Origin of the sequence: Treponema berlinense (assembly GCF_900167025.1) — a bacterium.
GTDB lineage: Bacteria > Spirochaetota > Spirochaetia > Treponematales > Treponemataceae > Treponema_D > Treponema_D berlinense.
The window spans coordinates 172,579-230,249 of the sequence record NZ_FUXC01000002.1; the positions used below are offsets into that span (position 1 = coordinate 172,579).

The window sequence follows — 57,671 nt, forward strand, 5'->3', positions numbered from 1 at the left end:
GTGCGGAATTATTTTTTTGATTTGCTGTGTTTGCATTGCTGTAAATGTTTTGTCTCAAAGCGCGAAGGCAAAAAATATTGCGGAAATTGCAAAAAGCGAAAAAAAAACAGAACAAAGACAGCAAAACTCAGGTGAATTAGGCAAAACTCAAAAAAAGAAGGAAGTTTCTGATTCAAAAGAGTTAAAAAAATCGGCAGATTCTGCTAAAAAAGACGAAAATTCTAAAAACGTAAATAAAACTTCTCAAAAACAAAATGCGGATTCTAAAAAAAATCCCGCAAAATCTATAGAAAATACAAATAAAATTCAAACGGAAAATAAAAATATTCAAAAAACGAAGCCTGAAATCGAAAATAAAAACAAGACTGTAGAAAATCTTGAAAAATCCAAAAAAAATGAGCAGATTCAAAACAAAGAAAAAAAACAGGATTTGCCGTTTTTAATTCCTCCGGCGCAAAACGGAGCGACTTTGGTTTTTGTAATTGACGATGCCGGAATGAACGCAGAATACACAAAAAGATACGCTTCGCTGCCGTTTCCGCTTACAATTGCTGTTTTGCCGAAACTTTTGCATTCAAAAGATTGCGCATACATTGTCCGTTCTTCAGGAAAGGAACTTATTTTGCACCAGCCGATGCAGTCATTAAACCATAATCTTGACCCGGGACCTGGAAAAATCAGTGTTGATATGAGTTTTTCGCAAATCAGCTCAATTATAAATGAAAATCTTGCGGAAATCGGACCTGGCGTAAAAGGTTTGAATAACCACGAGGGAAGCGAAGTTACCGAAGATGTTTTGAGAATCGGGGCTGTTTTAGATGTTTGTCTTGAAAATAAAATTTATTTTTTGGACAGCAGAACGACTGCCAATACAAAGGCTCCTCAGGCTGCCATTGAGCGGGATATGACGATTTTTGAAAAATCAGGGCCTTATATTGACAATATCGTTTCGCGCGAGGCTATGCTCAAAGAAATCTATAAATCTTTGGAAGCGGCAAACAAAAATGGAAGTGCGATTGTGATTGCCCATGTTGATAAAAGCGCGGAAATTTTGCCAAAACTTCTTGAACAGATGTATCCTTATCTGCTTAAAGCAGGCTATAGGTTTGCAACTCCTTCAACGCTTCGTTAAAATTAACGTGAAGAATTGGTATTTTGCTATTATTGGAGAAAATAAATGAAGGTTCTTGGAATTGAAAGTTCTTGTGATGAAACAGCTTGTGCCGTCGTTGAAGACGGAAAAACAATCTTGAGCAACGTTGTGGCTACTCAGATTCCTTTTCACCAGATTTATAAGGGCGTTGTGCCAGAAATTGCAAGCCGCAAGCACGCAGAGTGGATTTTGCCAGTTGTAAAACAGGCTTTAAAAGAAGCGAATTTAACCTTGGACGAAATTGACGCAATTGCTTCGACAAATCGTCCTGGCCTTATGGGCGCTCTTTTGGTCGGTCTTACTTTTGGAAAAACTCTTGCCTGGGCAACAAATAAACCTTTTATTGCTATAAACCACATGCTCGGACATATGTATGCTGCTCATCTTGTAAACGATATTCCTTATCCTTATATTGGACTTTTGGTTAGCGGAGGACACTCTATTATTGCTAAAGTGAACGGTTTTGATGACCTTGAGGTTTTGGGAACTACGATTGACGATTCGATTGGCGAAGCCTTTGACAAGGTTTCAAAATTTTATGGGCTTGGCTATCCTGGCGGTATGATTATTGACCGTCTTGCACAGAACGGTGATCCTAAGGCGTTTAGTTTTCCTGTTCCAAAGCTCGACAAGGGCGACGACCACCGTTATGACGTTTCGTTTAGCGGACTAAAGACAGCGGTAATTCATCAGGCGGATTTATTTTTAAAGCCGGGATATGAAAAAACAAACGAAAATATCTGCGCCGCTTTTCAGGAGACTGCCTGCAAGACGATTGTTTCGCGGCTTTTGCGTGCTGTTGACGACACCGGAATAAAAACTGTCGTTGCCGGAGGCGGAGTTGCCGCAAATTCAAGATTGCGCTCAATGCTTGCAGAACGCACCGATTTAAACTGCATATTTCCACCGTTAAAACTTTGTGGCGACAACGGAGCGATGATTGCTGGAGTTGCGTATCATTTCTTAAAACGCGGCGACACAAGCCCGATTGATACGACTGCGAGCGCCAGAATTCCACAATTTAAGCGCGGATTAAAGAACCTGGAATTTTTTGGAAGACGCTAGCGGAATAACGTTCAGCAAAACGAAACAAAAAACAAAAAGAGGAAAAAATGCGGAATTTAAAAGATTTGACATACGGAATTGTCGGTTTGGGAATAATGGGCGGATCAATCGCAAAAGCAATCCGTGAAAACATTTTGTGTCAAAGCGGTTCGACAGGAAAAATTTATGTTTGCAACAGAAGCACTTCCTGTCTTACTCAGGCTTTAAACGAAGGAATTGCCGATAAAGCGTTTACTTCAAACGAATACGAAAAAATGCTTCCTGAATGTGATTTTGTCTATGTCTGTCTTTATCCGCATGCGACGATTGATTTTTTGGAACAAAACAAAAAATTTTTTAAGAGCGGGGCAATCGTTACTGATATTTCCGGTGTAAAAGGCATTTTTGAAAAATCACTTCCAGAAATTTTGCGCCCTGACGTTGATTTTATAATCGGTCATCCGATGGCTGGCGGCGAAAAGGAAGGCTATGTCAATTCGACTGCAAAAATGTTTATAAACCACAATTACATTTTGTGTCCGCTTCCTGAAAACAAGGCTGAGAATCTTGAAATAATGCGAAATTTCATTTCAGAAATCGGTTTTACCCGGATTACAGAAACAACCTGTGATATTCACGATTACAAAATCGGTTTTACAAGCCAGCTTTGCCACGTAATTGCGTGTTCTCTTGTTGACAGCGCAAAAGATGAGCAAATTACAGCTTTTGGAGGAGGAAGTTTTGAAGATTTAACGAGAATTGCCATGATAAACGCTCCTCTTTGGACTGAACTTTTTATTTCAAATAAAGAAAAACTTGTCGGGCATATTGAAAATTTTGAAAATCAAATAAACAAATTCAAGAATGCAATAAAAAATGAGGACAAAGACAGCCTTATGAAATTGATGGAAGAGAGCCGCGAAAAAAGAATAAAAATGGGTTCAATAAGAACCGTAGCAAAAAAATAGAGGACTTTTTTTATGAAAGACAATTCAGTTTTAGACCGTGCAATCCGTCGTGTTCCAGATTTTCCTAAACCTGGAATTCTTTTTTATGATGTGACAAGTATTTTTACAAATCCGCAGGCATTTAAGTTTTGCCTTGATTGTTTTGAAGAAAAATATCGTCCGCTTGTAGAAAAAGGCGAAATTACGGCTGTTGCAGGAGCAGAAAGCCGTGGATTTTTGTTCGCTGCTCCTCTTGCCGACAGACTTTCAATTCCGCTTATTTTAATTCGCAAAAAAGGAAAACTTCCAGGCGAAGTTTACAGTCAGTCTTATGAGCTTGAATACGGTTCTGCAGAAATCGAAATTCATAAAAGCGATGTTAAGGCTTCTGACCGCATTCTTTTGATTGATGATTTGATTGCGACCGGTGGAACTTTAAATGCTTCTAAAAAACTTTTTGCAATGGCTGGAGCGGCAGTTGCGGAAATTGCAGGTGTAATCGGTCTTCCTGATTTGAATTATGAAAAAGTTTTGTCTCCGACTCCTGTAACAACACTCATAAATTATTACGGGGCATAAAATGCAAAATCGGCAGATTGAATTTTATATCCGAAGTGCAGAATTGTCAGACTTGGATTCTATTCAAAAAATCTATCAGTCTGCACGGGATTTTATGAAGGCGAATGGAAATTCTACTCAGTGGGGAAATGACCGTCCCCACAAAGAAAATATTGAATCGAACATCAGTAAAAAAATTCAATTTATCTGCTGTTATAAAAACGAAAATGGAACAGAGGAAGTTGCAGGCACATTTTTGTTCATGCACGAAAAAGAACCTTCCTACAACGATTTAAAAGACGGAAAGTGGCCGGAAAACACAGAAGATTATTGGTGCATTCACTCTGTCGCGTCCGGAATGAAGGTAAAAGGCGTCGCTTCGTTTATTTTTAGCTGGTGTGAAAATCAACCTGGCGTAAAATGTATAAAAATTGATACTCATCGCAATAATCTTTCTATGCGGCATTTAGTCGAAAAAAACGGATATATTTACTGCGGACACTGCTATTACTATGAGGATGTGGAAACTGACGATGGAATTGTGCAGGATTTTGAACGGATTGCTTTTTGCAAGGTGCTGAAAAAATAAAACCGCACAGATTTTGCTTTGTGCGGTTTTGTTAAGACAAATTAGTTTTCAGATTCTTCTTTTTTAGGTTTTGTATTTCCTCCGAGAAGAATGTTTGTTAAAATTCCTAAAATAAGGGCACAGGCAACCGTACGGATTTCTACGGCTCCGATTTTTACGACCATTCCGCCGACACCTGTAATAAAGATTACCGAAGCTACAAAAAGATTTCTGTTTATGTTCAGGTCAACCTTTTGGAACATTTTAAATCCTGAAACTGCGATAAAACCGTAAAGTGCAACGCAGACGCCGCCCATTACGCAGTTTGGAATTGTTTCGAGGAATGCAACAAGCGGACTTATAAGAGAAAAAAGAATACACAAAATTGCGCAACCCCAGATAGAAACTGTCGAAGCGTTGCGGGTGATTGCAACACAGCCGATTGACTCGCCGTAAGTTGTGTTAGGACAGCCGCCAAATGCCGTAGAAACGATTGTTCCAATTCCATCTCCTAAAAGAGTGCGTGTAAGTCCAGGTGTTTTTAGAAGGTCTACGCCAATTATTGCAGAAAGGTTTTTGTGGTCTGCAAGATGTTCTGCAAAGACTACAAATGCAACTGGAACGTAGGCTGCAAAAATTGTAAGAAGGTAGGTTGGAGTTATTCCCTTTAAGCCTTCGATTCCTCCTGCTAGAAAAGTAAATTTAGGAATTGCAAAAAAACTCTTTACACCAAGCAAAGCCTGATAATTTATTACGATGAGTGCCGGGTTTGAGGTTGTATAGCCGATAAGTGCAAAAATTGATGCTGCAAGGTATCCTGCAAGAATTCCAATGATAAAAGGAATAAGACGGCCGATTTTTTTTCCGTAAGATGAACACATCATTGTAACGGCGAGGGTGATAAGTCCGCAGATGAGAGCAACGTATGTGCTTCCGCCTTCGACCGAAGTTTTCATAAGGTCGCTGACAGCATTTGCAGAAAGGCTTAGACCGATTATAGAAACTGTTGGACCGATGATTACCGGTGGCATAAGCCTGTCAATCCATTTTACACCGCAGCATTTTACGATTATTGCGATAATTACATAAACCAGACCTGCCATTACAGCACCGATGATAAGTCCCCAATAACCGACTGTAACAGAAGCAGCTCCGCCAAAAGCGCTGAACATTGAGCCGATAAAGGCAAACGAACTTCCTAAAAATACAGGACTTGAACTTTTTGTAAACAAAAGGTAAACAAAAGTTCCGACTCCGGCGCCAAAAAGGGCTGCGGAGGCACTGAGTCCGTTTCCAACGATTGCAGGAACTGCGATTGTCGCCGCCATTATTGCAAGCAGCTGCTGAAGTGCAAAAAGAATTACTTTTCCTAAGCTTGGCTTGTCCTTGATTCCATAAATCAATTCCATTTTTTTTCTCCAAAAAATTTTAAAATAAGGTTGATGTAAAACGTTTTTTTACAGCGCCCTCTAATTTTTTATGCAAAAAAAAAGACCAGGTTTAAATAAACCCGGTCTTTCGGTTAGTTTACATACTAAACTTATTTAGCTTCAACTTTTACACCGTAGATACGTGTACCAGAAGCTTTGATTGTGTAAGCACCAGCTGTTGCAGCATCGAATACGAGTTCTGATTTTGCATCCTGACCGAGATTGTCTACAGAAGCAATCATAGCACCGCTTGGATCAAATACACCAAATACACGAGCTGGAGTAGCATCGCCGTTTCCAGAGATTGTCAATGTAACTTTTGCAGGAGCTTTTACAACTACTTCGAATGCAGCTTGGAAAACATCTTTGATGTTGTCTTTGTTTGATGCAGCTTTGTTCTGAAGGTAGATAGCTGTTCCGAGGTCTTCAGTCTTGAATTTTGCTTTTCCTGCAACTGCGGCAAATTCTGCGTCACATGGGTTAGAAGCTGGATCAAGAATGAAACGATCATCGATTACTGTATCGTTTGTACCAATATCTGAAAGTGGAACTGATTTCCATTCCCATACAGAAGCACTTCCTGAAGCTGCTGGTGCAGCAGCTGGAGCTGAAGCTTCTGAAGAAGCTCCAGATGTAGATCCACAAGATGCGAGCATTGCAACTGCTGCAAGTGCTGCGATAGCTGTTGTTACTTTTGTAACTAATTTCATTTTTATATCTCCTCCTTAATTGAGATATTTATATTCTAATCTTCCTTTAACAATTTTTCCTGTCTTTATTTTGTAAAATTACGATATTTTACCGTTTTTTAACGTTGCAGATTGTTAAAGCCTGGTACAATCGGGGCAGAAAACCTTTTTTTCATTTGAGCGAAAAACTCATCGGCGGTTTTATCATCAACTGGCGCTGGAGGTTCATAGTATTTTACAAGGCTTGAAGGAATTTCTTCAAGAAAACGGCTAGGTGTACATTCAACGACAGACTGCATATGCCTTCGTTTTAAGCATGATGAAATGTAAAGTTTGTCTCTCGCACGCGTAATTGCAACATAAAAAAGCCTTCTTTCTTCTTCGACGGCCGCATTTCCGCCTTCGTCAACTGCGCGTCCGTGGGGAATAAGCCCCTCTTCGCAACCGATTATAAAAACGACCGGAAATTCAAGTCCTTTTGAAGCGTGAATCGTCATAAGGTTGACTTTTCCGTGATCCTCTTCGTCGTCCATGTCGTCGCGCGACAAAAGTGTGATTCTGTTTAAATAATTGTAAAGAGTCGGATCTTGAGTTTCTGGGTTGTTTTCCCACATTTCGATTGAATTGATTAAGGATTCGATATTTAGAAACTTGAATCTGGCTGCTTTTTCTGATTTTGGATTTTCTGAAATAAGATAGTCAAAATAGTGGATCTCTTCGACCATTTTGCGCACTTTTTTTGAAAGTCCGTGTCCGCCTAGCATGCTTTTGTTTGAGTCTATAATATCTATAAAATCCTTGAGAGAATCTTTAGTTCCCTCAGAAAAATCAAGACCATCGTCTATTCCGTATTTTGACGGAGAAGTTTGCATAAAAAGATCTGCTTCGTCTTCCGGAACTTCCAGAAGTGATTTTATGGCTTCGTAAAGCGAGCAGCTCAAATTTTTTGCAATTTGATTTAATTTTTCAATTGTCGCCCGTCCGATTCCCCGTCTTGGCGCATTTATAATCCTTAAAAGATTTACATCATCGTCGTGGTTGGAAATTACGCGGAGATACGAGATTATGTCTTTTATTTCTTTTCGTTGAAAGAATGAAGTTCCGCCGCTCATCGTATAAGGAATGTTTTCCTGCAAAAAGGCTTCTTCAATTGCACGCGACTGGGTGTTTGCCCTTAATAAGACGCAAAAATCGTCATATTTGCGCTTTTCTTCGACAGAAATCGCCTGAATTGTTTCTGCGACAAAGTCGGCTTCGGCGGTTTCGTTGTCCGGACTATAAACTTCAATTGGTTTTCCTTCTCCTTTTCCAGACCAGAGCTGCTTGTCCTTTCTGTTTGTGTTGTGCTTGATTACTCCGTTTGCCGCTGCAAGAATTGTTCCTGTCGAGCGGTAATTTTGCTCGAGGCGGATTTCTTTTACAGCAGGAAAGTCTTTTTCAAAATTGACTATGTTCTGGTAGTCTGCTCCGCGCCATGAATAAATGCTCTGGTCGTCATCTCCAACGACAGCAACGTTCTGGTCTGCAAGAAGATGCATCATTTCGTACTGCTTGTGGCTCGTGTCCTGGAATTCATCTACCATTATGTATTTGTAGCGCTGTTTGTAGCTTGCAAGAATTTCTGGAAATTCCTTAAAAAGGCGGATTGGAAGGACAATCAAGTCGTCAAAATCAACGGCATTGTAAAGTTTTAGGCCTTCCTGGTAGCCTTCGTAGAGTTCGCGGTACATTTCGTTTTCCGCGTTCCACTGTTTGCGTCCGGTTTTTATGTCAGAAATCAAAATTCCGATTTTGTAAATGTCGAGAGCTTCGGGCGAATAGCGCAGTTCCCGGCCGGTTTCTTTTATGAGCGCATTGCGGTCTGTTTCGTCGTAAATTGAAAAATTTTCGCGCCAGCCGAGTTTTGCAATGTCCTGCCTTAAAACTTTTACTCCGAATGCGTGAAATGTCGAAATCGTAAGAAACGGAAGTTTTTTTCCTGTAAGTTCCTTGATACGTTCAACCATTTCTTTTGCGGCCTTGTTTGTAAAGGTGAGCGCAAGAATCTGGCTTTGAGGGACTCCGGAATCGAGCATGTGGGCAATTCTAAATGTGATTACGCGGGTTTTTCCTGAACCTGCTCCGGCAATAATCAAAATTGGACCGTTTATAGTCATTACGGCTTCGTATTGTTCCGGGTTTAATTCGTTTTTGAGGTCTGATAAATCTGTAGCCATAGGAATATGAAGTTTAGTATTTTTTTTGATTTTTGGGTATTGCTTAAACTTTTTTATAAGACGGAAAGTTGAATTTTATTGACAAAAAAACTTAGCCCGGATATTAGCCCCGAAGTTGCGAAGCAATGGAGCGGTAGCGAAAGGGCGGTTAGCCGGATAAGATGGTGGCATGCGCTCCTTATTTTTTTTATTTTTGCCTTGAAATAAATAATGGTTATTTTAAATCCATTTTGTAAAAAATTGTTTTGGGTTTATAATTGGATTATGTTCACTGATTTTAAATTAAAACTTTTTTTTAAAAGACATAATTTTGTGTCGAAGATGATTGTTGATGAGATTTTGACTGATATGAGGCGTCCAAAATCCGAAAACCGCGGAATGGATATGAGCCGGACATGGATGCTTCCGCCTTCGAAAAATCCAGAAAACGAGAAAGTTATTGTAATTGATGCCGGCGGAACGAATTTTAGAAGTTGTCTTGTCAGTTTTGACGGTTCTGGAAATGCGGAAATTTCGGACTTTAAGAAAAGTTTTATGCCTGCGACTGAAAAAGAATATTCTAAGGATGAATTTTTTAGCGCGATTGCTGACAGAATTGAATATTTGAAAGGCAAGGCTGAGAAAATCGGTTTTTGTTTTTCGTATTCGCTTGATATGACTCCGGAGCACGACGCAATTCCAAATGCCTTTAGCAAAGAGTTTAAGGCGAGGAGCGTTCTTGGCTGTCCTGTCGGAAAATGCCTTAAAGATGAACTTGAAAAACGCGGCTGGAAAGTCGGCAAAATTTCTGTAATAAACGACACTGTCGGCGCTCTTCTTGCCGGAAAGGTAAAGGAAAAGGATGCTGGTTCTTACATCGGCTTTATTCTTGGAACCGGAATGAACGCGGCCTTTGTTGCTCCTGAAGGAAATATCTGGGACGAAAAAGGGCAGAATCAGATTATTGTCTGCGAAAGCGGAAAGTGCAACAGTTTTAAACTCAGCGATTTTGACGTTGATGCGGACAAAAGAACTGCGATTCCGGTTCAGTTTCCTTTGGAAAAATGTTGCAGCGGCGCATATTTGGGAAACACCTGTCTTTCTTTTTTGAAATTTGCGGCAAACGAAAATCTTTTTTCTAAGAAAGCGGCTGAAAATTTTAAAAACCTGGCTTTGCTTTCTACAATTGACGCGGATAATTTTTTGAACGGCTTTGATAAAAATTTACAGGACAAAAACGAAAATCCTGTCGAAAAATGCTGCTTTACCGAAAAGGACAGAAAAATTGCCTTTAAGCTTTTGGATTCCGCCGTGGACAGATGCGCGCATTATGCGGCTTCGATTTTAGCGGCAAACCTTATTGCAACAGAAAAAGGTAAAAGCGAAGGAAATTCTCCTGCAAAAGAAGTATGTATCGTCTGCAACGGAACAACTTTTTACAAAACTCACAGACTTAAGGAGCGGACTGAAAAATATCTTTTTGATTATGCATACAAAAAATGCGGAATTTCTTACAAAACAGTTTGCGTTGAAAACGATATTACTTTAGGAACTGCGGTCGCCGCTTTAATTTAAGGCTTTTCTGCAAAATCGAAAAATGAAAAGACTTTTTTTTGCCTTAATCTGCGTTTTTGTTTTCGGTTTTTCTGTCTTTGCCCGGGGCGGAAGCATGAGCGGAACAAAAGGCAGTTTGAATGAAATCCAGACGCGGTATTTTGATATTATTTTTCCTGACAGTTGTATTCAGACTGCTCAAAAAATTGCCGCTGTCTGCGATTCATATTATGAAGAAATCGTTTCGGATTTTGGTTACGAGCCTTACCAGAGGTTTCCTGTTTCGATAACGGATCAGGTTGAATCGGTAAATGCATATTTTTCGATGGCGCCGTATAACCATATTGTTCTTTACGACACAGAAATGGATTACGAACTTGATATGAACGAAAAAAGCGTGGAGGCAATGTTTTATCATGAATTGGTTCATGCAGTTTCGCTCAATTCCAAATCTCCGTTTTGGCGTGGAATGTCGGTTTTTGCGGATTTTTTTACTCCGGCAGGAATTTCACTTACTTCTTTTTGGTTTGAAGGAGCGGCAGTTGCTTTTGAAAGCCAGAAAAAAGGCGGAAGACTGAACGATCCGTTCTTTACTCAAAAGATTACTGCGGCAAAACTAAAATCTCTCTCGGGCAAAAAAAAATTTCCTTCGTGGCGCGATGTTAGCGGAGCAAGGGATATTTTTCCGTACGGAAACGATGCGTATATTTTTGGCTCTCATTTTGCCGGATATTTGATTCAAAAATACGGAAAAGAAAAATATGCGCAGTTTTGGAAAAACGCTGGAAGCAAAACCGATTTTTCTTTTTGCGCCGGCATTTTTTATAAAACTTTTGGAATAAAACTTGACGAAGCCTGGAACGATTTTTACGAAAAACTTTGGGTTCCAGAAATCGGCTTTGACGAATACAATGAATTTATCTCCGCGGAAAATTCAGTTTTTTTTAATAGCAAAAAAAAATCTCTTGTAAAAACGCTGGATTCTTTTTTTGACGGGCAGACTGGCGAATGGAAAACTGTCTGGTTCGATTTTTTTTCAAACACGGTTTATCTTGATTCAAAAAAGCTTTTTACTGCAAAAAATGTTCAAAAATTGCGTTTTTCAGATGACGGAACGAAAATTTTTGTAAACAGGCTTGCCGGCCGTTCAAACATAAAAATAGAAGACTTTGAATACGATTTAAAATCCAAAAAAAAGCGGAAAATTGAACACAACCGCGAAAATTTTGAAAAAACGCACGGTCTGATTTCTGTAAAAAACGGTCTTTCCTGGAGTCTTTTGTACGAGGATTCAAAAGGCAGAAAGGCGGAATGGACGTTCGGAGACAGAATTATTCACAACGTTCATTTTGAAAAAGAAGAAAACGGTGTCTTGAGTTTTGTCTTTGTCTGGGCAAAAATGGAAAGCCAGAGCCTTGCACGGCTTGGAAAAATTTTTATTGATAAAAATACATTGAATGCAAAAATTGAGTTGCTTTCAAAAGACAGCGTTGCGTTTTTTATCGAGGCCGTGCCCTGCAACGACGGTTTTTTTGTCATAAACGAAGAATACGATTCAAATCCGCTGCGCCTTGTAAAAGTTGACGAGAATGACTGGCAGGAATTTGTTCCACTTGAGAGTAAAATACTTCCTGAGCAAAACATTTTTTTTGAAAAGTCGGATTTTTCTGGAAAAACAGAAGCTTTTGAACTGGAAAGCCGTGAAAATTTTGTGGCAGAAAAAAAATTCAAAAAAACAAAATACAGTCCGGCAAAATATTTTTTTAACGGCGCTTTTCTTCCTGTTGGAACGGCAAAAACTTATAATCACGATTTTGAAATTGACGATGAATTTATTTGGGGCGCAACTTTTATAACTTCGACTCCGTGGACAGATAAAATTACTGTTTTATCGGCAGGTTTTGATTTGCTTTTGCAGCATTTTGCCCTTGAAGGTTCAATTTCCGGAGGAAACGACTGTTTTAATTATGCTTTTTGCGGAGATGTTTGTTTCGATTCTTTTGGATTTAAGAATTCGTATTTAAATTCTGCTGTCACAAAGGTTTTTTGGCAGGGATTTTATTCAATTTTTTCGTCTGGACTTAGTTTTACCTGGGTTTCTGGAACTGAAAAAGCAGCTTCCAAAGAAAAAATTCTGGTTGACGGAAAAATAGAAACAGATGAATATCGCCGCACTGGAAATTCAATTGACGGAAAAATATTCCTGAATTTTTCGACTGTCCGAAGTTTTGGAGCTAAGCATTCTCAAAAAACTGGATTTTATTTTAAGCCCTTTGTCGATTTTGAAAAAACTGCAATTTCGTATGATTTTGATTCTTTTGGAAAAATTTACGATGAAAATGAAAAATATTTGAATTGCGGGGCGGAAACTCAAATTTTTGTTCCGTTTTTTCTTCCTGTTAAGCTGAAGGCTTCAATTTTTCCTTCTAAAAAATATTTTGCTTCTGGAGACGCCAGCATTGAGCTTTTTTCGCATGAAATTCAAAAAGGAATTCCGGCGGTTTCGGTTTATGTCCAGCATTTTGCCTTAAAAATGTCATATTCCGCAAATGTAAAATATGAACCGGAAGAGTTTTTTGCTGTAAAACGCACCTTTAAAATTGCAGAAAACCTAAAATACGAAGATTTTTCGGACAGTCTGGGTTTTTCCGGAGAAATTACTTTTGCTCCAAATACGAGTTATTTTGCTTCATCTTCAAGTAATTTTACTCTCGGCGCTTACTTAAATTATTTATTGAGAACAGATAAAAATTCAAAATGGAAAGCCGGTTTTTATGCGGTTTTTTCAAATATTGCGTGGTAATAAAAAATAAGTTAAACTTAAAACATTGGATTTGCTGTCTAGGAAGCAGCATTTTTATATTTTAAAAAGAATTAAAAAATCAAAAATAAGTGATTTTGGGCGGGAAAAATGGCAAGAAGTCGTGGAATCGGAAAGTCAATAGCATTGCTTTTTTTAATTTTGGCAATTATTCTTGGCGGACTTTTGTGGTTTGATTATCTTGGAATAATCAAGGCAAAGTCGATTTTTGCTCCGGTTTACAAGCTTTTTGGACTTCAGCCCCAAACTTCTGTTTCTGCAACTTCATCAAAGCCATTGCAGGCAAATCTGGAAGACGACAGGCTTGCAAAACGGCTCGAAGCCCTCGAAATCCGCAGTCAGGAACTCGACAAGAGGGAATCGGACATTGCGCGCTCAGAAAATGCGAATGAGGCGATTGCGCGCGAATTGGAAGACAGACAAAAATCTCAGGAAGAAAGAGAAAAAACATTCAACAATGAGGTCAAAAAGTACGATGATAGAAGTACAAACATCGAACAAATTTCGACCTATTTGCAGAATATGCCGCCAAAAACGGCAGTTGAGCAGCTTCTCGGAATGGACGATCAGGATATAATCGACATTTTCCGAAAAACCGATGCCCAGGCTTTGGCTTCAAACACCGCCTCTATGACTTCTGTATGGCTTATGAATATGCCTTCGGAAAGAGCTGCGGTAATTCAGCGAAAAATGGCGAGCAAGCCGGAAAAACTCGACTGAGCCTGCCTTTTTAGCTAAAAATGCAAAAATCGGAACTTTTTTAGGTGTTTGATTTACGACCGGAGGTTCTGATTATGCAGGGCGTTCAACTTGATTCTTTTGTGCCTCAAATTCAGACAAAGCAAATTTCTGCCCAAAAATTTTCTGGAGAAGGCGAATCGTTTTTAGAAATGGTTCATTCTCAGCAGAGTAAAATCGAAGAAACTTCAAAAGAAAAAAACTTAGGTTTGAAGGCGGATTCTGATTCTGAAAAAGACGAAAAACTCGAAAAATCTGAAAAATCTCCGTCAGAAAACAAAAATGCAGAAAATGCAGTTCTGGCTTTGCTAAAAAACGGCCAGATGGAAGAAATTCCTGCCGAAAAAATAGATTTAACTGACGAGCTAAAAAATCTTTCGCTTGAAGATTCTCTTGAATCTGAAAAAACTGGAAAAACTCAAATTTCTCAGGAGCAGTTAAAATGGCTAAAAACTCCTGTTGTAAAAAATATTTCAGAAACAGACGAAATTGAAGAAATGTCTTCCGAGGATTTTGCGGAACTTATTGACAGTGCTATTGAATTTATTCCGGGACAAGCAAGCAACGAGGAACTTTTGGAAAAAGCTCAGAATCTTGCCTTAAAAGATCCTGAAATGTTTCTAAAAAACGCGGAAAATCTTTCAGAAACTCAGGGCGAAACTGTTGTTTTGAACGAAGAATTAAAATTCTCCAAAAATAATTCAAAACTTTCTGATGAAAACGAAGAAAAATTAAAACAGACAAAAAAATCTGCAAAAATTCAGGTGACTGATTTACGGACAGAAAAAATCGATTCAAAATCCGCTGAAATTCAGGTTGAAAAAACAAAGGAACGCAAGGATTTTAATCTTGCTTATAAAAAACAGAACGAAAATACTGTTCAATTTACAATGGATTTTTCAAATTCTGTAAACCAGAACATAACTGCTTCTGACACTCAGAGCGCCGCAGCAAACGGTTCGACTTTTCAGAATATGCTTTCAAATGCAATTCAGGCAAATGCGCCGGATTTTGTAAAGGCAGGAAATATAGTTTTGCGCGACAATAACACTGGAAGCATAAATCTTGTAATGCATCCGGAAAAACTCGGAAACGTAAAAATTGCCTTGAACCTTTCGGACAAAACAGTTTCGGCTTCGATAACCGTTCACTCGCAGGAAGCGTATAATGCCGTAAAAGACAGCATTGCCGCTCTTAAAAATGCTTTTGCCGGCAGTGGTTTTGAAACAGGAGAATTCAACTTGAATTTTGCAAATCAGGGCGGTCAGTTTGCACAAAATCATGAACAAAATTCTCAAGACGGACAGTCGCAGTTTTTTGCAAACCGGGTTTATTCAGAATATACAGCGGACGGAGGAGCACTTGCAGATGAAAAAGTTGCCCGCTATGTCGAGAATAACAGTTATGCTGTGAATATTGTTGCATAATTGCTGCGGATTTTAACAAAAAACTAAACTGAAGAAAAATTTTGCCGAAAAATTTTATAAGTGCTTGCAGAAAGCTGGGAGAAAAAAATGAGTTTTACAACAACAATGAATGCGACAGAAAAGTTTCAGACTCAAAATGCAGTTGATTCATTTAACAAAACTTTGACTGTAAACGGTCGTAAAACCAGTAACGAATTAGGAAAAGATGATTTTTTGAAGATTCTGATTGCTCAGCTTTCAAATCAGGATCCGACAAATCCTCTTGAAAACACAGACTTCATTGCCCAGATGGCGCAGTTCAGTTCTTTGGAGCAGATGACGAATATGAGCCAGGGCTTTGAAAAAATGGCAGGACTTATCAATTCAAGCGAAGCCCAGTCAATGCTCGGAAAGACAGTTGAAGTTGAAGCGGGCGATGTTGCGGTAAAAGGACAGGTTGAGGCGGCAACAAGAGGAAGTCAGCCGCAGGTTCTTGTAAACGGCATGTATTATAGCATGGATAAAATAAAAGCAATTTACGGCATTTAATGCCATTTTGCGGTTGCACCAATAAAAAAAATAACTGTACCAACCTTTGACGGTACATTGAACGAGGGTAGATATATGATGAGATCACTTTATTCGGGCGTTTCTGGCCTTCAGAACCACCAGACGAGAATGGATGTAATCGGTAACAACGTTTCCAACGTAAACACAACAGGTTTTAAACGTGGCCGTGTTAATTTTCAGGACATGATAAGCCAGCAGATGGCCGGAGCTGCAAAACCGACAGAAGAAAAGGGCGGTGTAAATCCTAAGGAAGTTGGTCTTGGAATGACAGTTGCTTCAATCGACACCGTATTTACACAGGGAAATCTTCAGTCAACAGGAATTGCAACAGACCTTGCAATCCAGGGAAACGGCTTCTTCCTAGAAAAAAACGGCGAAAAATCATACTACACTCGTGCCGGAGCTTTTTCTCTCGACAGCGACGGAACTCTCGTAAATCCAGCAAACGGTTTTAAGGTACAGGGATATATGGCCCGCGAGATTAACGGCGAAATGGTTCTTCAGACATCTGCCACACCGGAAGACCTTGTAATTCCTGTAGGCTCAAAAGATCCTGCAAAAGCAACTGCTTCTGTAAAATATGCCTGCAACCTTAACAAGAATACGCCAGAAATTCAGGAAGGAGCTAATGCGGCTGACGTTGCAAAGGGAACCTGGTCAATTGAAGAAAAAGTTTATGACAGTTTCGGAAACACACACCTTCTTACAATCAATCTTACCCGTGTTCCTGGAGTGGCAAACCAGTGGCGTGCAGAAGTGAATGTTGATGCAAATAATGCTGACTTTACTCAGACTCGCGTTGGACTTGGTACAACAGACGGAGTTGGCAATACTTTCCTTGTAAATTTTGATAATACTGGAACTCTCCAGTCAGTGACAGACGAAGCTGGAAATCTTACAAATCCTACGGGAGAAGTAATTCTTCAGGCAAGTTACACTGTACCTGGAGCAAATCCAAACGAAGACGGAACTCCATACCGTCAGACAATGGATATCAATCTCGGAACAATTGGCAGCCAGAAAAATACTATTACACAGAGCGCTTCGCCTTCATCAACAAAGGCTTTCTTTCAGGACGGATACACAATGGGGTATCTTGAAAACTTCAAAATCGATTCGTCAGGAATTATTACTGGAGTTTATTCAAACGGTTCTAGCCGCACAATCGGACAGCTTGCATTGGCAACTTTTTCAAACCAGAACGGACTTGAAAAAGCAGGTGAAAATACTTATGTAGAAAGCAATAACTCTGGTCTTGCTAACATCGGTATTTCGGGAATCGCCGGAAAAGGAAGTCTTCTTGCTGGTGCGCTCGAAATGTCTAACGTAGACCTTTCAGAACAATTTACGGATATGATTGTTACACAACGTGGTTTCCAGTCAAACGCAAAAACTATTCAGACTGCTGACACATTGCTCGAAACAGTTCTTTCGCTCAAACGCTAGCGATAAATAATTAAAAATCATAGGGCTGTCCCTGGTTAGGTTTTATAACTTTAAGGACAGCCCTTTTTTATGCAGGCGGCTCATTCGCTGACGGTGGCATCCTTGTCACCTTTTCGCCTGTCGGCGCGCTCATTGCGCTTCGAATCCTGCACGGTCTTTTTTCTGTATTTCCGTTTAAAATAAAAAAAGCCTTACTGCATTTAGTAAGACTTAGTCGGGATGACAGGATTCGCCCTCCAGTCGGACACGTCGTGTGTCCTCCTTGCAGGCGGCTCATTCGCTGACGGTGGCGTCCTTGCCACCTTTTCGCCTGTCGGCGCGCTCATTGCGCTTCGAATCCTGTGCGGTCTTTTTTCTGTATTTCCGTTTAAAATAAAAAAACTCACTCTTTTGAGTGAGCTGTAATCGGGATGACAGGATTCGAACCTGCGACATCTTGGTCCCAAACCAAGCGCGCTACCAGCTGCGCTACATCCCGTGATTATAAAAAAAAGTGGGCACTGAGAGACTCGAACTCCCGACAACCTGGGTGTAAACCAGGGGCTCTACCAACTGAGCTAAATGCCCGGATAAAAATTGCTGTCATTTGATAAAAAGAGTGGGCACTGAGAGACTCGAACTCCCGACAACCTGGGTGTAAACCAGGGGCTCTACCAACTGAGCTAAATGCCCGTTCCGTCAAACGACTTAGTTAATATAACAAATGTAAGAAAAAAGTTCAATACCTTTTTGCTTAAAAAATTGAAAATTTTTAATTTTTTTAGTCTTTTATCATTCTGTTCATTGTGTTTTTTATTTCTTCCCTGAACATTACCAGATCCATGATTTTTAAGGAAACAGTGGTGTCAAGTTCTTTTCGGATTTTATTTTCTGAGATAAGAACTGTATCAAAAGCGTAATTTACTTGATCATAGCCAGGACGTTTTACTTCAATTGAAAAATTAAATTTTTTAGTTTCGTCTGCGTTTTCTGCTTCGATTGCTTTTGGCCAAAAACTATAAGAGCCTTTTGTGCTGCTGTATGTATTCAGCGGATTTGCCCAGGTGATGTCCGCCATATCAACTTCTTTTCCGTCCATTTTAAGTGTTACGGTTGCGTTTGCGAGAGGTTCAAAAGTGTTTCCTTCGAGAATTGAGCCCTGGATTATTGGAAAGTTAAAAACAGGTTTTTCGCTGGCTTCTACAATGCATTCTGTTCTTGCAGAAGAGTGGAACGGTCTTTTTGTCGAGCTTATTATTCTGATTCCTTCGATTCCGAGAGCGTCAATATCGGCTTTTATCTGTGCATCTTGCAGAATATCGCGCGCATGAATAACTCCACGGCCGCTTACAACGTATCTTGGAGCAACACGGTTTAAAACATAACTTATGGCATCTGCCCGGCAATTTTCGCAGTCGCAGGTAAGCCAGCAGGCATTGACCTCTTTTATCTGATTGTAAAGTTTATTTATCCGATGGCCTACAACTTCTTCCATTAAGTTATGAATATTCATCACAAATCACTCCATTTTTAGTAAAATTCTCTAAAATAATATTTTTAAATTATAAAACAAAAAAAGATTGAGTGCAAATTTTCTGAAAAAATCAGTTTTCCCGGAAAAGCGGATAAATTTCAGTCTTTAATTTTATATTTTGTTATGATAAAATAAGTTATCGATGTTAAAAAAGTTTGTTTTTTATTTTGCTGTTTTCTGTCTCATTTTTGTTTCCTGTAAAAACAGCGATATTGGCGATATGAACCAGAATTCATCTTCGTTAAAGTCGGTTGCCGAAAAAAAAATCACCGAAACTGACTGGACTTTTGAGCTTGAAAAAGACAGGCTTGCTCAGGATATTTCTGTTGTAAACAGTATCGAGAAAAAAATAAAACTTACTCCCCAGGTTTTCTTGAATTCAACTTATTCAAAAAATTTGGAACCTGTTTTTCCTTGTGTCGAGGGATTTGGTTCTTTAAATACTTCTAATTTTAATTCAGAAATAAAAAAAATGACCGAAGAATTCGCTTCTTCGCTGTGCAAAAATAAATTTGCTTCAAATCTTTTTGATTCGTCCGATATTTATGAACTCGCGCTTTTTTCTATTGAATTAAAAAATCGCTGGGAAAAAACTTTTGATTTTCCTTATCCGGAAATTGATGAAAAAAAATCCGAAGAACTCCAAAATCAAGAAAAAACTGGCGAAAATTCTTCTGACGCCGAAAAACAAACGGTTCAGGAAATTATTCTTTTTGATGAATATATTCTGGGAGAACCTTTTGAAATGAATTCTCTCTGCGAAGTTCCTGTCCGCTTTGTGCAAAAAAAAGGTTTTGTCGATGTAGTTCTTTATTTTTTCAAGAATCCTAATGGAAACTGGAAAATCAACCAGCTGCAGATTTTAAAAATGCAGAAAAAATTCAAAAAGGATGTAAGATAAAAAAGCCGAAAATGTCGTCTGTTTTTATCTTTAAAAGTTTGCGTTGCAAATTTTTTTAATCTTGACTTTTTATAGGAGAGATAGTTGCAAAATCAGGAATCAAAAAATCAATCAGGCGTACAAAAAAATTCTTCGCAGTTGACAGGAATTGAACGCCAGCTTGTCCTTCAATATTTAATGGACGCAAATGTTCCTGTAACTTTGACAGAAGAAATTGAACTTGGTCAGGAAAAAGCGGCTGAGAACGAAAAATCCGAAAACGGGCACAGAATACGGACTGTGGCTTCGGGCGTTTTTCCTGTTGCTCTTCCGGGAGAGCAGATAACTGTCCTTGATCAGGGAATAATTCTCTTAAAAAATCCGCCGGAAAGCGTAAAGGTTTTTGATGGAAAAAAAGTCCGGGTTCAATTTTATTTTAACAGGCTCGGACTCTATTTTATAACGACAGTCAAAACCGTAAAATCCGGACTTGCGCTTGTGATTCCTTCGGTTATCAGCAAAATTCAGGAAAAAGAAACAAAAAAAACTGAAAATTTTTCGGCAGTTTTGTGCTTTAATTCAAATTCTTCTTCGGAAAAAAATATTTCTTCGAGCGTAAATTGCGGTTTTTCGCCGGAGTATCCGCTTTTTGTAAATCCAAAGTGGAGCGATGTTGAAGAGCCAAACCAGCAGGAAGCAAAAAAATACCTTGAAAAATTTGTCATGCTTTTGCGTTCTGACGGAAAATCCATCGGAAACGGACTCTTTTTGATTTCGGTAGTGCGTTTTCTTTCAGATAAAAATTTTAGCCAAAATCAGTCAATTGAAGGCCGGAAAAATCCTCCGCAGATAATTTACATAGACCACGAAAGGCTTGTGCTTGCCGCCAAAAAAGAAAATATCATCGTAAACAAAGATGAGGAATATTCTGTTGTTCTAGGCTTTCCGATTTCCAAAGGCCCGATAAAAGAGAGGACTGTCTACGCGGTTTTTACGGTTGAAAATATTTTTGAAGACGACTTGAACCAAAAATGCTGCGCCGTCTGCCGTTACAAAAATATAAAAGAAGAAGACGTCCGCTATCTGGAGGATAAAAAGAATTAAGGTTTGAGCGAGGAAAACGCGTTGTGCAGTCTGTAAAAGTTTTTGCACGGACAAAAAAAATCTTGAAATTAAAAATTTATGGCGTCTCCGGCGCTATGCGCCGGCCGGCTGTTGCACAGTTCGCTTGCGCTCTAAGTCCTCGGCGCGCAATGGCGCGCCTGCGGTCTTTGTCGGCGCATTGTTAAAACAATCCGCCGCCACTGCTCCATAGCCTGACGCAAAAAAACGTGAAAAAAAGCGATGCACAATTAAAAGAAATATGTTATACTCGCAATTGACAGAGAAAATCGGAGAGGCATAATCTTGTCAGAACAGAACAGAACAGAACAGAACAGAACAGAACAGAACAGAACAGAACAGAACAGATAAATAATACACTTTCAATATTCATGTCTACAGAAAGACCGTTGTACTGCGCGCGCCTAAATTGGCGTGTTCCAGTATAGCGGTCTTTTTGTTTTTAAATTTATTTTGCGCCTGCGGAAAAGTTTTCGGAAAAATTCCGAGTGCTTGTTTTGTTTTAGGAGGTGTGCGGAAAAATTCCATTGGCAGACTTTTACTCTGGGCGGTTTTCGGAAAAATTCCGCGGGCTGCTTTTTGCCTGGGGAGGTTTCGGAAAAATTCCGAAGGCCGGCTTTTTGACTAAGAAGGTTTCGGAAAAATTCCGAAGACCAGCTTTTTGCTTAGGGAGCATTCGGAAAAATTCCGAGGGCTTGTTTTGGTTTAGGGGACGTGTGGAAAAATTCCGCGAGGCGGCTTTGTCTAGTGCCTTCGGAATAATTCCGCAGTAAACAGGAAATGTCATTGTCGTACTTGATACCGCGATGTTTGCATAGCAAACTCGGTTAGCAATCTTTTGATACAGATTTCCGGGGCAAGCCAGAAAATGACAGGAATAAATAAAAGTGCCGGCTGGAGAGTCGGAGATGGAGGTTGAATGAATAAGGTAATTTCTAAGATTCGTGTAACAGAAGTTGACGGGCTTAGCGATGCGCTTGTGCGGCTTTACAAGGCGGATGAAGGTGTTTCTTCAGATGTGTTTTTGAAAGGCGTGATGGACGAGATTGAAAAGCTTTCTGTTTCGATTACAACCGCAATCAAGCAGGACAAGGTTTTGAGCAATCTTGAGGAAGCAGACGGCGTGCGCGACGAGGCTGTAAAAAATCTTTCAACGTTGTTGGACGGCTACTCTGTATTCCCTGTCGCGGCAAAAAAAGAGGCGGCGCAAAAACTCAAAGCTGTTTTTGACAAGTACAGAAAATCAATCACAACGGCAAACTATGTAAGCGAATCTTCGCTTATTGAAAGCCTGCTGGAAGATTTTTCCAAGGAAGAAGAAACAGTTTCTTTACTTGACGGAATAAAGGAAATCTTGGAGCAAATCCGCTCTGCGCAGGATTTATTTGCAAAGGCAAGCGACGAGTACAATGCGGCTTCCACGGTAAAAACAGAAAGCGCCTCATCATTAAAAAAGCCTCTTCTTTCTGCAATCAACGACAAGCTTATTCCGTACATTACAGCAATGAAAATGGCGAACAGCGCAGTGTACGCAGACTTTGCGACAAAAGCGGAAGGCGAGATAAAGCGCGTAAACGAAACAGTTTCCAGGCGCGCAAAGTAATTGAATAAATCATTTTAAATAAATCAATTTTAGGAGAAAGAGAAAAAAATGAAAAAAACAAGGATTCTTGCCGTGCTTGCGGCAATGACAATGGGGCTTGCAGTCTTTGGCTGCAAAGCGGAAACAGAAACTGAAACCGAGTATGTTGATAAAATTTACGCCGAGGCCGTAACATTTACCGCGGAGGACGCAGGGGATGCCGGCGTAAAGGTGGCAATGGCAACAAAGACGGAAGGAGCCGCAATCTATTACACAGTTGACAAAAGCTCCGAAAGCCTCAAATACAGCGAGCCTTTGACATTCAGCAAGGACACTGAGATAAAGGCTTTTGCGGTAAAAAAAGACATAGAAAACAGCCCTATTTCCGTAGCAAAAGTTTCTATAAAGACAAAAACGATAACAGAAAAAGTCTATGTCTGCGCCAAGTGCCAGAAGGAATACAAGACTGCGCAAGAAGCTATTGACTGCTGCGCGGAAACTTTGGACACAACCGCCCCGGCAGACGTAACGGAGCCTGTAGCCGCCGCAAAGGATTCTTCTGTTGTGCTCACTTGGAAAGACGCAACAGACGAGGACATATTCGGCTGCCTTGTAAGCTGGAAAGCGGAAAGCCAAGGCCGCGCTTTGGTTGCCCTTGAAAAAGACAGCCTTATTGCCGCAAAAGGACAGCAGGGCTGCGTAGTTACAGGACTTACAAACGGCACAAAATACACATTCACTGTAAAGACAATGGACACAAGCGGAAACACAAGTGCCGGCGTTACCGTAAAAGCAACACCGGTTGCGGTGGATTCAAAAGAACCTCTGAAGATTGACTTGAGCGTTCCGGAGGCAAAAAGCAATACTTCTGTAACAGTAACAGTAAATGTCGAAACTGCTGCGGAAAAAATCGTAGATGTTGTATACAAAAAAGACGGAAGCGTGAATGCGGCGACTTTGCTTGCGGACGCAGATGCAAAAAAAGCGGAGCAAAACAGCGCCGGCAACAAAAAATGGACTTTTGAAATAACAGCCGCAGACGAAACTGCAAACGGAACATACACAGTTGCCACGCTTGACTCGGACGGACGCGAAGAGGCAGCGCAGATAACAATAGACAACTTTGACTTTACGCCGCCTGCAAAAGTAAGCATAAGCGCAATAAAAGACGTATATTCAAGCGATAACTCTTCTATAACCTTAAGTTGGACAAACCCGGCAGACAGCGACTTTGACCATGTGGAAATTTCATATACATCTACCGACAGTACAGGCGATTCTAAAAGGTCTAAAGCAGAAATTGTAACTGGTACAGAAAAAATTTTTGAAGTCATAGACGGCAATAAAGCATATTACACCTATTATATTGCAAGCGTTGACAAGCTCGGCAACAAAAGCAACGAAGTAAAATACAAAGTAAGTGTAAATAAAACAGTGAGCAATGTGCCGGAGGGGTTTGTGGAAATTCCTAGTGCTTCAATTGACGGAACAGAAAGCTGGACGCCAAGTTCAGAAGTATTTGTAAAAGGACGCAATCTTAAAATCGCCTCGTTCTACATGAGCGACCATGAGGTAACACGCGGAGAATACAAGACACTTATGGGAAAAGACCCAAGCTCTGCCAGCGCTTATGACAAGGACGGAAACAGGCTTACAGGCGATGACAATGTAAAAAACAACCCTGTAAATTATATCAGCTGGTATGACGCGCTTGTATATTGCAACACTCGTTCTATAAATGAAGGCTTAACTCCTTGCTATGCAATCGGCGGAAAAACAGACCCAAAGGACTGGGGAAGTGTTCCGAGTTCAAGCAACAGCACGTGGAATGCCGCAACATGCGACTTTACAGCAGACGGCTACCGCCTGCCTACAGAGGCAGAATGGGAATGGGCTGCGCGCGGCGGAGAAAGCTACAAGTATGCCGGAAGCGACACCATAGGTGACGTAGCCTGGTATAAAGAAAATACGAACAATACCGGAACAAGGGATGTAAAGACCAAAAAGAAAAACGCCTACGGACTTTACGACATGAGCGGAAACGTATGGGAATGGTGCTGGGACTGGTATGATAGCATATCAGGCGACACGGCAAGTACGGGCCCGGCTTCGGGCTCTCTCCGCTGTCAGCGCGGTGGTTCTTGGAACTACCTCGCTCACTACGCGCAGGTTGCCTACCGGAGCAGCATCAGCCCGGGCAGCCGCAGCAGCAGCTGTGGCTTCCGCCTTGTTCGCAACGCCAACTAGCGTTGGCTAGTTCTGCAAGGAAATTATTAAACAGCTTCCGCTTTTGCGGAAGCGCAAAACCGGGCAGCAACCCTACAGCATTTTGCGTTAGGGATTTTGCATACCGTATGTATGCTGCGAGATTTTGCTGACGCAAAACTCGGGTATTTGACGTGTGCGCTTGTGCGCACGGCCTAACGCTAATGCGTTAGGGATTGTAGGGGCGGCGTAGCCGTTCCGGAGCGTAGCGTAGGAATGAAGCGATAGCGTAATCCCGAAAAGCCCGGCCCGAGCCTGACTGCCTGTCTGGCAGTCGGAGCGAGTGGAAACGCCCCCAAATAAAAAAAAACGGTGACTAATACAAATCACCGTTTTTTATCTGGTTAAAACTGCTTTATTTTTTTGCGGCGTGGTAAACTGGATCTTTTATTTCTGTTTTTGGTCCGATTTTGTCAAAGCCGCAGAATGGAACTAGTGCAGGCGGAACTGTAATTGATCCGTCTTCGTTCTGATAGTTTTCCATAATTGCAAGCATTGCCCGTCCTACCGCAATTGCGGTTCCGTTTAGCATGTGGACATATTTATTTTTGCCGTCATCATCGTGGTATTTTACGTTCAAGCGGCGTGACTGGAAGTCTGTGCAGTTTGAAGTTGATGTAACTTCACCGTAGTCGCCTTCTGGTTTTTCTTCTGTTGCGCGGCTTGGCATCCAAGCTTCGAGATCCCATTTTCTGTAAGCAGGAGCACCGAGGTCGCCTGTGCATGTGTCAACTACGTGGAATGGAATTCCTAAGCCTTCAAAAATTTCTTCTTCGATTAAGCGGAGTTTTTCGTGGAGCTTGTTTGAATCTTCTGGCAGACAGTAAACAAACATTTCGACTTTATCAAACTGGTGGACTCTGTAAAGTCCTTTTGAGAACTGTCCTGCGGCGCCGGCTTCGCGTCTAAAGCAGTGGGAAAGTCCGCAATAGAAGAGTGGAAGAGCAGATTTGTCCAGGATTTCTCCTGAGTGGTAGCCACCGAGGGTAATTTCTGCTGTCGCAACAAGACATGTTCCTTCGTCTTCGATTGCATAAACGTTTGATTCGTTTCCGCGCGGATTAAAACCGATTCCTTTCAAAATTTCTTCTTTTGCAACATCTGGAGTAATGAATGTTGTAAAGCCGTGCTTGCGGAGAATGTTGAGTGCGTACATGATGAGCGCTTCTTCAAGAAATACAGCCTCGTTTTTGAGATAATAGAATTTTGGACCGGAAACTTTTGTTCCGCGTTCAAAATCAATCAAATCGAGTTCTTCGCCAAGTTCTACATGGCTTTTTGGTTTGAATGTAAATTTGCGTGGAACTCCAACTTTCTTTACTTCGAGGTTTTCTGTGTCGAGTTTTCCGATTGGAGTGTCCGGATGGCACATATTCGGAAGCTGTCTTGCGGCGTCTTCGAGTTTTGCTTCAACTTCTGCAAGTTCCTTTTCTGACTGAGAAACATCTTCCTTAATTTTTTTGCCTTCTTCAATGAATTTCTGGCGTGTTTCTGGATCAAGTTTCTGCTTCATGTTTGCGGCATTTTCGTTTCTCTTCTGCTGCAATGACTGAAGTTTTGTCGTAAGCGCAGTGCGTTCATCGTAAAGTTTTACAACGAGATCCGCATCGGCAACCATATTGCGGTTTTTTATGTTTTCTTTTACTTCTGCAAGATGTTCTTTTACAAATTTCAAATCGAGCATTTGTATCTATCTCCCAATCTCTCTTAAAATTTCTTATTTGTTTATTTTATTCTTTTAACGGTTTTAAGGCAATTGCAACGTTTTTTTTGAATTTTTACTTTATCTCAAAAACGGCATCGACTGTAAAACTGATTGTTGTTTTTCCGCCGGAAATTGGCGTTGAAACAAAGGAAGAGGCGCTGTCTTCTACTGCTGCTTCTAAAGAGGCACGTTTTGCGTTGACTCTGTAAAATCCAAAATTATTTGACTGCTCGTTTAGAGAAATTACTTTTCCAAGAAAAGCGCCGCTTGTTGTTGCGAGGAGATTTGCCGTATCCCGTGCATTTTGAACTGCAAGCGTGCGTGCCTGTTTTACAAAAGATTCTTTGTTGCTTATTCCATATTGAAAAGACGAAAGCTGGTTTGCGCCGGCTTTTATTGCGGCGTCAATTACATTTCCTGCCATGGTTAAATCTTTTATAAAAATTTTGATCCGGTTTGTGGCAACATAATCTCCGTAAATTACTTTGCCGTTCAAATAATTTGATTCCTGGTTGATTGTGTAATGTTCTGTGGAAACGTCTTCCGGCAAAATTCCCAGGGCTAAGACAGATTCATGGACTTTTGTCATTTTTTCTGCGTTCTCTTTTGCCGTATTTCCGACATCTTTTCCTCTTGTAATTACAGAAAGAATAATTGTCGCGTTGTCTGCTTCAACTTCGACAGAACCTGTTCCGCTTACGCTCACTGTCCTGCGGTTGTTTTCCGTAGTTTTTATTGTGCAAGATGTAAAAAAAACTGCGCCAAGTACTGCCAAAACCAATTTTGCATTTAAGAGTTTTTTCATTTTTATCTAATCCTCCAATTTTCTTAATAAATATTTACGTAATAGCGATTCAGATAAATTTTCCGTCTGTTTGCTTCCTGCCAGAATGTGCTTGCAGGATAATTTTTTATAAGCGAATTATACGAATCGATTGCGCTTTTTATGTTTTTTACTTCGCTGTCAGCTTCCAAAATCTGTCCTTGAAGAAAAAGCGCCTCGTCAATGCGTGTATTTTGAGTGTCGAGATACTGCTGAACTTCTGAAAGCGCTTGAGCGTAGGATTTTGCCTCAAAATCTTTTTTTGCCTGTTCCAAAAGGTTTTTTGTATCGATTTTTAAGGATTTTTTCTGTTCTGGCCTTGAAACTTCATTTGAAACGTCATTTTTCTTCAAGTTTATTTCGTCTTGTGAAGAAAGTTTTTGCTCATTGTCAGAAGTTTTTTCTTCAATATTTTTTATTTCGTCAGTTTTTTGAGCTTCTTCCTGAGTTTCCGCTTTTTTTTCGAGGCGGACAGGTTTTTGCGGAACTGATTCTTCATAAGAAGGAGCTTTTGCCCTCTCATTTGGCTTTGCCGATTCTTCGAGAACTTTTATCTCCAGATAATCGTCAATGTATTCGCCTTTTAAAACGTCATTTTTGTAAAAATGAAGGACTGTTTCTCCGCTTTTTGTTGTGCGTAGCGTAAAAGTAGTGTTTTCTGTTCCGAGTTTTCGTCCAAAATATCTCAAAATCTGGTCTTTGCCTTCGTCTTCTCCCATGTAAATCCAGCCGCGTCCCGGGTAAATTATGTCAACGTACTGGTTGTTTTTTGCGGTCATTGAGCGGCTCGGAGTCTTTTGAGGATTGCTTTCGGTCTGTTCTGTATTTTCTTTCGGCTCTTCTTCCTCAATTTCTTCAGAAAGTTCGTCTTTATTCTCAGGTTCTTGTCCGTTTTGAGGCAAGTTTTCCTGATTTTCCATAGAATTTTCGTTCAGTTCCAAATTTTCGTCTGTCTGAGGATTTTCCTCCCCGGAATTTTCTTCTGTTTTTGGCAGGAGTTCTGGTTCTTCTTCGTTTGTTTCTGGAATGTCTTGGGCTTTGTTTTGTTTGTTTTCGCTTGATTCAGGATTTTGTCCGTCTGCGGCTGTCTTTGTTTCTTCCACAAACAGTGAATCTTTTACTTCAGGTTCAACAAAGTCTTCCTGGGTTTCTTCTGTTTCGTTTTCGCTGTCTGCCAAAAGTTCGTCTTCATCGATTTTTTCAGAAAGCTGATTTTCGTCATTTTCTGGTTTGTTCTGCGTGTTTTCTGAATTTTGCAGATTTTCTTCATTTGCAAGAGAATCTTGAGAAATCTCTTTGTTTTCCAATTGGTCTTCTGGAATTTCTTCAGTTTTTTTGTCCGAAGACTGTTCCGCCTGTGTTAAATTTTCTTCGTTTTTTGGCGAAGAGGCACAAGAATTTAAAATATAAAGAGAAAAAATTGATGTAAATAAAAACAAAAAAGTTCTGGCTTTAGTTTGCATCAAGGCGCTGCTCCTGTAATTTCGTCAATGATTTTGTCGTTTGAATTTTCAAGTTCTTCAATGAGCCTTGAATCTGGTTTTGAAAAATATTTATTTATTTCTTCGTCGCTCCAAGAGTTTTCTGTTTTTCGCGACAAATAATAATCTTTTTCGATTTCCAGATATTCGGGCGTCATTGGCTCCGAAGTCAATACATTTTCCGGTTTTTCGAAGTTTTTTGCCTTTGGCTTTTTTGATTGAATAAAAACTACTGTCAGCGCAATTACAAAAAAAATTAAAAAAATCGCACTGATTCTTGCTAAAAGAGGTTTTTCGCGAATAAAATCACTTGTTTTTTCTTTTAATTCATCAAAATCAACCATTTTTGCTTTTACTTCTGTTTTTCTTCGGCTCTTTCCTGATTTTCCGATTTTTTGTCGTCAGAAGCGGCTTTTTCCGCCGATTTCTTTTCATCTTCGGCGATTTTTGCCGCCTTTGACTTTCTTGCGGCTTCTTTTGCTTCGGCGCGGAATTTTTCAATTTCAGGATCTGTTATAGTTCCGTCCGGATTGTGAATTCGTTTTGCCGGTCGCGGAGGAATGTAAACGTTTTCTTCCGGAGGAACATCTTCTTCGATAAATTCTTTTTCCGATTCGTCTGGTTCTGCAGAAATTTCTTTGTCGAGCCGCATTGTCATAACTTTAGAAACACCGGATTCCTGCATGGTTACACCGAGCATTGTGCTTGCGCCCATTACGGTTTTTTTGTTGTGCGTAATTACAATGTACTGCGAAAGTTTTGCGAATGAACGCAATGCGGTTACAAAGCTTGAAACGTTTTTGTCATCGAGAGCGGCGTCAATTTCATCAAGAAGACAGAACGGACTTGGTCTTACCTGATAAGTTGCAAAGAGGAGTGCGACTGCCGTCATAGTTTTTTCACCGCCGGAAAGAAGCGCAATGTTCTGGAGTTTTTTTCCAGGCGGTTCGGCGTAAATGTCGATTCCCGAAGTAAGCACGTTTTGCGGATCTACAAGGCGCAGTTCTCCACGTCCGCCACCAAAAAGACGGCGGAACATATTGTGGAAATTTTTCTTGATTTTGTTGTAAGTGTCGAGGAACATTTCCGTCGACTTTGTCTTGATTTCCTCAGAAACACGGATTAAGTTTTCGAGCGATTTGTTTGTGTCATCGTAACTTGCCTGCAATTTTTCGTAGCGTTCTTTTTGCTCTCCAAATTCTTCCGGCGCCATAAGGTTTACGCTTCCGAGAGCTTTTAACTCTTCGCGGGATTTTGCAAGTTTTTCGCGCAAAACTGCCGAAGAAGTCGTTATTTTGTACATCCGCTCTTCAAATTCCATAAGGTCGCGGCTGTGAGTGTCGATAAAGTTCTGCTTTATGTTTCTTATGTCGTTGTCGCTTGTTACTAAATCCATTGCCAGCTTTTCGTACTGGGATTGAATTTTTCTCTGTTCTTCCTGTTTTTTGTCGAGTTTGTTCTGAGTTCCGCTTACAGAGGAATTGCAGCGTACGATTTCGCTGTTGATTTCGCTCATTTCGTCGGCGCATTTTTGACCGCGATGTTCAATCGCCGCAAGTTCGCTCTGAACGTCGATAATCTGTTCGTTTAGTTCGTCTCGTCTTCTCTGTTCCTGTTCAAATTCTTCCTGATTTTGTCGAAGGTTATTTTGTTCGCTTACGAGAGAGCGGCGCAAAATTTCAACATTCTGCTTAACTCCAAAAATTGCCTGAGCCATCGAAGCTTCTGTCACGCGCAGCTGGTTTAAGGTTTCGCGGTATTCGTTTATTTTTTTTACAAGCTCGCCGTTTTCGCTTTTGTAAGAGGCAATTCTTTCGTTGATTTTTTCAATTTGCGAGTTTAGGTCCAGAATTTTTGAATCGATTCCACGTTTTTTTGTGATAATTCCTTCCGGAGATGTAAAATCCTCGATAAAATCCGGCATCGCCTTTTCGTATTTAGAAACTGCTTCTTCAATATTTACGCTGATTGAAGAAATTTCCTCAAAAGCCTTGATTGCGTCCTGAATGAGTTTTTCGTTTTCGCTTTCTGAATGGCCTGTAATCGATGCGTAGTCAGAAAAAATATTTTTTCGTCCTTCGGCAAAGATTTTGAGTTTTGCGAGAGAATTTTCAACTTCTTCTTTTGCAGATTTTGCCGCATTGCTTGAATATCCCGAATCTTTTAATTTTGCATCGAGCTCCTTTACAATGTCTTCGGTTATTTCGCCCAATTGTTTTTGATAATCTGCAATTTGCCTGTTTAATTCTTCAATTTCGTCTGCGCTTTTTGCCGCAAGAGTGTCATTTTCCGTAATTTTTGCACTTGAAGAAGTTATATTTTGCGTAAAGGATTCGATGTTTTGCTTTACGCTGTCGAGTTGTCTGTTTTTTGAATGTAAGTCGGCTTCGCGCTCGTCAATTTCTTCATTAAAGGTGTCAATTTTTTCCTGAATTGAATTCTGCTTTACTTCAAGAATTCCGATTTTTTCTTTTATCTGGTTCGCTTGAAGATTGTATTCCTGTGCGCGCTGAAGCTTGTTTGTCTTTTCGGTCTGGACTTTAGCAAGTTCAACCTGCAGAGAATTCATTTTTGTCTGCAAATCTTTGATTTTGTCGTTATTTTCAAAGAGAGCCGCCTGAATTTCTTCAATTTCCTTTTGAACGGCAGTGCGTTTTTCTTCGAGTTCTTTTTTTGCCGTTTCCTGACGCGCTTTGTCCTGTGTAAAATCTTTAAGGCGCAAAAGCTGAATGTCGAGTTCGCAGTTAAAAATATCATCCTTAAATTGACGGTACTTGATTGTTTTTTCGCTCTGAACTTTTAAGGTTTCGTAGCTGCGTTTGTTTTCAATCAGTGCAACTTCAATCTGGGCAAGATTTTGTCTTGTGCGTTCAAGTTCGCGTTCCGCTTCGGCACATTCCGCCTTTGAACGGCTGATTCCGGCCGCTTCTTCAAAAAGGTATCGTCTGTCTTCCGGTTTAGACGAAAGAATCTGGTCAATTTTTCCCTGTTCCATAACGGAATAGGCTGCTTTTCCAACGCCAGTGTCCATAAAAAGGCGGCGAATTTCTGTCGGACCGACCTGTCTGTTGTTAATATAATATTCGCTTTCGCCAGAGCGGTACAGACGGCGTTTTAATGCAATCTCAGAATCTTCAAGAGGCAAAAGTCCGTTTTCGTTTGCAATTGTGAGCGTAACTTCCGCAATATTAAGAGGAGGGCGTGTTTCGGTTCCGTTAAAAATAACAGATTCCATCGTATCTGCACGGAGATTTTTTGCCTTGTTTTCTGCAAGAACCCATTTTACCGCATCGACAACATTGCTTTTTCCACAGCCGTTTGGCCCGAGCAGGGCGGTAATTCCATCTGCAAATTCAATATGAGTTCTGTCGGCAAAAGATTTAAAACCGAAAATATCCAGACATTTAAGAAACACTTTTTAAACTCCGCGAAAAATCAAATTTTGGTATCTTTCTATTATAGCAATAAAGGCAGCGTGTTTCAATTAAGGCGGTTTTTTAAATTCCAAAGCACATTCTGTGTACCGCGTCCCGTCTTTCATGGTTTTATTCCTCCGCTTCGCTTTGGAACGGCTTTGCCGCCATTACAGCCGGGGCTAAGATTTTTTGTTCAGTAAAAAATCGCTGCCCGCGCCCTTTTATTCGCCTTTTTTTTCCAGTTCGGAAGGAGAAACGAGCTTTCCCTTAAAAAGCATTTTTGGATAAACTTTTAGGCCGAGTTTTTTTTCAAGCCGGGCAAATTGATTCATTTCGTATTCGTCGCCGATTACAATGTTTATTCCTGTTTTTCCTGCACGTGCTGTGCGTCCTGCCCTGTGTACAAAAAAATCTTCGTTTGAAGGCATATCCATCTGTATTATGTGGCTTATTTCCGGAATATCAAGCCCGCGGCTTGCCAGGTCGCTTGTTATGAGAATTTTTATTTTTCCGCTTCTAAACCTGTCTATCATAGATTTTCTTGCGACTTTGTCGGTTTTTGCATGCAGACCAAAACATTCGATTCCCTTAAAATTCAGTTTTGAGACAATGTTTTCTACCTGGTCGAGTTTTCCTGTAAAAACAAGGCATTTTGACGGTTTTTCAGCTAAAATAACTTTTCGGAGCGTGTCGATTTTGTCGCGCCGTTCTGAAAAAATCGCAAGGTGAGTAATTCTTTTTCTTAAAACGTCTTCCGGCGGCAAAAAAAGAGTCTCAACTTCGTGTTCTAAGCTTCCGTCGCTCTTTATTTTTGTTCCTGCAAGCAGTTTTTGTGTTGGTTTTGTGATTGTCGCGCTTGCTGCAATCAGCTGGACGTGTTTTTTTGGCGAATTTAAAAGAGCCATCGTAAAATCGCGCAGTTCAGGCGCAATAAGCCGGTCTACTTCGTCAAGTACAACTGCATCGAGGTTTTCGAGCTTTAATTTTTTCAGGTTAAAAAGTTCCAGAAGTCTTGCCGGAGTTCCTATTATAACGGCAGGTTTTTCTTTTAAATTTTCAACCTGTCTTTTTATCGGCGCGCCACCGATTAAAAGCGTTGTTTTTATTTCGCTTATGTTTTTAATCTGGGTTTTAATCTGGCTTGCAAGTTCGAAAGTTGGAGCTACAACCATAAGTTTTATATTTTTTTGCGGATTATCCTCGGATTCGATTTTTGTCAAAAGCGGCAGAACGTAAGCGTATGTTTTTCCAGTTCCGGTTTCGCTCTGAAAAAGCAGAGATTTTCCTTCTGCAATAACCGGAATCGCCTGAGCCTGAACGGCAGTTGGTTCTGTAATTTGGTTTTCTTCGAGTTTTTTTATTAAATTTTCTGAAATTTTCAATGAATTAAATGTTGTTTTTTCTGACATACAAAAACTATAGCACGTAAAAAAAATGTTTGCTATAATCAAAGGAATATGAAAATCGGAATTGACAGTTTTGGCTGTGGACATGGAAAATCTGGAATTGGTTCTTATCTTTCTTCTTTATCATCCCAGTTAAAAAACTCTGCTGACTGTACTTTTGAGATTTTTGGCTCGGAAATAGACCGCTACACTTACGGAGCGGAAAACGGGCTTTCCTATTCTTCTGTAAAACTTCCAAACAGCCATTTTTACGAAACTCTGTGGCACTACGGCTGTTCAAATATTTTTGCAAGGTATCACAAATACGATGCGGTTTTGTATGCTGCTGGCGCGCGCTATATTCCTCTTTTTTGCACGGTTCCAGGAGTTGCTGTCGTTTATGACGTCCTTTCAGAGCTTTACGAAGACGAAATTTTAAAAAATCACACAAAAAGAATTCTCCTCGGCTTAAAAAATGCTTCAAAGGTTATTGCGGCGAGTCATTTTATCCGGAAAGATTTGATAAAACTTGGTGTTCCGGAAGAAAAAATCACTGTAATCTACAATGGAATCAACCATTCGGAATTTTACCCGCGTGAACTTCTTTCGCCGTCTCTTCTGGACATTAAACCGTTTGCAATAAAAAGACCGTATTTTATTTATCCTTCGCAAATTTCTTCTTCTTCAAAAAAACATGTTGAGCTAATAAAGGCTTTTTCGCTTTTTAAAGAAAAAACTCATTTGGAACATCGTCTGGTTTTGACCGGAAGCGAAGGAAAAGCTATTGAATCCGTAAAAAAGGCAATTTTGGAATCAAAATTTCATCAAGATATTTTTATTACAGGATTTTTTCCGCACGAAAGTTTTCCGCTTTTGTATTCTGCGAGCGAAGGCTGTATTTTTCCTTCGATAAACGAGGGAGTAGGCTTGCCTGTGCTTGAGGCCTTGGCTTCTGGAGTGCCTGTGGCCTGTTCAACTGGCGGTTCTTTGCCGGAAATTGCCGGAGACAATGCGGTTTATTTTGACAGCGACAATATCGAACAGATGGCAGACGCAATCGAAAAAATTGCGGTGGAATCAAATTTGCGCAAAAAACTAAAAGAAGGCGGACTTGAATGGACAAAACGTTTTAGCTGGGACAAAACCGCCGAAAAAACAATTGACGTTCTAAAAGGCGTCTGTAAAAAGTAAATTTAAAAACAAAAATTACAATTGATAAACAAAAGACTGTCCGTTTGGACAGTCTTTTGTGTTTTAACGATTATTCTTCAACCGCAACACCGTGGTGTTTTTTCTGGAAGCGTTTGAGCATTGCTACTCCGTTGCGTTTTCCGTTGTAAACGTATCCGCCGTCCCAATATTCGAGGGCGGCAAAGAGCGCGTTACCACCGTCCTGATCATCTGATTTTTTTGTACGGAAAGAAACGTATTTTGCAAGTTCTTCAAAGTTGTGTGTCTGAAGACATTCGATACGTTTTTTGTTGAATTCATTCCATTTTTCGAGATCTTTAAAGCCTTCGCCTTCGTCTTTTACGATAAGATGCGCATGTGTCGGGCTGAATGAGTACCATACGCGTACTTTTTTGTTTATATCGCAGTTGTTTCCGTGCTTTACCGCATTTTTGATAACTTCAGAAATCTGCTGCTCAAGAAGGTTGATTTCCTTGATTTCGAGAGGAGCCGACTGAACGATTAAAAGCGTAAAGTAGCGAATCTGACGAAAATCTGAAGGAAATTCTTTATATAGCATGTTTGTTGTATCAAACAACGGGTCGTTGTCATCTGAGCGCAATAGTTTGTACTGATCTTCCATTTTTTTACTCCGTTTTAATCTTATTTTTTGGGTTATTCGTTTACCATAAGAAGTGCTTCTTCGATGCTGTTTGCAATAGGGAAGTAGCCCATGAGTTTTGTGAGTTCAATAACTTTTTTTACTGAACCATGAATATTAGAGATGGCAAGCTTGAGGTTCATCTTTTTGATTGTTGAGCAGATGTAAATCAACGCGCCAATTCCAGACGAGTCGATGTAGTCAACCTGTTCAAGATTTATGATGAAACTTTTTACATTCTTTTCAAGCATTTTCATAACTAATTCTTTTAATTTATAAGAATTGTAAAGATCCATTTCTCCATTTACGTCGATGATATAAACTTCACCATTTTTCCGAATCTTCAGTTCCATAAGAAAAACTCCTTTTTTATTCTACTGAATTTTAACTGCCAGCAACGTTTGATCGTCGTGTAATAATTCCGAACCGACAAACTTTTTCATGTCTGCCTTTACCAGGTCTGCTATCTGCTTACCTGATGACTTGCTGTTTGTTTTTACAATATTTAAAAGACGGTTGAGCGAATACTGTTTGCCGGAAGCATCCAAAGCTTCTACCAAACCGTCAGTATATGTAATTATAATATCACCCGGCGAAACTGTAAACTGAATATCTTTGTAAGATGTCGTTTTTTCAACGCCCAGAGGTTCAGAAGCGAGAGATTTGCGCTCGATCGTCTGATTTTGTGCATTATAAAGGAAGACCGGAGTTGTTCCTGCCGAAGAAAACTGAACAGTCTTTTTTGCGTCATTGTAGTTTATGAGGGCGACAGAAGCAAAGTGTTCAAAATTTATTTCACCGCAAATTTCCCGGTTTGCAAGACTTAAAATTGTTCCGGCAGGCTGAGGCGTATTTACAAGAAGGCGAATCATTGAGCGGAGCATTGACATAACAAGGAAAGAATTTGTTCCTTTTCCGGCTACGTCCATAAGAATAACAGATGTGCGGTCTTGACGAACAGAAAGAACGTCAAAAGCATCTGAGCATACGCCTTCTGTGTGCATTGTAAACGAACCAAATGAGAGCCCCTGCAAAGGCGGAAGTTTTTTTGGAAGAAGAACATTCTGCAAATTTTCTGCAATTTTGCTTTCTTTTGAGATTTCGTTTTTTTCGTTATAAACCTGAAAACTGATTGTTGTTTTTAAGGCTGATTCTGCAAATCCTGCAAGAGTAAGCGCCCAGTCAAATTCTTTCTGGGTAAATTTTTTGCCTGGATTTTTTGAAAGGGCGATAAGTCCAATTACAATACCGCGTCCTCTCAAACGGATTGGAATAAAGATAAAACTTCCGAGTTTTAAGAAATCTTCAGGACCGTTTTCTGTAATGCGCGGATCGTCTTTTGGAGAGTTGATGATTTCCGGTTTGCCGGAAGATGCGATTTCTCCAAAGATATTGTCACGGAGAGCGAAGGTTGCAAATTTAAAACTCGTTGAAACACGAAGTTCTTTGTGAGGAAGTTCTGCTGGAAGTTTGTAAGGCGGCGGAAAAACGCCCAAAAATGATTTTACGTTGATAGAATCTTCAAAATCGTCAACCATAAGGACTGCGCCACCGTCAGCGTTTGTAATTTCCATACAGGTTTTGTTTATCGAGTCCAAAAGATTCTGCATTCCTTCTTTGCTTCCGAAAGAATCCGAAGCGAGGATTACAAAAGAACGTCCTTTTTCGATAAGGTTTACTTCGTCAGGTTTTATGTCTTCGACTATGATTTCCGGTTTTTTGATTTCTTCGTCAACAGGTTCTTCTGAGACTTCTTTTTTTGGTTTGCCGAATGCGAGCATTACGAGATAAGGAATAAAAACCGCTGTCGCAAGAATCAGTAAAAATACAAAATTTGAAATTCCCGGATTAAAAATCGTATAAATACAGTCAAAAATCAGTATAAGCACCGATAAAAAAGAAAGATAGCTTACTTTTGCTGTTTTTCGTGTTTTTATTACTGCCAAAAAAATAAAAAGGATTGTTGCCAGGATGGCTGTTCCTAAAAGGGGAAGGTAGGCAATTGCATCTGAGTTGAACAATTTAGGCTCTCCATTTTTGTTATGTTTTTATAAAGAATTGTAATGCTGCTATTTTTTCACGTCAAGATAAAGATTTTGCCGAAAACGTTAAAAATACAGTTTTTATGGACAATTTTTTTTAGAGCTGCTCTTTTTCGATTTTCTTTTTCAATAGAATTTTTTTTATTCTGTTTAAAAGCCGGCGCCAAAAACTTTTTCCGAATTTTGAAGTATATGCGGTTGCCGCATCGTCAATTGTAAAATCGTTTCCGAATTTTGTTTTGATTTCGTCCCAGTATTTTATTATATAAACGTACATGTCGCTTTTTGTGCGGCCTTTAAAATATTTTAAGACGTGATGTCTGTCGATTACTCGTATGACAGGAAGATAGACCGTTCTAAACCACGAAAGAATAGCCTGATCCATGCCGATTTCTTCCGTTTTGTTCATGTTGATGTAATATTTGTGCGTCAAAATGTGGTTGTAAATTACGTCGTATTGTCCTGGAACTGAAAAATCCAAAACCCAGTAATCCGTAACATCGCCAAATCCTGTTTCAGAATAAAAAACTCTTTTTTCGTAGCTTATTACCTGTTTTGTAATTTTTTGAAGAGAATCTTTCGGGTTAAGGTGGATTTCGCTCTGAAGGCTTACAACTTCCGCATCGATAAATTCAACTCCCTTTGCCTTTGCTACTGACACTCTGTGGTTGCCGTCGCGCACAAAATAAAGTCCGCCGAGCTCATAAAGCGTGATTGGCGGAAGGTTTATGTCTTTTATGTGCGCCATGTCTATGTGTTCCCAACGGGTTTTTAAGTGCATTTTTTTTGGAAAAAAACGGTTGTCAAAATCCTGATACCTGGATTCGCTTCCTACTATAAGCTTTACAGGAACTGTTTTCATGCCAAGATAAGTTTCGTTTCCGGGCTTGAGCATTTTTTTTATGTCGGAAAATGAAATCAGCGTGGTTTCTTCCGGATTTAAAAAATGCTGGATTTCGTTAAAGAGAGCTTTGTTTCTTGCTTTTGCAAAATCTTCGCTTGTTTCTGAAGAAAGAAGGTTTTCAGACATTTGACTCTCCTATTGCATTTTCTGGGGAAGTAAAAAGATTTAAAACTATGTGGCTGTACGCATTTATTACAAGGGTTTCTGCCTTTCCGCTGCTTTTTACGGCTGTAATACGCTGGTCGTTTGCGTCGTAAAGGTGAATGTGTCCGTGGATTAAATACGATGGAGCGAATTTTTTTATGAACCAGTTAAAGCATTCAAAACCGCGGTGGCAAGGATCTTCCTTGTCGTGAATATGCCGCGGAGAAGCGTGTGTTAAAAAAATGTCCAGATATTTGCCGTAACGGATTTTGTTCCATAAAAGACCTGGAACCATTTTTAAAAGCGCGATTTTCATCTGCCGTTCAGTGTACTGGTTTAAGCCGTTGTTGTAGCGCATTGAGCCGGAAACTCCGGAAATGAGCAGAGGCCGGATTTTGTGCGTTTTTGAATCTTCTATAAGAAGATGCTTGTCGCGCAAATTCTTAAAACCTGCGTAAGTCGCTCCAAAACTGCCTTTCATGTCGAGAATGCTTATTTCCTGGCGAAGTGTCGGATGCGCTCCTTTGTGGGCTTTTTTTTGTTTGTGATAATATCTGAATTCGGTAAGATTGTGGTTTCCGAAGATAAAAAAAGCCGGTTTGTTGAGGGTTGAAACGATAAAATCAATGTAATCAGAAGGCAAATCGCCTGCGCACAAAATTGCATCGACAGAGGCAAAACGTTCTTTTGCGAGGGAACTGTAAACGAGAGGGTCGATCTGATCAGAAACGCAGAGTATTTTCATGGAACTAAATGCCGGCTTTTGAAAGAATGTTTTCGAGTTTTTCTTTGCCGATTAGTTCAATCGGGCGGTTTTCTGCGAACCCTGTCGCCGAGCTTGTAAAGCCGGAAGAAGTGCAGATTATTGCCTTTGAACAGTTCACTTCCTTTGACTGGTCGAGAAATTTTCTGATTACGGAATCTTCGATTGCGTCGGTGTCGCGGCTAAAAATAAGAAGATAAAGCTGCTTGCGGACGTTCATCCAGTCGTCTGCTTTTTGTTCTGTGCATGTCATTACACAGCCCCACTTTTTGGATTCGACTTTTTGAACAGCCATTGAAAAACCTGCCATTGCCGCTTTTTTGCAGATTTCGATAAATTCTTCCTGGGAGCAGGTTAAATATTCTTTCATTGCGTCGTTTGACTGCAAATCCTTGTATTCTGAAAGTTTTGCAGAAACATCGCGGAATGAATGGTTGTGCTTATAGATAATCTGCCACTGCTCGATTGCTTTGTCGATGTCGCGGTTGCGCTCATAGCAGGAAGCAAGAAAGTATCTTGAATACAGTGTTTCCTGAGAATTTTCGTCTTTAGAAGCCTTTACTGCGCGGTCAAATTCGGAGAGCGCGTTGTCTAAGGAATTTGCCATCATATAGCACGAGCCGCGCTCCAAAAGAGCACGCTGGCGATATTCAGGGTCGCGGAGCGCTTTTTCAAACGCGTTTACAGCTCCTGGATAATCCTTGTTTTCTTTTAAGATTTTTCCAAGATAATAATATGAAGAATAAGTTTCCGGGCTAAGGCTTATTGCAAGGTCGATTTCTTTTTTTGCTTCTGCAAACTGTTTTGAGCGGAAAAGCAAAAGTCCCATTGCCGCGTGGGCCTTTACGTGCCGGCGGTTAAACTGAATTGTCTTCTGGTAAAAACCGAGAGCCATGTCCGCGCGGTTTTTTTGTTCGTAGATTTTTCCGCAGTTATAATAGTTTTCTGCGTTTGAAGGATCTATTTTTGTAAGAAGTAAAAATTCCTTTAAGGCTTCTTCCGGCTGGTTGAATTTTAAATAAAGCTGTGAAAGCTGTTTGCGGAAATCTTTTTCCGGAATTTTTGAGTCGAAAATTGCATTTTGTGCAACGAATTTGTATTCCATTAAGGCGAGCTCGTTTTTTTTGTCCGCAAGATACGCTCTTCCAAGATAGTAATGTGTTAAATAATCGCGCGGATCTTTTGCAAGCATTGCTTTTGCGATTTTTTCGGCGGCGGAATACTTTCCGTTTTTTATGAGTTTTTTAATTGAGTCGAGTTTTTTTGGTTGCACGAGAGATTTTATTACGGCAACTGCAAGGAAGGTTACACCTACAAGAAGTATTGCAATTATTACAAGCTGAATCGGATTGTCCATGTTTCTTAGGCTCCATAAAAATGTATACTTTTGTTTTTCTAAAAGAACAGAATAAACTTTTGGCGTGGATATGTCAAACTTGGAAAAACGCAGTACAAAAATACTTACGCCGGATGCGAAGGGCGCAAGTTGCCGAAGGCAATGAGCGAAAGCGGAACCCGAAGCAGCCGGTTTTTGAGTTTTTTGCCATGCCGACAAAAAAACTGGGCTTTTAAAGTTTATTGGCGTCCGTCTTAACCTCTTAATTTATGGAAAATTTAAGCCGATATCTTGGTTATGAAAAAAATTTTTTGTTTGATTTTGATTTGTTTTTGTCCTCTTTTTGTTTTTTCCCAGGCGAAGAAAAATCTTGCCGCAAAAAAAAATGCGGCTTCCAAAAACTCGAAGGAAACTGTCAAAAAAGAAGAAATTGTCACGGTTTTTAACGAGGACTATGAAACCGGCGAAAAACTTTTTGGATTGAACAAGCCTGCGGAAGCGATTCCGTATTTTGAAAAATGTGTTGAGCTTGAAAATATAAACCCGAACGTGTGGATTCATTTGGGAGTTGCGTATTATCAAACCGGAGATTTTACACGTTCTCTTGCATGCTGCACCCGCGGTCTGACAAAGGAAAATACCGATCATAAAATTCTTGCCTATAATGCCGGAAATTCTGCATACGCGCTGACAAACTATGCGAGGGCGGACGCTTGTTATGCGATTGCAATTCGCGAAGATGAAAATTTTGGACCTGCATATTTGAATAGGGCGAATGCGCAGTTGAAGCAGGATCATCTGCAGGACGCAAAACAAAATTACGAAAAATATCTTGAGCTTGAACCGAAATCTAGCCAAAGACCGGAGATTGAAAGGCTGATTTCTCTTCTCGATGAAGAAATTGCAAGGCGTGCAAAGGAAAAACCTGAGCTTATCGACCTTGATTTTGCAAATGTAAAAAATGATGAGGTTATTGTTGAGCAGAAAGAAAAGGTTGATTACGAGCTTCCGGAAGAAAAAGTTGAAGATGACGAAAAAGACGAGGAGCTTGTCCGTTTTGAAATTGTAAAGGCGCCTCCGCTTCCGCAAAAAGAAGATGAGATTGTCGAAAACGAAACAGAAGCGGAAGAACCGTTGAAGGTTGTGCCGGAAGATGAGCCTGTCGAAATTGCGTTTGGCGGGGAAGAGCCGGTTGTGGAAGCTGTTGAAAAGAACGTTGCGACTGCTCCTGTTCTTGTTCCTGAAAAGGCTGAAACTGAAAAAATGGAAGAGGCTGTTGCTGTTCAAGATGAAAAAAAGGAATTCTTTGGTCAGGAAAATCTTGCCGACGCACTTTACAGCCTTCCTGCCGGTGTTGTAACTCTAAAGGCCTTAAATGCAAGTTTTTCTCCTAACAGTCCTAATTCAAGACAGCAGAAGCAGATTTTTAATGTTAGCGCGACCGACAAAAATAAAATCGAAACTTATGTCCTTGAAATTACAGATGAATACGGAAATACCGTAAAAACTATAAAAGGCAAAAAACTTCCTGACAAAATTGAATGGGACGGAAAAACGGATTCTGGCCGGTTGGCCGACGGAAGGTTTTCTGCAAAAATTTCTGTCAATTACAGAAATAATGGAAGCGTAGACGCGGAAGGAAATTCGTTCAGCTGCTTTAGCAATGTTCCTCAGATTACCCTTGTTCCTGAAAGCGACAGTTTTTCTCCAGACGGCGACGGAATTGATGATAAGCTCAGCTTTAAAGTTTCGTCTGAAAGCGAAGCTCTTGTAAAAGACTGGAAATTTGAAGTTAAGATGAATAACCGCACAATTTACTCGAAGAGCGGAACTGGAACTCCTCCAGAGAATATCGAATGGGACGGAAAAACTAATTCGGGCGAAACTGTAAAAGACGGAAACAGTTTGAGTTACAAAATGTCTGTGACGGATGCGCTCGGAGTTTCTACCCAGGACAGCGGAAAAGTTGAGGTTACAAAGAGCAAAAAAGATCCTGTTGTTGCCAAAAGTGTTGAAATAAGCGAAAACCCTGACGGCACTGTAAACATTGCGATTCCGACTCTGTCTTTTAAAATCAACAGCTCGGAACTTGTAAATACCGAGCAGAATTCACAGACTCTCAAAAAAGTTTACGATATTCTGGTTGATGAAAAATACGAAGAATACAGGGTGACTATTACCGGCTATGTAAATCCTGATGGAGAAGAATGGACGACAGAAGAGCAGGTTCTTGCCCTTAACCGTGCAAAATCTGTCGAAAACAGGTTAAAAGGTCTTGGCGTTCCTGAAAACAGAATGGAAGCCAGATGCGGAGAAGGAAAGTCTGCGAATAAAGAATACAACCGCCGCGTTGAGTTTAAGTTAAGAAAATAAAAACTTGAACGGGCGAGAGGTGTATTGCCGGCAAGGCTTATCTTGTTCTTCTTACTCTGGCAAAAAGTTGTTCTTTTGTGAGCGTTGTCCAGACCGGGCGTCCGTGAGGGCAGTGCGGATCTGGAAGTTTTAGAGCCTGTCTTGCAAGTTCTTCGGCTGCGGCCCTGTCCAAAACATATCCGTCTTTGACTGCGGCCTTGCAGGCTGTCATTGCGGCGACAGAGTAGATTATGTCTTCCGGCTTTACGAGTTTATCGAGAAGTGCGCTTTGAAGATCATTTTGTGTGCCTTTCCATCTTGCCGGAACTTCTGAAAATTCAAAAATTCCTTCGCCTGCGTTTTTTCCTGTAAAACCTGCATTTTTTAGAAATGGAAGTGCGGCTTCAAGATATTTTTCTTCGGACTCGTCTTCTGTCGTTATTTTGTAAGGAATTAAAAGCGCCTGTGTTTCTGTTTTTCCTGAAAGAAGCTTGTTAAAAATTATCCGTTCGTGAGCCGCATGCTGGTCGATAAAATAAATTGTGTCCTGAACTTGAGCTACGAGAAAGCAGTTTAGAACGGTTCCGATGTAGCAAAAACCGTCTGAATCCGGCTTTGTAAACTGCGGAAATTCTGTTTTTTCGTAAAGCTTTGAGCTGGAGTTTTCGGAAATATGGTCATTTTTGTAAGAGTGGTTTTCGTAAAGCGTTTTTTGCGCGGTTTGAGTGCTGTCGTAATTAAAAAATCTTGAACGCAGGTCGCCGGCTGTTTTTTGAGGACCGGTTGAAATTGCAGGTTTTTCGTTTTTTTCTTGAACTTTTGAATTTTCTGAAAGAGCGAGGGCTGCAAGCGATGAGAAAAATTGTGTCTCGGAATTTTCATTCGTTTTTGAGTGGTTTTCCGAAACTTTTAATGAAGGCGAGGTTTCTCCAAAATCGAATCCCGGAACATTGTTCTGTTCTTCGTTGTCCTTGTCTTCAAAAATCTGGGAATTTTTGATTCCGTATGAGCGGAAATATTCTTTTACGGTTGAACTTACTCCGTGGTGAAGTGCGGAGCTGTCTCTAAATCGAACTTCTTTTTTTGCCGGATGAATGTTAAAGTCCACTGTCGAAGGATCAACTTCCGCAAAAAGCGCCGCCACCGGATGTGTTCCGTTCGGAAAAAATCCCTGGCATCCGTATTCAATCGCCTGCAAAAGCGAAAATTCCTGAACGCGCCTTCCGTTTATATAGATAAAAATTTGCCTGCGGTCGCTTCTGTAAACTGTTGGTTCGCCGATTACGAGTTTGAATTTCCATTCAGTTCCGCCGCAAGCCTTTAATTCTGCAAAATTTTCTGTTGATTCGTTTAATTCAAGCGCAGAAACAAATCTTTCTGTCAAAGTAACGTCTTTTGGTAAGTCAAGCCTTAGCGAATTGTCTGTTGTAAGGCGGAATGCGATGTCTGGACGCGGAAGAGCTTTTTCGACAAAAGTTTCGCGGCACAGCATGTTTTCGGATGAAGGACGTTTTAAAAATCTTCTGCGGGCAGGATAATTTTCAAAAAGCCCCTCGCTCATGACGATTGTTCCTTCTCCGTTTTGTACAAGAGGAATTTGTTCGAGAATGTGGTCTTCTAAAATGCTTGCCTTCATTCTCCAGTTTCCAGAAGAAATAGAAAGCCTGCTTACTGCGGCGATTGAAGCCAAAGCCTCGCCTCTAAAACCAAGAGTCGTTATGTTGTTTAAGTCGGCAGTGTCTACGATTTTGCTTGTCGCGTGCGGACGGGCACAGGCTGATAAATCTTCTTTTGTCATGCCCGAACCGTTGTCAGAAATTCTTATTTTTTCAATTCCGCCACCGGAAATTTCTACGGAAATTGAATCTGCTCCGCTGTCTACGGCATTGTCCATAAGTTCACGGACTATGGCGTTTGGACGGTCGATTACTTCTCCTGCGGCGATTTTTCTTGCAACGTCGGCGCTCAACTGTCTTACAGCTCTGCGCGTTTTTTTGTCCTGTGGCATTTTACTGCCTTAATCCCTGTACTGGCGCTCCTGCCGTACCGTTTTCTGCATCAGCGGCCGAAAAAAGATCCATTTGCGGCGGAATTTCTGTTCCTGCCGGATTTTTTTCTGCTTTTACAGGCTGGTTGGTCAAAATCTGGATTTTTCCTTCGATTTTGTCGAGAGCGGATTCGAGGGATTTTGCAAGTTTTATTCCTTCCTCAAAATCTTTAAGCGCGTCTTCGAGCGAAATATCCGTGCGTTTTATGTCGTTTGTGAGTGATTCAAGTTTTGCAAGGTTTTCTTCAAAAGTCATTTTTCATTCTCCTCGTATTTTTTTAGTCTACAGTTGCAAGAATTTTTCCTTCTGCCGGGTAGACTTCGATTTTTTCTCCGTTTTTTACGTCGGTTTGACTGCGTACAATTTTTCCGTCTGCGGTTTTTACCATTGAATATCCTCTGGCAAGAATCGTTTTTGGGCTCGCTCCTTCCAGAATTTGAACTGATTCACGTAAAAACTGCCGGAAATTTTTGATTTTTTCGTCAAAATTTGTTTGCAGCGCGTTTTTTGCATTTTCAAGCCGCATAAGGTAAGGCTGTTCGATTGTCCTGAACCGCATTTCCATCGAATCCGGGTTGAACGACTTTATCAAAAGCTTCATTTTTTCGACTTTTGCATTTATCAGGCTCAGCATTTCGTTTTGATAGCCATTTAAATCGTTTTTTATGTCAATCAGCTGGGGAACTGCAATTTCTGCCGCAGCCGAAGGCGTCGGAGCCCGGCAGTCGGCGGCATAATCGCAAAGAGCCCAGTCAATTTCGTGTCCGACAGCGCTTATCACAGGAATTTCGCTTTCGGCGACTGCGCGAACCACAGATTCTTCGCTAAAAGGAAGAAGGTCTTCTATCGAGCCACCGCCACGACCGACAATCAGCGTGTCTACCATTTTAAAATCATTCGCAGTTTGAATTTGCCGTACAATCGAAGGCGCCGCATCGTTTCCCTGAACAACCGCCGGAAAAACAATAACTTCTACAGCCGGATTCCTGCGTTTTGTAATCTGTAAAATGTCTCTCAGAGCAGCACCGGTCGGACTTGTCACAACGCCGATTTTTTTTGGAAAAAACGGAATTCTTTTTTTTCTGTCGGAATTAAAAAGACCTTCTGCCGCCAGGCGCATTTTTCGTTCTTCAAGAATTTGCAGTATATTTCCTTCTCCTGCAATTTCCATTTTAGAAATAATAATCTGGTAATTTCCTCTCGGAGCGTAAACCGAAATTGAACCTGTACAGCGGACTTTTATTCCGTCTTTTGGCACAAATTTCAGGGTAGCGGCTTTTCCCCGGAACATAACTGCGCTTATTTGAGAATTTTCGTCTTTTAATGTAAAATAAAGATGTCCGCTTGAATTTGGTCTGTAACCGGAAATTTCTCCTTCAAGGCTTATGTTTACAAAAGAAGATTCCAGCAATTCCTTGATAACCGAAGTTAAACTGGTTACTGAAAAAACTGTATCTGATGGAAAAAGTTGCGTTGTCATAATTTTTTTCCAATTTTATACAATCAGTTTATCTTGTTCAATCGAAAAACCGATAAATATAAAATGAAAAAACTTGTAATTCTTTTTGCCGGAGAAAAGCCTGGCTTTAGATATGAAAGAAAATTTGACTCTTTGTGCGCCTTTGAAAAAACTCTTGAATGGGCTTTTTCCGTTGAAGATTCAATAAAAACCGTAATTTTTACAAATAAAGAGAATTTTCCGTTTATAAGCGAATGTCTCCCTCAAAAAACAGAGATTCTGCTTGTTCAGCACGAAGTCTGGACTAATGCGCTTGTCGCAAAGGAAATTGCCTCTCAGTGCGCGCAAAATTCGGCCGATTTTGCAGTTTTTGCCTGGGCGGATTCTCCGTTTTTAAATAAAGAGCTTACAGACGAGCTGATATCTTCCCATGTTCAGTACAAGGCTGAATATACTTTTGCCGACGGTTTTGCAAGTGGTTTTGCCCCGGAAGTTATTGACAGGGGAGCGGCTTCGATAATTGCAAGTCTTGCAGAAAATTTGCAAAAATCAATTGGAGAAAAGCCTGCTTCCCGCAACGCGCTTTTTTCCATTATGAGTTCGGATATAAATTCTTTTGAAATAGAAACTGTTATTTCAGATAAAGATTACCGGATGCTGCGTTATAACTTTGAATGTTCTTCAAAATCAGGTTTTACTTCCTGTGTCCGTCTTTTTGAAGAAGCGAAAACGCAAAAAAAAGATTTTTTGACGCCTGATTTTAATGTTTACGAAATTTCTGATTTGGCAGAAAAAATGCCGGAAATCCAGCAGACCTTGCCTGCTTATTACAATATTCAGATTTCAAATTCTTATAATACGAAAAGCCTTTACTGTCCTTACGAAAAACTTTTTTCTGGCAAAAAAATGCCTTTTATGCAGCTAGATGAATTTAAAATTCTCGTAAAAAAAATCGCAGATTTTTCGGCTCAGGCAACCGTCGGACTTTCGCTTTTTGGAGAACCTACTTTAAATCCTGAGTTTGTTGTTTTTGCGCTTGAAGTCTTAAAATATCCTGAATTAAAGCTTTTTATCGAAACTGACGGACTCTGTTTTTCTGAAGAACAGGCGAAAAAAATTGCGGAAGCCTCCAAAAATTCCGGCCGAGTCGACTTTGCAGTTCAGTTTGACAGCGTTGATGAAAAAATGTACGAAAAAATGAATGGAATTTCAGGCTCAAATTTTCAAAAAGCCTTAAAAACCGTTGCAATGCTTTCTCAAATTTTTCCGTCGCACGTTTATCCGCAGTTTACAAGAATGAATGCAAACGAAGAGCAGCTTGAAAGTTTTTACCGTTTTTGGAAAGAAAAAACTTCTCCTTCTGGCGGACAATTTGTGATTTTAAAATACGACAGCTGCGCAGGACTTTTGAGCGATGAAAAACCTGCCGACCTTTCTCCGCTTGAACGGAATGTTTGCTGGCATTTGAGGCGCGATATGAATATTCTTTCAGACGGAAGTGTTCCTTTGTGCAGGTCAAGAATTTCGGAAATCGCCGGAAATGCAATTGAAGAGCCTTTTGAAAATATTTGGGATTCAGTTCAAAAAGAAGTTTTGAACCACATGAATAAAAATTATTGCAAAAAATGCCAGGTCTGCGATGAATACTATACCTTTAATTTTTAACGAACGTCAGATAAACCGCGCTGTGCTTGGAGGAAAAGATTCTCCTTCGGAAATAAAACTTCCGGTCGGGCTTTTGCTTCTAAATGGAAAAGGAAGCCAGTTCCGTTCTGCCATCCTGGAAAAACTGATAAAAATGGGTTTTGAGCAGATTGTTTCGGTCGAAAAAAATCACGAAAATTACAATATAAATGAACTTTCGCGAAAATTTCCGTCAGTAAAATTTGTAATTCCTTTGGAAAAAGTAAACGAAGGCGAGCTTATAAATATCGGAATGTCGGAATTTTCGTGCGACAATGTTTTGGTTTTTCGCGACAATTTAAAAATCGAAGGCGAATTGATTTCTCCGCGCGTCCTTGAACGAATCGAAGAATTAAAGATTTTATGCACAAGTCCACGGCTCACCTGCGGTTCAATTACGAATTTTCCGCTGATTTTTTCACCGACTGTAAGAGGCTCAACTTTTGATGTCTTTGCCTCGTCTTCAATTTCCGACGGTTTAAAAACTCTTTATCCGCTTGATAACATCGGTATTTACAATAGAAAAAAATTTATCGAGCTCGGTGGTTTTGATTATACAATCAGTTCCCTGCATTGGCAGACTCTGGACTTTTTTATGCGCGCATGGCTTTGGGGCGAAAAAGTCTTGATTTCAACTTTGTACAGTTTTTCTTATGAAGATGATTTTCCTGTTGAAAATTTAACTGCGAACCTGTCTTACGGACGATTTTTCTTAAAAAATCTGCTTCCGCGTTTTGACGAAGATCACGGAGTTATTCCAAAATCTTCATTTTTTGTATATCTTTTAAGATCAGGATGCGGTTTAATTGAATCATGCAGACAGTTTTGCGATGCCCGGAACTGGGTTTCTAAAAACAAATACCGTTTTAAAATCGATGCAAAATATCTTGTAGAAAACTGGGGGAAAATAAAATGACGATTCTTGTTGTTCAATGCAGGCTTTCTTCCACCCGTCTTCCGGGAAAGGCTTTGCTGCCGCTCGGAAATTCAACTGTTCTTGACTGGACTCTTGCCGCTATGAAAAAAGTTCCAGCGGATGAATACTATCTTGCGACAGACAGCGAAAGTTGCGGACAGCTTGCTCCAGTTGCAAAACGCAATGGCTTTAATGTTTTTGAAGGTCCTCTTGAAGATGTCCTTGAGCGTTTTTGCCTTTTAATAAAAAAAACTAAGGCGGATACAGTAATTCGTGCTACTGCGGACAATCCGTTCCTCTTTTATGACTGTGCGATTTCCCTGCTTGAACAGTACAACCGCCGTTCTCAGACTGGAAAATGCGACTACATAACTTATACAGGACTTCCTCATGGAAGCGGAGTTGAAATTTTTAATGCGGAATCGCTTTTAAAAGCCGCATCCTTGACAGAAGAGCCTTATGATCACGAACACGTCGGCCCGTCTCTCTATAATCATCCTGAAAATTTTACGAGTGTAATGCTTGCTTCACCTTCTCAGTGGAACAGACCTTCTTTAAGAACGACAATCGACACTCCTGCGGATTATCGCCGTGCTTGTACGGTTGTAAGAAACCTCGGCGGAACCGGCCCTTACACAAGTGAAGAAATTATCCGTGCTTTTGAAGATGATTCTATAAAATTTCCTGTTTTGTGCGTTCCTTGCGTAAAAAAAGGAAAGGGAACAGGTCATTTGCGCCGTTGTCTTGCAATTGCCACCTCAATCGGTGCAAATGTTTATATTCCGGATGATGCTGACCTTGAAGAAAAAGACGAAGTAATCGACGCTGCAAAAAAGGATGGTTTTTCAGAAAGCCAGATAGTCAATTCGCTTCCAGAAAAAGACGAATACAGCCTGATTGTGACAGACGCCTTTGTCTTAGACCGGGAATTCGCGTTAAAACTTTCGACTCTTGCTCCTCTTGCCGCAATTGACGAAGGTTCTTTGAATACGGATTTGTGCGATTACCTTTTGGACATAATTCCTTCTTATGGACTTCAGCGCCCTGCAAATATTGCGGATCCGTCATATATAACTCTTCCAAAGAACAAACGCACGGAAAAACTTAAGAGTGCCGAAGACATAAAATCAATTCTTGTTACTGTCGGCGGTGAAGATCCTGCCGATTTAGTCGTTCCTGCTTCGATTTCTTATGCAAAACTCGGTTACAAAGTTACGGCCATTGTTCAAAATCCCGAAGTTTCTGAAAAACGCGTTGAGCCTGAAATTTTAGACAAAATCACTTTTATAAAACCTGTGCACAATTTGCGCGAGCAGCTTTTTAATTACGATGTTGTCGTAACTCATTACGGTTTTACTGCTTTTGAAGCGGTTGCGGCAGGCTGCGCGGTCGTTCTTCTTGGAACAACTCCTCTTCACGTAAATCTTGCCCGAAAATACGGATTTAAATGTCTTTCTGTACAGAATATAAACGAAATCGGCGCAGAATTCTCTCTTTCTGACGTAAATGAGCTTTATCCTGCAGGTCATTTTGCCCGGCTTTCTCCAGAAAAAAATGATTTGGGAAAATTTGTCAGAATGCTTTCAAAAGGAAGAAGGCTTTTCTGTCCGATTTGCACGACTGATCATCTGACTTTTGAAGATCAGATTATCTGCCGGACAAACAAACGCACTTTCCGCCGCTGCAACACTTGCGGAATGCTTTATATGTCTTATACGGCAGATCCAGAAAACACTTCTTACAACGAAAAATATTTTTTTGAAAGTTACAAAAAACAGTACGGAAAAACTTATCTTGAAGATTTTGAATCAATCAAAAGTCAGTGCGTAAGGCGAACTGGAGTAATTGACTATATTTTCCGGAACTCTCATAAGCTTATTACTCCTGCGGTTCTTGACGTAGGATGTGCTTTTGGTCCGTTTATGGATGCTGCGAACGATGCCGGCTGGCAGGTTTTTGGAACAGACATTTCCGCCGAAGCCGTAAGTTATGTTCAGGAAAAGCTCCATTATCCTGCAACCTGCGCCGCATTTCCGGCTTTTGATGCTGCGGCCGAGTTTGGAATAAATGAATTTGACGCCGTTACGATGTGGTATGTAATCGAGCATTTTCAAAATCTGGACAGCGTGCTCAAGGCTGTTTCAAAAATATTGAAAAAAGGCGGAGTTTTTGCATTCAGCACGCCTTCTGCAGGAGGCGTTTCCGGAAGGTTTAACACCCATTCGTTTTTTCAAAACAGCCCGGCGGATCACTATTCGCTTTGGGAACCGAACCGTGTTTCTTCGATTTTGAAAAAATACGGATTTAAAATCGAAAAAATCCTGAGCACAGGCCATCATCCGGAACGATTTCCGAATCTTGCCGGTTCAAAACCAAACAGCCTCAAATGGGCTTTTTATACGGCTGCAAGCCACTTTTTTGGGCTTGGTGATACTTTTGAAGTTTATTGCCGGAAAGAACGCGATATTCAGCAGTAAAAGCTAAAAAAAACGAATTAAAAAAGGAAAATTTTAAAAATGAACGAAAAAGCGGTAATCATACTTGGCGCAGGACTTATGCAAAAACCTGCAATCTGTGCTGCAAAGGAACTTGGTTTTAAGACAGTTGTTGCCGACGGAAATCCTGACGCAGTCTGCTCAAAAATGGCAGATATTTTTGAGCCCGTCGATTTAAAAGACAAGGACGGTTTGGTTCAGCTTGCCGAAAAAATCAAAGAAAAAGGAATGGTTATTGCCGGTGTTTTTACGGCAGGCACTGATTTTTCGGCAAATACAGCTTACGTTGCAGAGCATCTTGGTCTTTTTGGACACAGGTACGAATCTTGCCTGAACGCTTCGAATAAAGTCAGAATGCGCGAATGTTTTAAGAAAAATGGAGTTCCGAGTCCGGAATTTGAAGAAGTTGATGAAAATCGTCTGGAAGAACTTTTGATTCTTGCAAAAAATAACAAAATTTCTTTTCCGAAAGTTATAAAACCTGTCGACAACATGGGAGGCCGTGGTTGCAGGCTTGTCCGCTCAGAAGAAGAGCTTAGGCCTGCGGTTTCCTGCGCAATAAATAACAGCCGGACAAAAAAGGCTATTTTTGAAGATTATATGGAAGGCGCGGAATTCAGCATTGACGCGCTCATTTACAATGGAACTTTTACGGTTACAGGTTTTGCCGACAGACATATCTATTATCCGCCGTATTTTATCGAAACCGGACATACAATGCCTTCTGCGGCCGATTCAAAAATCAAGAACGAACTTATTGCAACCTTTGCCCTTGGAGCAAAAGCCCTCGGTTTAACTCAGGGAGTTGCAAAAGCGGACATAAAATATACAAAAAACGGTCCAATGATTGGAGAAATCGCAGCCCGTCTTTCCGGCGGCTACATGAGCGGATGGACTTTTCCCCTTTCTTCCGGCTGTTTTCTTACAAAAGAAGCGTTAAAAATATCTGTCGGAATGGAACCTGATTATATTTTAAAAAATCGCAAAAAAATCGAATGGAATCCGCATCTGTCTGTAAAAAACAGCGTTCAGCCGTTTGAGCTTTATGAGCTTGAGTCAAAAAATGTGAGCGCAGAGCGGGCATGGCTTAGCATTCCTGGAAAAATAGCAGAAATCCGTGGCTTAAAAGAAGCTTCGGAAGTTTGTGGGGTAGAGGAAGTTCTTCCACGGGCAAAAAAAGATGATGAAGTGGATTTTCCGCGCAACAATGTAGAAAAATGCGGGAATATAATTACTAAGGCTTCTGACAGAAAATCAGCCGAAAAAGCGGCTTATGACGCCTTGAATAAAATCACTTTAATTCTCGAGACAAACAATAAAAAAACCGAAGATTTTCTTGAAAAAATTGAACTTGCGGACGAAAAAGGTTTTCCACCTTCGGCGTTTGATGTTGAACTCGACTGGTCAAAAATCTGCAATATTCCTGCAAATGCAAAAATAGCGGATTTTGTTCCGGCAGAAATAAAAAAAGTTCAAAATCAGATTTGCGACTGGAATCACAGCACATTTGCGCAGGTTGTCGAAAAATTTGATTCAATTTTCCCGGATCACAAAGAGCTTGACGGAAAAAAATTCTGGAAGTCGGCTTTGAGAGGCTCAATTCAGGGAATGTTGTATACGGCAAAAAAACAATAGACGGTAAAAAAAGTGAATAAAAAGCATAAAATTTTTTCAGTTTTGTTCTTTATTTTTTTAGTTCCTCTTTCTGCTCAAAAAAAAATGCTTAATCTTCTTGAAGAAAGCTCAAAATCAGGAATTACAGTTTACTGGGACAGCCTTTCTGAAAGCGGAATTCTCGAAAAAAACGGACATCAGGTTTCTTTTAGAAAAGGAGACGGCTTTATTCTCGAAGATTACAAAAAGCTTGTGCTTACAGACAGTCCGGAAGTAAAGGATGGCGCGGTTTTTGTAAGCCAGAATTTTTTGAATGAAGCGGAGAGCCTTTTTAAGACGGAAAATTCCCAAAATGGATTTAAAATCGGTGCAATTCTGATTGATCCCGGGCACGGTGGAAAAGATCCGGGAGCGCAGTACACTCACACTGTCAACGGCAAAAAAATCACTGTAACAGAAAAAGATATAAACCTTTCTGTCGGAAAAATGCTTTATTCACGCTTAAAAGCCGCATATCCCGACAAAAATATTCAGCTTACGCGTTCAAAAGACGTTTTTCTTTCGCTTTCGCAGCGTACCGAAATTGCAAACGCAATAAAACTTAAGGACAAGGAAGCGATTCTTTATGTTTCTGTTCACGTAAATGCTTCGCTCGATAAAAAAGCCTCAGGTTTTGAAGTCTGGTATCTTTCTCCGGGTTACAGACGCAATGTTCTTGATAAAGGCAGCATTGAAGACAAAGATTTGTACACTGTTATGAATTCGATGATGGAAGAAGAATACACGACGGAAAGCATTTTGATTGCAAAATTCATAATGGACGGAATGCAGGCTCAGGTCGGAAATCTTTCTTCTGCCCGCGGAATCAAGGCTGAAGAGTGGTTTGTCGTCCGAAATTCAAATATGCCGGCAGTTCTTGTTGAACTCGGTTTTCTTACGAACCAGAAAGAAGGGCTTCTCTTAAAGGATGAATCTTACTTGCAGAAGCTTTCTCTTGGAATATATAATGGATTATCCGCCTTTGTAACGCATTTTGAGCGTTCAAGAGGATTTACAGGTTCAAAATGATGAAAAAAATTTCTTCACTTTTAAAAAACAACCGGAAAGCCCAGCTCTTTTTTGTTCTTCTTGTTGTTTTTATTGTTTCTCTTTGTTTTTATTTATTTAATTTCCGGGGCTTCCGGTATTCGTTTCGGTATAATATCGCCGGAAGCCAAAAACTTGTTTACGAAAACAGAAATGTTCCGGACGTAGAAGGCAGTTCAAAGCTTACTCTCTATGTCGAAGAGCTTCTTTCCGGACCTGTGTCGCAGCGTGCGCAGCCGTTTTTTCCGCTCGGCACACGCGTGATTTTTTGTTTTTTGCGGGAAGGAACATTGTTCTTAAACCTCTCAGAACAGGCGATTATGAATTTTTCGCCGGACGTAAATTTGCAAAATAGTTATGAACTTTTGCAAATGAATGTAAAGGCTAATTTTCCATCAGTAAAGAAAATAGAACTCTTTATTGACGGAAAATCCGTCTTTTTGGACGATAAAATCCAAACGAAAAACAATTGACAAAAGCAACCGGTTATAGAATAATTATTGAATAACAAGGCTACATCAATCGAATATAAGGAGCTTCGAATGAAGAAAACTTTCGTTTTATCCGTTGCAGGAATGATGCTTTTGGGTGCATCTGTATTTGCAAAGGAATCAACACTTATCGATTTCACAACTCTTGATGCTGATATTACTATCAAAGCTCAGGACAGCGATGTTGAAATCCCTGAAAACAGCCGCACAATTATGGATTATGGTGTTGCAGCTGGTGCAACTTTTGACCAGGATCAGAGAGATCTTATGAAGACTTCTTTGTACCTTGGAGACTGGGAAATCGTCCTCAACAGTTCGGCACAGACTGTAGGTGCTCTCGCTAACTCTCAGGTTGTACCTGCACCTGTTCGTGAAAGTGCAAAAGTACCATTTGCTGGAAAAAATGTAATGGGCGTACGCATCGTATTCCCATCTGGAGCATATAATGCAAATGCAAAAATTGTTCCTCCATTTGAAATTCCTGCTTATGAACCACTTTCAACAGCAGATGCAAATGGAAACCGCCAGCCACAGACAGACGAAGAAAAAGCTTCTGGACGCACATTGTTCGAAGCTGACAGCGATGATTCTCCAGCTTACGGTGTTGTAAAAAACGTTGGAACAATCAAATCAATTGCTGTTACAACATTGGGTATGAACTTCCCACACGGTCTTTACGTTCTCCTTGGAGATACAGACGGTGTAACTCGCCGCTACTTCATGGGATACCTCGGATTTGACGGCTGGAAAACTCTTACTTGGAACAACCCGGACTATATTTCTGAAGTACGTACACGCGAAATTCGCATTTATCCAATCTATCCACGCGGACTTCCATTTGTTAAGTTTGCCGGATTCCAGATTACACGCGATGCTTCTCACGTAGGTGATGACTTCATCGGTTATTTCAAAGATGTAAAAATCATTTACGACAAAGCAGAGCTTACTTCAGAACGCGACATTGCTGACGAAGATCTTTGGGGTATCGTAACAAAGAAAGAATCTGCTCGTCAGAATTTTGAAATGAGCCGTTTTGGTAACAAGCAGGTTAACCGCTACCTTGAAAAGTCTAAGATGGCAACAGAAGCTTCATTCTCATCTTCACTTGATGAAAATTCTACTTCTAATGCTCAGTCTAATGGTGGTCAGGCAGCAGATGCTAAATAAGTTTTCTAAATAAGGAAACTTCTGGAAACCGTCCGAGTTTTTCGGGCGGTTTTTTTTATGCTTTTTTTACTTTTTCTGTTTTTTTTTTTTGCTCAATATTTCTTAATTTGCTTTTTTTTATTTTCAATGTTAAATTTTAGCAATGAGCAAAATTACTTTTTCAATTCCGCACAAAGACGAAATAAAAAAAATCTACGAGTCTTACAATCCAGTTCTTTCAGAAATAATGCAAAAAATTGAAGCAAAACTCAAAAAGACAATAAAACTTGCTTCAATGCCAACTTATAAATCAAGAATAAAATCTTTTAATTCGTATTACAGAAAAATTTTACGTCTTAAGGCCGACGAATTTTCTTCCCGGGGAAAACTTGTCGAGTTGACCGATATGATCGGCATTAGGATTATTTGTGCCTTTATAGAAGATTTGCACGAAGTTGAGCAGCAGGTCCGCAAAAATTTTACGGTTAAAGAAGTTGAATATAAAGGCAGCGGTGACAATTTTAGGGAATTTGGATATGAGTCGATTCATGTTTTGATTTCAATTCCAGCTGACTGTATGCCGGATTCTAATTCTGAAAAAGTTCCTGACGGTCTTGTGTGTGAAATTCAAATAAGGACGATTTTGCAGGATGCCTGGGCGGAAGTTGAGCATGAGCTTATCTATAAGACAGAATTTTCTCCGTTTGATATGCCTTTAAGAAGAAAACTCGCTTCGATAAATGCAAGTTTAAGTCTTGCAGATACGATTTTTCAGGAAATCCGCGATTATCAAAAAAAACTCCAGCTTGAAACTTCCGAGCGCCGGGAATCTTTTTATGAAAAAGTTGACGAAACGACAGGAGAATTCTCTGAAGAGGAAAAATCCAAGTTAAAAAGCGACACTAAAGAAATTGGAAAGGCCAGCCAGTTTATTAGGGGAACGATTGATGATATGTTGCTTGACGCTATACATGCTCATAATAACGGCGAAATGCAGAAGGCTATTGTAATTTACACGCAGATTCTTGAATCAAAGCCTGTTCCTGCGGATATTGTTCTTTCTGTAGTTTTTAAGCACCGGGGAATGGCTTATTTTGCTTCCAATGATTATAAAAATGCTCTAAAAGATTTTGAGTCAAGCGTAAAATATGATGAAAACGGTTTCCGTTCCTATTACTACATTGGAATTGTCTACACAGTTCTTTTGAAATACGAAAAAGCAATAGAAGCCTTTTCTAAATCCCTTGAAATAAATGAATTTCAATCTCATGCACGTTACAGACGGGCTGTTGCCTATTCAAAAGTTGGAGAAGACGAAAAAGCTTTGGAAGACCTGTCTGCTGCAGAAGCTATGGGGCTGGAAATTGCGGACGAAAAGCTTTTAAAAGAAAAACTTCTTAAAAAGCTTGATATTAGCATGTAAAATTTATTAAAAAAAAATAAACAAAAAGTTATAAAAATTTTAAAAAAAATACATTTGAGGTATTGACGTAATTTTTATGATTTGCTAATATCTAATAGTCAGCTGCGTTGCAGATGATACGAATAAGTCTCCTTCGTCTAGTGGTTAGGACATCGGGTTTTCATCCCGACAACAGCAGTTCAATTCTGCTAGGAGATGTAAAAACCTTGTAACTAAAAGTTGCAAGGTTTTTTTTTGCGCTTTTGTTTTTTTAGGGGCGGTGCGATGGAAATTAACAGACGTTTTTCGGATAATGCAAGAGCGGAAATGCGCGCCCAGATAAAAAACGCTTCCGGAAATGAAGTTTTTTTTTCAGGCTTGATAAACGAAAGCGGAGTTGTGGTTTCTGTCAGTGTCGGTGCCAGAGGCTCTTTGAATTCTGTCCCTGTAAATTTTTCGCAAAAGAGAAACTGTTCTGTTCTTATTCATAATCATCCTTCCGGAAATCTCCAGCCTTCTGACGCGGATCTTATGGTTGCTTCTGATTGCTCTGAAAATGCCCAGGGATTTTACATTATAAACAACGAGGTTTCTGAAGTTTATGTTGTAATGGAGCCTGTTCTTCCACGTGTTGTAAAAAAACTGGATTCTGAAAAAGTTGCCTTTTA

General features: G+C 40.2%; 45 protein-coding genes and 4 tRNA genes (2 of these 49 only partly in view). 27 read left to right on the forward strand and 22 right to left on the reverse strand.

All coding sequences use genetic code 11. From position 1 onward, the window contains the following. The 5 genes in view from B5D47_RS02640 to B5D47_RS02660 are tightly spaced (at most 47 nt apart) and all read left to right on the forward strand, a layout consistent with a single transcriptional unit that may run on beyond the window. On the forward strand, positions 1 to 1,132 hold the 3' portion of the coding sequence (locus B5D47_RS02640; RefSeq protein ID WP_078930274.1) for a divergent polysaccharide deacetylase family protein. 110 nt of this gene lie to the left of the window's left edge; the window shows 1,132 of its 1,242 coding nt (coding positions 111–1,242); its start codon lies off the left edge, out of view; the stop codon is at positions 1,130 to 1,132. A 45-nt stretch (positions 1,133 to 1,177) separates the two neighbouring features. Next, positions 1,178 to 2,218 (forward strand): tRNA (adenosine(37)-N6)-threonylcarbamoyltransferase complex transferase subunit TsaD, encoded by a 1,041-nt coding sequence (gene tsaD, locus B5D47_RS02645; RefSeq protein ID WP_078930275.1) that lies wholly within the window; start codon positions 1,178 to 1,180, stop codon positions 2,216 to 2,218. Between the two features lie 47 nt (positions 2,219 to 2,265). Next, the gene (locus B5D47_RS02650; RefSeq protein ID WP_078930276.1) at positions 2,266 to 3,165 is read left to right on the forward strand and encodes a prephenate dehydrogenase; all 900 of its coding nucleotides are present in this window, start codon (positions 2,266 to 2,268) and stop codon (positions 3,163 to 3,165) included. Positions 3,166 to 3,177: 12 nt separating this feature from the next. Further along, positions 3,178 to 3,723 (forward strand): adenine phosphoribosyltransferase, encoded by a 546-nt coding sequence (locus tag B5D47_RS02655; protein ID WP_078930277.1) that lies wholly within the window; start codon positions 3,178 to 3,180, stop codon positions 3,721 to 3,723. Between the two features lies 1 nt (position 3,724). Next, positions 3,725 to 4,291: a hypothetical protein gene (locus tag B5D47_RS02660; protein WP_078930278.1), complete on the forward strand. Its 567-nt coding sequence runs from the start codon at positions 3,725 to 3,727 to the stop codon at positions 4,289 to 4,291. Positions 4,292 to 4,332: 41 nt separating this feature from the next. On the opposite strand, the gene B5D47_RS02665 is transcribed toward B5D47_RS02660, so the two are convergent. The 3 genes from B5D47_RS02665 to B5D47_RS02675 form a co-directional block, all read right to left on the reverse strand. Next, on the reverse strand, positions 4,333 to 5,679 hold the full coding sequence (locus B5D47_RS02665; protein ID WP_078930279.1) for a uracil-xanthine permease family protein: 1,347 nt from the start codon (positions 5,677 to 5,679) through the stop codon (positions 4,333 to 4,335). 131 nt (positions 5,680 to 5,810) lie between these two features. Beyond that, positions 5,811 to 6,410, reverse strand: coding sequence for a hypothetical protein (locus tag B5D47_RS02670; RefSeq protein ID WP_078930280.1), 600 nt, complete (start codon positions 6,408 to 6,410; stop codon positions 5,811 to 5,813). Between the two features lie 98 nt (positions 6,411 to 6,508). Further along, complete coding sequence (locus B5D47_RS02675; protein ID WP_078930281.1) at positions 6,509 to 8,605, reverse strand: ATP-dependent helicase; 2,097 nt, start codon at positions 8,603 to 8,605, stop codon at positions 6,509 to 6,511. Between the two features lie 264 nt (positions 8,606 to 8,869). On the opposite strand from B5D47_RS02675, the gene B5D47_RS02680 reads away from it, so the two are divergent. From B5D47_RS02680 to flgE, 6 genes are all read left to right on the forward strand, one after another. Further along, positions 8,870 to 10,159: a hexokinase family protein gene (locus B5D47_RS02680; RefSeq protein WP_159443473.1), complete on the forward strand. Its 1,290-nt coding sequence runs from the start codon at positions 8,870 to 8,872 to the stop codon at positions 10,157 to 10,159. A 22-nt stretch (positions 10,160 to 10,181) separates the two neighbouring features. Further along, positions 10,182 to 12,941 (forward strand): hypothetical protein, encoded by a 2,760-nt coding sequence (locus tag B5D47_RS02685; protein WP_078930283.1) that lies wholly within the window; start codon positions 10,182 to 10,184, stop codon positions 12,939 to 12,941. Positions 12,942 to 13,049: 108 nt separating this feature from the next. Continuing rightward, positions 13,050 to 13,679 (forward strand): periplasmic-type flagellar collar protein FlbB, encoded by a 630-nt coding sequence (locus B5D47_RS02690; protein ID WP_078930284.1) that lies wholly within the window; start codon positions 13,050 to 13,052, stop codon positions 13,677 to 13,679. Positions 13,680 to 13,753: 74 nt separating this feature from the next. Continuing rightward, positions 13,754 to 15,124 (forward strand): flagellar hook-length control protein FliK, encoded by a 1,371-nt coding sequence (locus B5D47_RS02695; RefSeq protein WP_078930285.1) that lies wholly within the window; start codon positions 13,754 to 13,756, stop codon positions 15,122 to 15,124. 87 nt (positions 15,125 to 15,211) lie between these two features. Then, positions 15,212 to 15,652, forward strand: a complete 441-nt coding sequence (gene flgD, locus B5D47_RS02700; protein ID WP_078930449.1) for a flagellar hook assembly protein FlgD — start codon at positions 15,212 to 15,214, stop codon at positions 15,650 to 15,652. A 75-nt stretch (positions 15,653 to 15,727) separates the two neighbouring features. Next, positions 15,728 to 17,119, forward strand: coding sequence for a flagellar hook protein FlgE (gene flgE / locus B5D47_RS02705; protein WP_078930286.1), 1,392 nt, complete (start codon positions 15,728 to 15,730; stop codon positions 17,117 to 17,119). 405 nt (positions 17,120 to 17,524) lie between these two features. Here flgE and B5D47_RS02715 read toward each other — a convergent pair. From B5D47_RS02715 to B5D47_RS02730, 4 genes are all read right to left on the reverse strand, one after another. Next, positions 17,525 to 17,597: transfer RNA gene (locus B5D47_RS02715), tRNA-Pro, on the reverse strand. Positions 17,598 to 17,613: 16 nt separating this feature from the next. After that, positions 17,614 to 17,686, reverse strand: a tRNA-Val gene (locus tag B5D47_RS02720). Between the two features lie 32 nt (positions 17,687 to 17,718). Then, positions 17,719 to 17,791, reverse strand: a tRNA-Val gene (locus tag B5D47_RS02725). 88 nt (positions 17,792 to 17,879) lie between these two features. Beyond that, entirely contained in the window at positions 17,880 to 18,611 is a 732-nt protein-coding gene (locus B5D47_RS02730; protein ID WP_078930288.1) for a late competence development ComFB family protein, read from the reverse strand. Positions 18,612 to 18,774: 163 nt separating this feature from the next. Between B5D47_RS02730 and B5D47_RS02735 the strand changes: the two genes are divergently transcribed. The 4 genes from B5D47_RS02735 (at position 18,775) to B5D47_RS02755 (ending at position 24,463) form a co-directional block, all read left to right on the forward strand. Then, positions 18,775 to 19,533: a hypothetical protein gene (locus B5D47_RS02735; RefSeq protein ID WP_078930289.1), complete on the forward strand. Its 759-nt coding sequence runs from the start codon at positions 18,775 to 18,777 to the stop codon at positions 19,531 to 19,533. An 84-nt stretch (positions 19,534 to 19,617) separates the two neighbouring features. Beyond that, positions 19,618 to 20,616 carry a hypothetical protein gene (locus B5D47_RS02740; RefSeq protein ID WP_078930290.1) on the forward strand — a complete coding sequence of 333 codons (999 nt, stop codon included), beginning with the start codon at positions 19,618 to 19,620 and terminating at the stop codon, positions 20,614 to 20,616. 937 nt (positions 20,617 to 21,553) lie between these two features. After that, positions 21,554 to 22,237 carry a DUF6261 family protein gene (locus B5D47_RS02750; protein ID WP_078930292.1) on the forward strand — a complete coding sequence of 228 codons (684 nt, stop codon included), beginning with the start codon at positions 21,554 to 21,556 and terminating at the stop codon, positions 22,235 to 22,237. A 48-nt stretch (positions 22,238 to 22,285) separates the two neighbouring features. Then, on the forward strand, positions 22,286 to 24,463 hold the full coding sequence (locus tag B5D47_RS02755) for an SUMF1/EgtB/PvdO family nonheme iron enzyme (protein ID WP_078930293.1): 2,178 nt from the start codon (positions 22,286 to 22,288) through the stop codon (positions 24,461 to 24,463). Between the two features lie 373 nt (positions 24,464 to 24,836). On the opposite strand, the gene serS is transcribed toward B5D47_RS02755, so the two are convergent. The 6 genes from serS to B5D47_RS02785 form a co-directional block, all read right to left on the reverse strand. Further along, positions 24,837 to 26,165: a serine--tRNA ligase gene (gene serS / locus B5D47_RS02760; RefSeq protein WP_078930294.1), complete on the reverse strand. Its 1,329-nt coding sequence runs from the start codon at positions 26,163 to 26,165 to the stop codon at positions 24,837 to 24,839. Positions 26,166 to 26,259: 94 nt separating this feature from the next. After that, complete coding sequence (locus B5D47_RS02765) at positions 26,260 to 26,991, reverse strand: SIMPL domain-containing protein (RefSeq protein ID WP_078930295.1); 732 nt, start codon at positions 26,989 to 26,991, stop codon at positions 26,260 to 26,262. A gap of 23 nt (positions 26,992 to 27,014) precedes the next feature. Further along, a complete protein-coding gene (locus tag B5D47_RS02770; RefSeq protein WP_143592589.1) occupies positions 27,015 to 28,475 on the reverse strand; it encodes a hypothetical protein in 1,461 nt (486 codons plus the stop codon). Next, the gene (locus tag B5D47_RS02775; RefSeq protein ID WP_078930297.1) at positions 28,472 to 28,834 is read right to left on the reverse strand and encodes a hypothetical protein; all 363 of its coding nucleotides are present in this window, start codon (positions 28,832 to 28,834) and stop codon (positions 28,472 to 28,474) included. Before B5D47_RS02775 ends, B5D47_RS02770 begins: the two co-directional genes overlap by 4 nt. An 8-nt stretch (positions 28,835 to 28,842) precedes the next feature. Continuing rightward, positions 28,843 to 31,905, reverse strand: a complete 3,063-nt coding sequence (locus B5D47_RS02780; RefSeq protein ID WP_078930298.1) for a chromosome segregation SMC family protein — start codon at positions 31,903 to 31,905, stop codon at positions 28,843 to 28,845. Between the two features lie 222 nt (positions 31,906 to 32,127). Further along, positions 32,128 to 33,315 carry a DEAD/DEAH box helicase gene (locus B5D47_RS02785; RefSeq protein ID WP_078930299.1) on the reverse strand — a complete coding sequence of 396 codons (1,188 nt, stop codon included), beginning with the start codon at positions 33,313 to 33,315 and terminating at the stop codon, positions 32,128 to 32,130. 48 nt (positions 33,316 to 33,363) lie between these two features. Between B5D47_RS02785 and B5D47_RS02790 the strand changes: the two genes are divergently transcribed. Then, positions 33,364 to 34,482 (forward strand): glycosyltransferase family 4 protein, encoded by a 1,119-nt coding sequence (locus tag B5D47_RS02790; RefSeq protein ID WP_078930300.1) that lies wholly within the window; start codon positions 33,364 to 33,366, stop codon positions 34,480 to 34,482. A 70-nt stretch (positions 34,483 to 34,552) separates the two neighbouring features. On the opposite strand, the gene B5D47_RS02795 is transcribed toward B5D47_RS02790, so the two are convergent. From B5D47_RS02795 to B5D47_RS02820, 6 genes are all read right to left on the reverse strand, one after another. Further along, positions 34,553 to 35,104, reverse strand: a complete 552-nt coding sequence (locus tag B5D47_RS02795; protein WP_078930301.1) for an ATP-binding protein — start codon at positions 35,102 to 35,104, stop codon at positions 34,553 to 34,555. 32 nt (positions 35,105 to 35,136) lie between these two features. Beyond that, entirely contained in the window at positions 35,137 to 35,475 is a 339-nt protein-coding gene (locus B5D47_RS02800) for an anti-sigma factor antagonist (protein ID WP_078930302.1), read from the reverse strand. A 21-nt stretch (positions 35,476 to 35,496) separates the two neighbouring features. Next, the gene (locus B5D47_RS02805) at positions 35,497 to 37,143 is read right to left on the reverse strand and encodes a GAF domain-containing SpoIIE family protein phosphatase (RefSeq protein WP_078930303.1); all 1,647 of its coding nucleotides are present in this window, start codon (positions 37,141 to 37,143) and stop codon (positions 35,497 to 35,499) included. Positions 37,144 to 37,261: 118 nt separating this feature from the next. Continuing rightward, the gene (locus tag B5D47_RS02810) at positions 37,262 to 38,194 is read right to left on the reverse strand and encodes a transcriptional regulator (RefSeq protein WP_078930304.1); all 933 of its coding nucleotides are present in this window, start codon (positions 38,192 to 38,194) and stop codon (positions 37,262 to 37,264) included. Then, positions 38,187 to 38,957, reverse strand: coding sequence for a metallophosphoesterase (locus tag B5D47_RS02815; protein WP_078930305.1), 771 nt, complete (start codon positions 38,955 to 38,957; stop codon positions 38,187 to 38,189). The genes B5D47_RS02810 and B5D47_RS02815 overlap by 8 nt, the downstream gene beginning before the upstream one ends. 4 nt (positions 38,958 to 38,961) lie before the next feature. Then, a complete protein-coding gene (locus B5D47_RS02820) occupies positions 38,962 to 40,332 on the reverse strand; it encodes a tetratricopeptide repeat protein (protein WP_078930306.1) in 1,371 nt (456 codons plus the stop codon). Positions 40,333 to 40,608: 276 nt separating this feature from the next. Here B5D47_RS02820 and B5D47_RS02830 point away from each other — a divergent pair, with 276 nt between their 5' ends. Continuing rightward, on the forward strand, positions 40,609 to 42,684 hold the full coding sequence (locus B5D47_RS02830; RefSeq protein WP_078930308.1) for a FlgD immunoglobulin-like domain containing protein: 2,076 nt from the start codon (positions 40,609 to 40,611) through the stop codon (positions 42,682 to 42,684). Positions 42,685 to 42,721: 37 nt separating this feature from the next. On the opposite strand, the gene mutL is transcribed toward B5D47_RS02830, so the two are convergent. The 3 genes from mutL to xseA are packed head-to-tail and all read right to left on the reverse strand — an operon-like array spanning position 42,722 to position 46,191. Next, positions 42,722 to 44,671, reverse strand: a complete 1,950-nt coding sequence (gene mutL / locus B5D47_RS02835; protein WP_078930309.1) for a DNA mismatch repair endonuclease MutL — start codon at positions 44,669 to 44,671, stop codon at positions 42,722 to 42,724. A 1-nt stretch (position 44,672) separates the two neighbouring features. Continuing rightward, positions 44,673 to 44,966 (reverse strand): exodeoxyribonuclease VII small subunit, encoded by a 294-nt coding sequence (gene xseB / locus B5D47_RS02840; RefSeq protein WP_078930310.1) that lies wholly within the window; start codon positions 44,964 to 44,966, stop codon positions 44,673 to 44,675. Positions 44,967 to 44,988: 22 nt separating this feature from the next. After that, the gene (xseA, locus tag B5D47_RS02845; protein WP_078930311.1) at positions 44,989 to 46,191 is read right to left on the reverse strand and encodes an exodeoxyribonuclease VII large subunit; all 1,203 of its coding nucleotides are present in this window, start codon (positions 46,189 to 46,191) and stop codon (positions 44,989 to 44,991) included. 63 nt (positions 46,192 to 46,254) lie between these two features. On the opposite strand from xseA, the gene B5D47_RS02850 reads away from it, so the two are divergent. From B5D47_RS02850 to B5D47_RS02895, 10 genes are all read left to right on the forward strand, one after another. Then, entirely contained in the window at positions 46,255 to 47,835 is a 1,581-nt protein-coding gene (locus B5D47_RS02850) for a spiro-SPASM protein (RefSeq protein WP_078930312.1), read from the forward strand. Further along, positions 47,810 to 48,769 (forward strand): hypothetical protein, encoded by a 960-nt coding sequence (locus B5D47_RS02855; RefSeq protein ID WP_078930313.1) that lies wholly within the window; start codon positions 47,810 to 47,812, stop codon positions 48,767 to 48,769. The genes B5D47_RS02850 and B5D47_RS02855 overlap by 26 nt, the downstream gene beginning before the upstream one ends. Next, positions 48,766 to 51,246, forward strand: a complete 2,481-nt coding sequence (locus tag B5D47_RS11950; protein ID WP_078930314.1) for a cytidylyltransferase domain-containing protein — start codon at positions 48,766 to 48,768, stop codon at positions 51,244 to 51,246. Before B5D47_RS02855 ends, B5D47_RS11950 begins: the two co-directional genes overlap by 4 nt. A 39-nt stretch (positions 51,247 to 51,285) precedes the next feature. After that, positions 51,286 to 52,899, forward strand: a complete 1,614-nt coding sequence (locus B5D47_RS02865; protein WP_078930315.1) for an ATP-grasp domain-containing protein — start codon at positions 51,286 to 51,288, stop codon at positions 52,897 to 52,899. Positions 52,900 to 52,941: 42 nt separating this feature from the next. Next, positions 52,942 to 53,946: an N-acetylmuramoyl-L-alanine amidase gene (locus B5D47_RS02870; protein WP_234969879.1), complete on the forward strand. Its 1,005-nt coding sequence runs from the start codon at positions 52,942 to 52,944 to the stop codon at positions 53,944 to 53,946. Further along, on the forward strand, positions 53,943 to 54,437 hold the full coding sequence (locus B5D47_RS02875; protein ID WP_078930316.1) for a GerMN domain-containing protein: 495 nt from the start codon (positions 53,943 to 53,945) through the stop codon (positions 54,435 to 54,437). Before B5D47_RS02870 ends, B5D47_RS02875 begins: the two co-directional genes overlap by 4 nt. Positions 54,438 to 54,506: 69 nt before the next feature. Then, positions 54,507 to 55,622, forward strand: a complete 1,116-nt coding sequence (locus tag B5D47_RS02880; RefSeq protein WP_078930317.1) for a flagellar filament outer layer protein FlaA — start codon at positions 54,507 to 54,509, stop codon at positions 55,620 to 55,622. Positions 55,623 to 55,764: 142 nt separating this feature from the next. After that, the gene (locus B5D47_RS02885) at positions 55,765 to 57,024 is read left to right on the forward strand and encodes a hypothetical protein (RefSeq protein ID WP_078930318.1); all 1,260 of its coding nucleotides are present in this window, start codon (positions 55,765 to 55,767) and stop codon (positions 57,022 to 57,024) included. A gap of 126 nt (positions 57,025 to 57,150) precedes the next feature. Next, a tRNA-Glu gene (locus tag B5D47_RS02890) sits at positions 57,151 to 57,222 on the forward strand. 66 nt (positions 57,223 to 57,288) lie between these two features. Next, on the forward strand, positions 57,289 to 57,671 hold the 5' end (the start) of the coding sequence (locus tag B5D47_RS02895; RefSeq protein WP_078930319.1) for a helicase C-terminal domain-containing protein. 2,071 nt of this gene lie beyond the right edge of the window; 383 of the gene's 2,454 nt are visible here — the first part of the coding sequence; it begins with the start codon at positions 57,289 to 57,291; its stop codon lies beyond the right edge, outside the window.

What these genes read in the sequence shown, in the direction of transcription:
- B5D47_RS02885 (WP_078930318.1), top strand. Translation starts at nt 55,765, where the DNA reads ATGAGCAAAATTACTTTTTCAATTCCGCACAAAGACGAAATAAAAAAA.
- B5D47_RS02790 (WP_078930300.1), top strand. Translation starts at nt 33,364, where the DNA reads ATGAAAATCGGAATTGACAGTTTTGGCTGTGGACATGGAAAATCTGGA.
- B5D47_RS02830 (WP_078930308.1), top strand. Translation starts at nt 40,609, where the DNA reads ATGAAAAAAATTTTTTGTTTGATTTTGATTTGTTTTTGTCCTCTTTTT.
- serS (WP_078930294.1), bottom strand. Translation starts at nt 26,165, where the DNA reads ATGCTCGATTTGAAATTTGTAAAAGAACATCTTGCAGAAGTAAAAGAA.
- mutL (WP_078930309.1), bottom strand. Translation starts at nt 44,671, where the DNA reads ATGCCACAGGACAAAAAAACGCGCAGAGCTGTAAGACAGTTGAGCGCC.
- B5D47_RS02750 (WP_078930292.1), top strand. Translation starts at nt 21,554, where the DNA reads ATGAATAAGGTAATTTCTAAGATTCGTGTAACAGAAGTTGACGGGCTT.
- B5D47_RS02820 (WP_078930306.1), bottom strand. Translation starts at nt 40,332, where the DNA reads ATGGACAATCCGATTCAGCTTGTAATAATTGCAATACTTCTTGTAGGT.
- B5D47_RS02650 (WP_078930276.1), top strand. Translation starts at nt 2,266, where the DNA reads ATGCGGAATTTAAAAGATTTGACATACGGAATTGTCGGTTTGGGAATA.
- B5D47_RS02665 (WP_078930279.1), bottom strand. Translation starts at nt 5,679, where the DNA reads ATGGAATTGATTTATGGAATCAAGGACAAGCCAAGCTTAGGAAAAGTA.
- B5D47_RS02690 (WP_078930284.1), top strand. Translation starts at nt 13,050, where the DNA reads ATGGCAAGAAGTCGTGGAATCGGAAAGTCAATAGCATTGCTTTTTTTA.
- B5D47_RS02730 (WP_078930288.1), bottom strand. Translation starts at nt 18,611, where the DNA reads ATGAATATTCATAACTTAATGGAAGAAGTTGTAGGCCATCGGATAAAT.
- B5D47_RS02850 (WP_078930312.1), top strand. Translation starts at nt 46,255, where the DNA reads ATGAAAAAACTTGTAATTCTTTTTGCCGGAGAAAAGCCTGGCTTTAGA.
- B5D47_RS02765 (WP_078930295.1), bottom strand. Translation starts at nt 26,991, where the DNA reads ATGAAAAAACTCTTAAATGCAAAATTGGTTTTGGCAGTACTTGGCGCA.
- B5D47_RS02795 (WP_078930301.1), bottom strand. Translation starts at nt 35,104, where the DNA reads ATGGAAGATCAGTACAAACTATTGCGCTCAGATGACAACGACCCGTTG.
- flgD (WP_078930449.1), top strand. Translation starts at nt 15,212, where the DNA reads ATGAGTTTTACAACAACAATGAATGCGACAGAAAAGTTTCAGACTCAA.
- B5D47_RS02655 (WP_078930277.1), top strand. Translation starts at nt 3,178, where the DNA reads ATGAAAGACAATTCAGTTTTAGACCGTGCAATCCGTCGTGTTCCAGAT.
- B5D47_RS02685 (WP_078930283.1), top strand. Translation starts at nt 10,182, where the DNA reads ATGAAAAGACTTTTTTTTGCCTTAATCTGCGTTTTTGTTTTCGGTTTT.
- flgE (WP_078930286.1), top strand. Translation starts at nt 15,728, where the DNA reads ATGATGAGATCACTTTATTCGGGCGTTTCTGGCCTTCAGAACCACCAG.
- B5D47_RS02785 (WP_078930299.1), bottom strand. Translation starts at nt 33,315, where the DNA reads ATGTCAGAAAAAACAACATTTAATTCATTGAAAATTTCAGAAAATTTA.
- B5D47_RS02675 (WP_078930281.1), bottom strand. Translation starts at nt 8,605, where the DNA reads ATGGCTACAGATTTATCAGACCTCAAAAACGAATTAAACCCGGAACAA.
- tsaD (WP_078930275.1), top strand. Translation starts at nt 1,178, where the DNA reads ATGAAGGTTCTTGGAATTGAAAGTTCTTGTGATGAAACAGCTTGTGCC.
- xseB (WP_078930310.1), bottom strand. Translation starts at nt 44,966, where the DNA reads ATGACTTTTGAAGAAAACCTTGCAAAACTTGAATCACTCACAAACGAC.
- B5D47_RS02735 (WP_078930289.1), top strand. Translation starts at nt 18,775, where the DNA reads ATGTTAAAAAAGTTTGTTTTTTATTTTGCTGTTTTCTGTCTCATTTTT.
- xseA (WP_078930311.1), bottom strand. Translation starts at nt 46,191, where the DNA reads ATGACAACGCAACTTTTTCCATCAGATACAGTTTTTTCAGTAACCAGT.
- B5D47_RS11950 (WP_078930314.1), top strand. Translation starts at nt 48,766, where the DNA reads ATGACGATTCTTGTTGTTCAATGCAGGCTTTCTTCCACCCGTCTTCCG.
- B5D47_RS02800 (WP_078930302.1), bottom strand. Translation starts at nt 35,475, where the DNA reads ATGGAACTGAAGATTCGGAAAAATGGTGAAGTTTATATCATCGACGTA.
- B5D47_RS02875 (WP_078930316.1), top strand. Translation starts at nt 53,943, where the DNA reads ATGATGAAAAAAATTTCTTCACTTTTAAAAAACAACCGGAAAGCCCAG.
- B5D47_RS02775 (WP_078930297.1), bottom strand. Translation starts at nt 28,834, where the DNA reads ATGGTTGATTTTGATGAATTAAAAGAAAAAACAAGTGATTTTATTCGC.
- B5D47_RS02855 (WP_078930313.1), top strand. Translation starts at nt 47,810, where the DNA reads ATGAATACTATACCTTTAATTTTTAACGAACGTCAGATAAACCGCGCT.
- B5D47_RS02815 (WP_078930305.1), bottom strand. Translation starts at nt 38,957, where the DNA reads ATGAAAATACTCTGCGTTTCTGATCAGATCGACCCTCTCGTTTACAGT.
- B5D47_RS02670 (WP_078930280.1), bottom strand. Translation starts at nt 6,410, where the DNA reads ATGAAATTAGTTACAAAAGTAACAACAGCTATCGCAGCACTTGCAGCA.
- B5D47_RS02865 (WP_078930315.1), top strand. Translation starts at nt 51,286, where the DNA reads ATGAACGAAAAAGCGGTAATCATACTTGGCGCAGGACTTATGCAAAAA.
- B5D47_RS02680 (WP_159443473.1), top strand. Translation starts at nt 8,870, where the DNA reads ATGTTCACTGATTTTAAATTAAAACTTTTTTTTAAAAGACATAATTTT.
- B5D47_RS02660 (WP_078930278.1), top strand. Translation starts at nt 3,725, where the DNA reads ATGCAAAATCGGCAGATTGAATTTTATATCCGAAGTGCAGAATTGTCA.
- B5D47_RS02755 (WP_078930293.1), top strand. Translation starts at nt 22,286, where the DNA reads ATGAAAAAAACAAGGATTCTTGCCGTGCTTGCGGCAATGACAATGGGG.
- B5D47_RS02810 (WP_078930304.1), bottom strand. Translation starts at nt 38,194, where the DNA reads ATGTCTGAAAACCTTCTTTCTTCAGAAACAAGCGAAGATTTTGCAAAA.
- B5D47_RS02695 (WP_078930285.1), top strand. Translation starts at nt 13,754, where the DNA reads ATGCAGGGCGTTCAACTTGATTCTTTTGTGCCTCAAATTCAGACAAAG.
- B5D47_RS02880 (WP_078930317.1), top strand. Translation starts at nt 54,507, where the DNA reads ATGAAGAAAACTTTCGTTTTATCCGTTGCAGGAATGATGCTTTTGGGT.